This is a genomic window from Variovorax glucosi (assembly GCF_051216695.1).
Taxonomy (GTDB): domain Bacteria; phylum Pseudomonadota; class Gammaproteobacteria; order Burkholderiales; family Burkholderiaceae_C; genus Variovorax.
In genome coordinates this window covers 280615-335854 of record NZ_JBPJZE010000001.1, presented here as the reverse complement: position 1 = coordinate 335854, position 55240 = coordinate 280615, and the positions used below count along the sequence as shown (strand labels likewise).

Genomic DNA, 55240 nt, shown 5'->3' with positions numbered 1-55240 from the left:
GTCGGGACGGACCACGCCCTTGAGCTTGGCCAGAGACTCCATGCTGGTCTCGCGCGGATGCTCGTCCTTGCTCACGATGACCGGATCGCCCTTCTTCTGCGGCACGCTGACCGGCACGATCTCGGCGTCGAAGAAGCCTGATTTCTGCGATGCGACGGCGCGCTGCTGCGAAGCCAGCGCCATGCGGTCCTGCGCCTCGCGCTCGATCTTGTAGTCGGTGGCGACGTTCTCGGCGGTTTCGGGCATCGAATCGACGCCGTACTGTGCCTTCATCAGCTTGTTGACGAAGCGCCAGCCGATGGTGGTGTCGTAGACGGCGTTGGCACGGCCGAAAGCCGTCTCGGCCTTCGGCATCACGAACGGCGCGCGGCTCATGCTTTCGACGCCGCCCGCGATCATCAGACCGGCTTCGCCCGACTTGATGGCGCGCGAAGCCGTGCCGATCGCGTCGAGACCCGATCCGCACAGGCGATTGATCGTCGCGCCGCCTAGTTCCAGCGGCAGGCCAGCCAGCAGAGCGGACATGCGCGCCACGTTGCGGTTGTCTTCGCCGGCCTGGTTGGCGCAGCCGTAGATCACGTCGGTGACGGCCTGCCAGTCGACGCCCTTGTTGCGTTCCATGAGCGCGCGCAGGGGGACGGCGCCCAGATCGTCGGCGCGGACGCTCGACAGCGCGCCGCCGTAGCGGCCGAACGGGGTGCGGATCGCGTCGCAGATGAAGGCTTGTCTGGTCATGTGTGGTGTCTCTCTTGTTGAATTTTTCAGGCAGCGATCGGCAGGCCGACCAGCTTTTCAAGTTCGGCATGTTCCAGTCCGTCGACTTTGTCGATCAGCTTCAGCCCGTCGGGCGTGCATTCCAGTGTCGCCAGATCGGAGTACACACGCTTGACGCAGCCGATGCCGGTCAGCGGGTAGGTGCACTGCTTCACCAGCTTGCTTGCGCCCTGCTTGGTCAGCAGATCCATCATCACCCAGGTCTGCTTGGCACCGATGGCGAGGTCCATCGCGCCGCCAACCGCCGGAATCGCGTCCTTTTCGCCGGTGTGCCAGTTCGCCAGATCGCCGGTCGCCGACACCTGGAAAGCGCCGAGCACGCAGATGTCGAGATGCCCGCCGCGCATCATCGCGAAGCTGTCGGCATGGTGGAAGAACGAGCCGCCCGGCAGCAATGTGACGGGCTGCTTGCCCGCATTGATAAGGTCGTAGTCTTCCTCGCCTGCGGCCGGCGCAGCGCCCATGCCGAGGATGCCGTTCTCGCTCTGCAGGATGACTTCCCGGCCAGCGGGCAGATGATTGGCGACCAGCGTCGGCTGGCCGATGCCGAGATTGACGACGGCGCCATCGAAGATGTCCTGCGCGACGCGGGCGGCGAGCTGGTCCTTGGTGCGGCGTTGATAGGTAGCGGTGGTTGTGCTGGTCATTTTCATGCTGCCTTCTTGAAACCGCCGGCCTGGGTTGCGACACGGTCAATCTTCACGACCTGCTTCACGAAGATGCCCGGCGTAACGATGGTTTCGGGGTCGAGAGTGCCGAGTTCGGCGATCTCGTGCACGGTCGCGATGGTCTTCTTCGCGGCCATGGCCATCACCGGGCCGAAGTTGCGAGCTGCCTTGCGATAGACCAGATTGCCCCAGCGGTCGCCGCGCTCGGCCTTGATCAACGCCACGTCGCCGTGGATCGGGTACTCGAGCACGTAGTGCACGCCGCCGATGACGCGCGTCTCGCGGTCGCCGGAGAGCTGCGTACCGTAGCCGGTCGGGCAGAAGAAACCGCCGATGCCTGCGCCCGCCGCGCGGATGCGCTCGGCCAGATTGCCTTGCGGCACGAGTTCGAGTTCGAGCTTGCCGGAGCGATAGAGCTCGTCGAACACCTGGCTGTCGGCCTGGCGCGGGAAGCTGCAGATGATCTTGCGCACCCGGCCGGCCTTGAGCAGCGCTGCCAGGCCGGTTTCGGCATTGCCGGCGTTGTTGTTGACGACGGTCAGGTCTCTGGCGCCCTGCTCGATCAGCCCATCGATGAGTTCATTCGGAATGCCGGCGGTGCCGAAACCGCCGATGAGGACGGTCGAGCCGTCCTTGATGTCGGCCATCGCTTCGGCGACCGAGCGTGCGATCTTGTCGATCATGTGTGTTTGTCTCCTGGGGAATTGAGGGTAAGCACCGAGTCATCCATCCCTGATTCATCCGTCATCGATGTTCTTATAGCGAACATTTGTTCTTATAATGAATTCTAGGAGTTTCAGACGCACATGGCAACCACCCCCGACGATCGTTCCGACACTTCCGCGACATCCGCGACATCCCGACCGGAAGTGCCCAAGCCGGGCGACAGCTACGTGCAGTCGTTCGCGCGCGGGCTGGAAGTCATCCGCTCGTTCAGCGCCCGCGCGCCGAGGCAGACGCTGAGCCAGGTCGCTGCCGCGAGCGGCCTCACGCGGGCGGGTGCACGACGCATTCTGCTCACGCTGCAGACATTGGGCTATGTCGAGACCGACGGAAAACTCTTCGCGCTCACGCCGCGCATCCTCGATCTCGGCTTTGCCTATCTCTCGTCGATGCCGATCTGGAACCGCGCCGAGCCGGTGATGGACGCGCTGGTCGCGCAGGTGCAGGAATCGTGTTCGGCCGCCGTGCTGGACGGTACGGACATCGTCTACGTGATGCGCGTCGCGACGCAGAAGATCATGAGCATCAGCCTGGGCGTCGGCTCACGGCTGCCGGCGTCGTGCACGTCGATGGGAAGGCTGCTGCTGTCGCAACTCGACCCGGCGGAAGCACGGACGCGCATCGAGGCGTCGCCGCGCGAAGCGCTGACGCGCCTGACCGTCACCGATGTCGATGCGTTGCTGGTTCTGGTGACTCAGGCCAGGCGCCAGGGCTGGTGCCTGGTCGACCAGGAACTGGAGGAAGGCCTGATTTCGATCGCCGCGCCAATATTCAACCGCGCCGGACGGATGGTGGCGGCGCTCAACATCAGCGGCCAGGCCAACAGGACCAGTGCGAAGGCGATGCGGGAGACGATGCTGCCGCAGTTGCTGGAAACGGCACGGCGGATCTCGGCGCTGATCTAGCGCGACATGCTTGACGCGACATCTTTAACGCGACAGCCGCGCGGCTTCATCCCTCAGCAACCCGGCCATCGCGCCCCGGAGCGCCGACGGATCAGCATCGCTGCGCAAAAGAAGGCCGACCGGCTCCTCCGTGCCGACGGTACGGATCGGCAGCCGCACCACGCGCCCATCGTCCAGGTCGGCCCGCGCCGCGCCGAGCGGCGTGATCCAGACCGCGTCCGAAATGGCCACCAGCGCGCGTGCCACCGATACGTCGAGCGTCTGCAGCGCATTTGCCGGCAGCGCCAGGCCGAGCGCAGAGAAGAAGCTTTCGGTGTTGTGGCGCGGAATCGTTCCCTCGCCGTAGACCACCAGCGGATGCAGCAGTACGTCCTGCACCTGCATCGTCGCACCGGCGCGCGCCAGCGGATGACCGGCACGGGCCACGAAAACCAGCGGCTCCGTGTGCAAAAGCTCGAAGCTCAAACCGGTCATAAGGCGCGGATCGCTCATGCGTCCGGCAACCAGGTCCAGCTCGCCGGCACGCAATTCATCGAGCAGCACGGCGTTGGCCGCGCTCCTGACGATCACCTGCACTTGCGGCCACCTGCTGCGGAAGTCGGCCAGCGCACGCGGCAGCAGTGCCGGCGCGACGCTTGGCAGCGCACCGATGCGCAGGCGCTGGAGCTGTCCGCCGTTCGTCGGCGCGATGGCGAGCGCGCTGGCGTCGACCGCCTCCAGCACCCGCAGCGCATGCGCCAGCAACTGTTCGCCCACGGGCGTCAGTCCCTGCACGCCGCGCCGGCCGGCGGTACCGCGTTCGACCAGGCGGACGCCGGCCATCGCCTCCAGTTCGGCCAGCGTTTTCGATATCGCGGGCTGGCTCAGCGCGAGCCGTTCTGCGGCGCGCGCCAGGTGCCGTTCCTGCGCGACGGCCACGAGGCAACGCATGTGGCGCAATTGCACGCTGCGGATGAAGGTGTCTGCCAAGCCGACCATGTCGATTACCGGTGGTTATTGAAATTCGACGAATCGTCAATTTACAGCATGAGAATCGGCTTCTAAAGTTCGAGCTCCCCACCGATGACCGGAGACATGAAATGCAAGAAACCGAACTGCCCAGGCTCGACCCGCGCGACTGGGACAGCCATCCGTCCTATCTCTATCCCGGCTACCGCTCGACGCAGAAACGCGGCCCGACGAAGCCGCTGATACCGCTGAAGGCTTCGCTCGGCGAAATGCGCCAGCCGGTGTACGGCCACGACAGCATCGGCGAGTTCGATCACGACCTCACCCGCAACGCGCGTCGCAACGGCGAGCCGATCGGCGAACGCATGATCCTCACCGGCCAGGTGCTCGACGAACGCCGCCGGCCGGTCGCGAACACGCTGGTCGAGATCTGGCAAGCCAACGCCGGTGGCCGCTACGTCCACAAGGTCGACCAGCACGACGCGCCGCTGGACCCGAACTTTCTCGGCGCCGGTCGCTGCATGACCGACAGCGAAGGCCGCTATCGCTTCCTGACGATCAAGCCGGGCGCGTATCCGTGGGGCAATCATCCGAACGCCTGGCGTCCGCAGCACATCCATCTTTCGCTGTTCGGCCAGCATTTCGCGAGCCGGCTGGTGACGCAGATGTATTTCCCCGGCGATCCGCTAATGCAGTACGACCCGATGGTCACCGGTACGCCGGAGAAATACCGCAATCGCCTGGTCGCCGACTTCAGCCTCGACGTGACGCAGGAAGGCTATGCGCTGGGATACCAGTTCGACATCGTGCTGCGCGGCGCCGATGAAACCCCGTTCGAAAACCGTTGAGGAGCCACCGATCATGATGAGCGCACTGGAAGCCAACTTCGGCCAGACCCCTTCGCAAACCGTCGGCCCGTACTTCGCCTACGGCCTCACCGCCACCCAATACGGCTATGACTTCGACCAGCCCTTCGACGCAGTGCTGGCGCTCGACGGTGCTTCCGGCGAGCGCATACGTCTGGAAGGCCAGGTTTTCGACGGCGACGGCAATGCGGTCGGCGATGCGCTGGTCGAAATCAGCCAGCCCGACGGCGCAAGTCGCTACCCGGCAACGGTGGAAAACGCACGCGCCATGGGCTTCAGAGGCTTCGGTCGATGCGGTACCGGGAGCGACGCCGAGAACCGGTATGTATTTCACACCGTGAAGCCCGGCGCGGAAACGCCTGGCGAGGCGCCGCACATCAACGTCATCGTGACGATGCGCGGGCTGCTTCTACATACCTTCACGCGTGTGTATTTCAGCGATGAGATAGCGGCGAATGCGGAAGACGCGGTTCTCGCCAGCGTGCCGGCCGAACGCCGCGATACGCTGATCGCGGAGCGCTTCGAGGAAGGCGGCTCGGTGCGCTATCGCTTTGACATCCGCATGCAGGGCGCGGAAGAAACCGTCTTCTTCGACGTCTGATCCCCCGGCCTGGGCGTTTTTGGACGCCCGGCGCTCAGCGCTCAGCGCTCGTCGCGACGGGACAGCAGCAGGTTGCCGCCGGCCGTGTTGAAGGAGATCGTCGGCGCGCTGAAATCATTCAATGGCGCGCCGAGTCCGATCTCGCCGCTGCCGTGGAGCACGCATTCGTCGCGCCGCAGCGCGATTTCGCTGCTTGGCCCGGCCGATCCATGGAACCGGACCCACGTGCCGTAGGTGCTGACGTCGACCAGCACACAGCTGCCCTGCCTCGCCTCGATGCGCGCATGCAGGCGAGACACGCGAGGGTCATTCACCACGAACTGCGCATCGTCGACGCGCCCCAGGTGGATCGGCAATTCCGCCGCGCTGAACAGGGTCCGCACATCCAGCCACTTCAGCTCGATCTGCCCGAAAGACGAATCGGGCGAGCGCTGCGAATGCACCAGTGCCGCGGGCATCGTCATGAAATCGGTCAGTTCTTCCTGCCAATCGATGCGATGCACCACCGGCAGCTCGTTCTTCCCGCGAATATTGATCGGGCCCAGGCTGCGATGGCGGACTTCGCCTTCCTTCAGCTGGCTCACGACCGATTCAGTTGCCCAGATCTGCCCCGGACCGGCCAGGTCGCTCAACCGGGAAGCCAGGTTAACGGCGTCGCCGTAACAGTCGCCGTCGACCTCGAGCACATCCCCGCTCGCGACGCCGATCTGCAGGTCCATGCGCAACGGGGCGGGCCAGGCCTGCAGGCGCTTCTGGTGATTCCGCTGCAGTTCGAGGACGGCTTGCGTGGCCTGGTGACCGCCGGCAAAGATCGCCAGCACGCCGTCTCCGAGCATCTTCACGACGCGGCCGCCATGCGCTTCGCACACGCCAGCGATCCATTGCGTCAGTCGGGTGACGGTGTCGGTGGCGCGTGCGTTTCCCATTGCCTCGAAGACCCGGGTGCTGCCCGTGAGATCCGCGAAGACGACCGTTGAATAAGCGCCCATGTTGTGCAGTTTTTGGTAGCAATCGCTGGGTGATTATGGCAAAGCAATGAAGGACCGCAGGACAAATCGAGCGATGTCCTGCGTCCGTTTCGCATCGAGCAGGGCTCGTGCAAGTTCATTAGTTCGTGAATGGGCTAATAACAAAGCGTCTATTAGACTTTTGAACGCAATTTCCAGTAGAACTTACGACTTCATCTGCACAGCCAAAGTTGAAAGAAATGTGAAGAATGTTGTTATAGAACATGTTTGCTTCTCTCCGTACTTGTCGGCGATGTCCGACCGATTTAACGTAGCACTCATCGTTGGCTTTTGGGTCCTCAGGGTGTCCTCCATGACTTTGCGCCGTATCTTCCGTTTTCTGTCCTTGCCGGGCCTGGGTCTGCGCAGCGTGGCCGATCGTCGCATCAGCCAGATCCGCGGCGCGATGCTGTCGCTCCTCAAGGGCCACAGCGGCAATGAAATCAGACGTGTCGAGCAACGCGTCCAGTTTGCCGACAATCTCGAAGCGCTCTGGTATCTGCGTCAGGACCTGGTTGCCACACTTACTGCTGTCGGCGAAGAGACCGTCGCGCGCCAGCAGATCCTGCGCATCAACAACCTGTTCAAGGGCTGGTTGCCGTCGACGATGGTCGCGCGCTCGCACCAACGTTTCACGGCGTGATCCATCAGTGGGAGTGCGAGTGAGCGTGATCGTGCGCGTGGCTGTGCCGCTCCCCCTGGTCGAGATGCCCCCACATCAGGAATACCTCCCGCCCGCTGGACGCCATGTCCACCTTGGCGCCGACCGGTAGCAGCACCTTCGTCGGCACATGGCCGAACGGCAACCCCGAAATCACGGGCGGCTTGATGAGTCCGCGCAGGCGGTCCACCACCGTCTGCAAGCCGAAACCGCGGTCGTTCGGCACCTTCTTGAATGACGTGAACTGGCCGAGCAGGATGGCACGTTGACGCCCGAGCACACCTGCATGACGAAGCTGTTCCAGCATGCGTTCGATCCGGTACGGGTGTTCGCCGACGTCTTCCAGGAACAGCACGCCCTTGTCGATCGCCGGAAAGTACGGTGTGCCGAGCAGGCTTGTCAGCATCGCCAGGTTGCCGCCCCACAGCGTGGCCTGCTTGATCCGGCTCAGCACCGGCGCATCGCCGTCGCGCGCCGGAACGCGCCATCCGGTGCCTTCGCCCTGCCCTTCGATCAGGTCGTCGAAGCACGCTTCCATGATGTCGTCCGGTCCGGCTTCGGCACCGAAGTCCTCGCCGACGGCCGGGCCGGCCCAGGTGATGGCGCCGGTCTTGGCCAGCAGCGCATTCTGGAACGCGGTGAAGTCGCTCAGGCCGACGAACTGCGTGCCCTTGTCGACCGCTTTTGCCACTGCCTTGTACGGAATCGCGTCGAGGATGCGGCTCAGACCGTAGCCGCCGCGCGAGATCAGGGCCACGTCGGCGCCGCTTGCGGCCGCGCGTGAAATGGCGGCGAGCCGTGTCGCGTCGTCGCCGGCAAAACGTTGCGATACCGCCAGCGCGGCCTCGTCGATCTCGACTTCGTAACCGAGGGCCTGGAGACGTTTGATGCCGCGTCGGAAGGCGGGCTTGTCGCGCACGGCGCTTGAAGGGGAATAGATGTAGATGTGTTTGCTCACGGCGCGAAGTATCCCATTGCGTCGTGCGCAATCTGCGCGCTTTGCGCCGCGGAGGGGCCCGACGCGAACGTGTCCGAAACACCCAGCGCACGCAATGCGGCCTCGTGCCCACGGTCGGGAAACGGCACGCGCCAGGCTTCGGCTGCGCTGCCGTCTTCCTGATCCGGCACCGGCACGGTCACTGCGAATCGGTCCGGCGCAGAAGCGATCAGCAATGCAGCGAGCGGTTGTGCGCCATCTGCGGCTGCGATCAGGATGCGGCCGACCGCCAGCGCTTCGAGCCATTCAAGCAAAACTTCGGCATGCCAGGCGAGCGTGTGTACATCTTCGCGCTTGGGTTTGTCGCTTCGGCCGAAACCGATCAGGTCGGGCGCCAGCCAGCGAAACCCGGATTGCTGCACGAGATGTCTGAAGAAGTAGCTCCACTGCCCCGGCGCATGCAGGCAAAGCACCGTCGCGCTCCCTTCCCGCAGGCCTTCGTCGAGGTAGTGCATGCGCCAGCCGCGCTGGATTTCGAGGCCGGATATCCAGTTCGGAGCGAAGGCGTAATCCGGCAGCGCCTCGAATCGCTTTTCGGGTGTGCGAAGCGCGTCGTCGCGCAGCGGCCGGGCGGCGATTCGCGCTTGGTCGCGACGTCGGCGGAAGAAATCCTGCAGCAGCGCCGCGCATTCGTCGGCCAGAACGCCGCCTTGCACGGCGGTCCGGTGGTTGAGTCGCGGCTCCGCGAAAAGGTCGGTCACCGACCCTGCGGCACCGGTCTTGGGCTCGACGGCGCCGTACACAACGCGAGCCAGCCGCGCGTGCAGCATGGCGCCCGTGCACATCGCGCAGGGCTCCAGCGTGACGAAGAGCGTGCAGCCGTCGAGCCGGTAATTGCCCAGCGCCGCCGCACCGGCCCGCAGCGCGCCGATTTCGGCATGCGCGGTGGGGTCGTGCGATGTCACGGGCGCATTCCGCCCGGTCGCGACGACGACGCCATCCCTGACCAGCACCGCGCCGACGGGCACTTCTCCCGACTCGCCGGCCTTGCGAGCCTCTGCCAGCGCGAGTCGCATCCAGTCGGTGTCGTTCACTGATCGTCCGCCGGCGATTTCGGCCGCTGCATTGCCTGGTCGAGCTGGCGCTGGAAATCCTGCTGGACCTGCGCGCCCTGCGCACGCACCGATGACGACGACGCTGACGATGCGGCGCCTGCGGGAGACGCGCCGGGCACGACAACGGTCTGCCCGCCCAGCTGCTTCTTAGCCAGCAGCCCGACGACCAGCAGTGCCAGCACCAGGCCGATCAATCCGAACATCCGCATACCGATCTCCTTCTGAACCGGGGAGGTATATCAGAATGGCGCCTTCCCTTCGACACAGCCCATGCAGGACTTGCTTTTTTCAACCGACGACGATGCCGACCCGAACGGCGACAGCGGCAAGCAGGATCAGGCCGTCCGGGCGCCCGGAAAGACGCGCTCTTCCCGCACCGGAACCGTCCTGCCGCAGCCTGCAGCGCCGGACGATATCGCCCTGGCACAGGCGCTGCATCCGCAGATCCGGCTCGGCACTTCGTCTTGGTCGTACCCCGGCTGGGACGGCCTGGTCTGGGACGGCCGGTATTCGGATTCGATGCTCGCGCGACACGGAATACCCGCTTACTCGGCGCATCCGCTGTTTCGCACCGTCAGCATCGACAAGGGCTTCTACAAGCCGCTCGGCGTCGTCGAATACTCAAAGCTCGCCGACGCGGTGCCGGCGGACTTCCGCTTCGTCGTCAAGGCGCCGAGCATGGTGACCGATGCGGTGGTGCGCAGCGAAGAGGGTCGCGGCAGGCAGCCGAATCCTGCTTTCCTGAGCCCCGAAATCGCCGTGAACGACTTCGTCAGGCCGGCGCTGGAGGGTCTCGGAGAAAAGCTCGGCGCGCTGGTGTTTCAGCTGAGTCCGCTGCCGATGCAGTTTCTTTCCGATCAGTCGCTGCTGCTGGAGAAACTCGGAGCGATGTTGCGCGCCCTGCCCTCGCTGCGGCCTGTCGCGCCGGACGGCGTGATCGCTGTCGAAGTGCGCGACCCGGTACTTCTCGGCCAGCCGCTGGCGAACGTGCTGCGCGAAACCGGCGCCACATTCTGTCTCGGGCTGCACGCCAAGATGCAGGACATCGACGCACAGTTGCCGATGCTCCGCGCGCTGTGGCCGGGGCCGCTGGTCTGTCGCTGGAATCTGAATCCGGTCAACGGCGCCTACGGCTACGAGGACGCGCGCGACCTGTATGCGCCGTACGACAAACTCGTCGATGTCGATCCGAAAACGCGCGATGCACTCGCCCGTGTCGCTGCGGCCACGGCGCGCGCCGGATATCCGGTCTACGTCACCGTCAGCAACAAGGCCGAAGGCTCGGCGCCGCTGAGCGTGCGAGGGCTGGCCGAAACGCTGCGTGCTGCGGGTTGAATATTTCAGGCGTACGCTGTATCGACCCAGTCCAGACACTGCATTCAAAGGTACTTCGAACATGACGACTTCCAGCGCATCCGCTTCCCCTATTCCGACCACCCGCTTCGGCCGCACCGGCCTGACCGTGTCCCGCATGGCGCTGGGCACCATGACCTTCGGCCTGCAGACCGAGGAAGACGTCTCCCGGCGCATCCTCGACAAAGCCACCGAAGCCGGCATCAACTTTCTCGATACGGCCGACGTGTACCCGCTCGGCGGCGGCCTGAAAACTGTCGGACGCACCGAGGAAATCGTCGGCAACTGGCTGGGCGCGAGCGCCGGTCGCCGGCAGAATCTGGTCATCGCGACCAAGGCCGTCGGCGTGATGGGGCCGCAGAAATGGGATCAGGGTGCATCGCGCAAGCACCTGCTTTCCGCCATCGACGCGTCGCTGGCGCGGCTCCAGACGGATTACGTCGACCTGTACCAGCTGCATTCCGACGACGCCGAAACACCGCTCGACGAAACGGTGGAAGCGCTGGACGTCATCGTGAAGTCGGGACGCGCGCGTTACGTCGGCGTGTCGAACTTTCTGGCGTATCGGCTGGCGAAGGCACTGGGTCGGGCCGAATTCTTGCGCGTGACGAAGTTCGTTTCGGTCCAGCCTCGCTACAGCCTGCTGTTCCGCGAGATCGAGCGCGAACTGCTGCCGCTGACCCGCGAGGAAGGCCTGGCCGTGATCCCGTACAACCCGCTGGCAGGCGGGCTGCTGACGGGCAAGTACAAGAAGGGATCGGCGCCAGAGGAAGGCACGCGCTTCACGCTCGGCAGCGCGGCCGAGCGCTATCAGGAGCGCTACTGGAACCAGCGCTCTTTCGAGACGGTCGAGCAGCTCGGGAAACTGGCCGACGAGGCCGGCGTTCCGCTGACGACGCTGGCCGTCGCGTGGGTGATGGCGAATCCGGCGATCACCGCCCCGCTGCTGGGCGCCAGCCGTCCGGAGCAGCTCGATGCGACGCTGGCTGCGGCGACCTACGCGCTCACGCCGGACTTGAAGCAGAAGCTCGACGAGCTGACGCACGAGTACCGGTATGGCGATGCGGCACGCTGAACGCCTCAGCGCTTCTCCGCCATGCCCGGAATGCCTTGCCGGATCGCCGTTGAAAACCATGGGTCGGCATCGGCAGCCTGAGCGCGCTGCGTGATCCGGCCAGCCGCGCGCAGGGTTTCGAGGTCATAACCCGGCACCAGACCGCCGACGTCGCGCAGATACTCCGGCAAGTAGCCGGACGCCAGCAGCCGCCAGTCCAGCGGCAGTCCGCCAACGATGCGCTGCGCCATTTCATAGACGATGGTGGTGCAGTTGGCGAAAAGCGTGTCGTAGAAGCGCGGCGCCCGTTCGAGCATGTCGGCTTCCGCGAGATAGGCCAGCAACAGCGCTCGCATGGCTTCCGGAGCCATCTTCACGCGATACAGGAAGACGTCTTCGCCACGCACGTTCGTGCGCACGCGAAGAATGTCGCGCTCGTCGGCCGCGATCAGGCTGAGCTCGAAGCGTTTGAAGAAACCTGCGACGGCGGAAAATTCTTCACCTTTCTCCTTCCGGATCTCGATCGAAAAGACGAGTTGTTCCGTCCCGTCTTTCCCATCGTCGAAGCCGAAAGACACCAGCGTGTGCGCGATGGCCGGCCCCATCCAGTAGGAAGCAGCCATGTCGACCGAACGCAGCCGGGCCAGATCGTAGCTGCGGGTTTCCCAGCGCGGCGTGTAGTCGGTGTCGGTCCGCCAATCGAAATTGCGGACATTGGTGAGCGTGACGATGTCGCCCTGCCGCCGGGCCTGCAGGTGACGCAACACGTCGTCGGCCCAGGCGCGGGTATCGGACGGCTCGATGCGCACCCACCAGCCGAGCAGCAGCGCGAATGCGACGCCATAGCTCAAGACCGCGCGGGTTGCATTGCCGCGCCAGGCCAGCAAGACCGCAGACAGCGCGAAACCGGCCCATGCCGCGCCGGCCAGCGCCTTCCAGGGTTGCGGCAACGGCAGCTGGTAATGCAGCGCCATCACCGCCCATGCGGCCGAGAGCAGCACCGCGAACGACAGGAATGCGAGTGCGATACGCCGAAACCAGCGGAGCAAAAATGGTCGATTCATGCGGCAGCCTGATCGTGTCTGGGCGCCGGCCCCAGCGTCGCGTCTTCCCAGAAAGCGACTCCCGCAGCTTCCGACTGCTCCCGCACATGATCGACCACGGCCCTGACACGCGCCAGTTTTCGGCTGTCGGCATGCGTCACCAGCCAGTAGGTGCGCGACAGGCGGACATCCTCCGATAACAGCCGCACCAGCGACCGCTCGTTGCGCGCCATGAACACCGGCAGCATGCCCAGGCCGACGCCGCCCATCACGGCGGTCATCTGGCAGATCACGTTCGAGATGCGGATACGCGGCACCATCCCCGGCGAGACGTGCTTCATGTAGTCGAGCTCGCGGGTCCACATCAGGTCGTCGACGTAGCCGACCCAGGTGCGCTGCGTCAGCTCGGCCCGGTTGTAGACCGGGCCGTACTGGTCGAGATAGCTGCGGGACGCATAGAGCCCCACCTCGTAGTCGGTGAGCCTGTAGGCATGCAGATGGCCCTGCTCCGGGCGCGACATGGCGACGGCGACGTCGGCTTCGCGCTTGGTCAGGCTGAAATTGCGCGGATTCGCGATCAGCTCGATCTCCAGCTGCGGATGTTCGCGCGCGAGCGTCGCGAGCTTCGGCGCGAGGAAGTACGTGCCGAAACCCTCCGGTACGCCGAGCCGTACCGACCCGGTCAGGCCGCCGGAGCCGGTGTCCGAACGCGCGCGCATGCCGATCGCCAGGCTCTCCATCGCCTCGGCGTCGATCACCAGCCGCTCGCCTTCGGCCGTAAGCACGTAGCCGGTGGAACGGCGGTCGAACAGCGTCTGGCCGAGGCTGGCCTCGAGCCCCGCGATGCGCCGGCTCAGCGTCGAATGGTCGATGTCGAGCAGTCGCGCAGCGGTCGTCAGCCGTCCGGCGCGAACCACCGCGAGAAAGGCCTGCAAATCGTTCCAGTCGAATCTGTGCATGCGGAATTTTGCACATGAACTGTGCAGGACACGGCATTTACTTGCAAATAGTCGAAGACTAATCTCGCGCCGCAGTTGCAGGACACGCCTGCAGCGCCACCAACCTGAAAGAGACAACAGCACCATGTCCAACCTGTTCCATCAACTGAAGGGATTGGCCGAAGCCGGCAAGCCCGTCCGCGTCGGCCTGATCGGTGCCGGCAAGTTCGGCTCGATGTTCCTGTCGCAGGTGCCGCGCACGCCCGGCATCCATCTGATGGGCATCGCCGACCTTTCGCCCGACCGCGCGTGCCAGTCGCTCAGGCGCGTCGGCTGGAGCGATACGCAGTTCGCGGCCAAGTCGTGGGCCGAGGCGATCCGCAACGGCTCGACCTTCGTGCAGGACGATGCCGAAGCCATGATCTCGCAGTCGGAACTCGACATCGTGATCGACGCAACCGGCAGCCCGTCCGCCGGCATCCGCCACGCGCTGCTCTGCTGCGAGCATCGCAAGCACATCATCATGGTCAACGTGGAGGCCGACGCGCTGGCTGGCCCGCTGCTCGCCCGCCGTGCCGAAGAGGCCGGCATCGTCTATTCGATGGCCTACGGCGACCAGCCGGCGCTGATCGCGGAAATCGTCGACTGGGCGCGCACGGCAGGGTTCGAAGTCGTTTGCGCCGGCAAGGGCACGAAATACCTGCCGGTCTATCACCAGTCGACGCCGGACACGGTCTGGGGCCACTACGGTTTCTCCGAAGCGCAGGTGGCCGGCGGCGACTTCAACGCGCAGATGTTCAATTCCTTTCTCGACGGCACCAAGTCGGCGCTGGAGATGGCCGCCGTCGCCAACGGCACCGGCCTGACGCCGGCTTCCAGCGGCCTTGCATTCCCGCCATGCGGCGTCGACGACCTGCCGAACCTGCTCAAGCCTTCGAGCCAGGGCGGGATCCTTTCGCACAGCGGCACGGTCGAAGTCGTCTCCTCGCTGGAGCGCGACGGCCGGCCGGTGTTCCGCGACCTGCGCTGGGGCGTGTACGCGACCTTCAAGGCGCCGAACGACTACGTGAAGGAATGCTTCGCGCAGTACGGGCTGAAGACCGATGCGAGCGGCACCTACGCGACGATGTACAAGCCGTACCACCTGATCGGCCTGGAGCTCGGCATCTCGGTCGCCAACATCGCATTGCGTGGCGAAGCGACCGGCGCGACCCGGGAGTTCCTCGGCGATGTCGCAGCGACAGCCAAGCGCGACCTGAAGGCCGGCGAAAAGCTCGACGGTGAAGGCGGTCACATGGTCTACGGCAAGCTGATGCCGGCCGCCGAATCGCTTCGCAGCGGCGCCTTGCCGATCGGCCTCGCGCACGGCATCGTGCTGCAGCGCGCGGTTCCGGCCGGACAACCCGTGCGCTGGTCCGACGTCGCCATCGACGCATCGCACCAGGCGATCCGCATCCGCCGCGAGATGGAAGACCTGTTCCGCAAGGAAATGGGCGTGATGCCGACGCTCGAGAAGATCGCGGCCTGACAGAGCCCGACAAGCGCGGTACGACATAAAAAAATTAGGAGACAAGACATGACATCGACATCCGTTTTTCGTGGCGCACTGCGCCGCAGCCTGCTTTCGTGCCTGCCGGCCATCGCGCTGTGCGGAGTCGCGCTCCCCGTCGCGCTTTCCACGGCCCATGCGGCCGACATCAGGGAACGCACGATCCGCTTTTCATACGTCCAGCCCAAGACCAGTCACATGGGCTGGGGCGTGGAGAAGTTCGCCGAACTGGTCGCTGCCAAGAGCGGCAAGAAGATGACGGTCAAGGGTTTCGCCGACGGTGCGCTCGGCGGCGACCTGCAGGCACTGTCTGCCGTGCAGGGCGGCACGATCGAGATGACCACCATGCCGATCGCGCTGATGGTCGGCCAAGTGAAGTCGCTAGGCGCCTTCGACGCGCATTTCCTGTTCGACAACTTCGCCGAGGTCGACGCGGTGCTCGACGGCCCGGTCGGCCAGAAATTCCTGTCCAAGCTGCCGCCGGGCCTGGTCGGCCTCGGCTACTTCGACCACGGCTTCCGTTACATATCGAACAGCAAGCGCGCGATCACCAAGCTGGAGGACATACAGGGCCTGAAGATCCGCACGCCGCAGTCGCCGATCTTCCTGGACTCGTTCCGGGCGATGGGCGCCAACCCGGTGCCGCTGTCGTTCACCGAGCTGTACACCGCGATGGAGACGAAGACCGTCGATGGCCAGGACAACCCGATCGCGGCCTACGAGACGAACAAGTTCTTCGAGGTGCAGAAGCACCTGTCGAACACCCGCCACGTCTACCAGCCGCTGGCCATCCTGATCAGCAAGAAGAGCTGGGACGGCTTTTCGGCGGACGAGCGCCAGATCTTGACCGATGCGGCGCGTGAGGCTGCTGCAGCGCAGCGACCGGTGTCGCGCCAGATGGAAGCGACCGCCCTCGCAGCGGTGAAGAAGGCCGGAACCGTCTACACGGAAATCTCGCCGGCCGAATTGACGCGCATCCGCGACAAGGTCCGCCCCGTGACCGAGCGTTATCTGAAGGAACTTGCTGCCAACGAGCCGGCCGTGACCGAGCTGATGGCCGAGATCGAGGCCGTGCGCGCCAAGACCCGCTGAGGGAGCGCGCCATGCAAAAAGTCACGGACGGCCTTTTCTGGCTGCTGAAGGCGTTCACCGTTGCCTGCCTCGCCGCGATGGTGGTGCTGGTTTTCGGCAACGTCGTGTTGCGCTACGCCTTCAACGACGGCATCACGGTTTCCGAAGAGCTGTCGCGGTGGCTCTTCGTCTGGCTGATCTTCATGGGGACGGTGATCGGACTGCGCGAGCGCGGCCACCTGGGCGTGGATTCGCTGGTGCAGCGGTTGCCGCGCATCGGCAAGCGGATCTGCTTCATCGCCAGCCAGGCGGTGATGGTCGGCGTGACGGTGATTTTCCTGATCGGCGTCTGGCAACAGCTTCAGGTGAACCTGCACAACGACGCGCCGGTGACGGGCCTCTCGATGGCCTGGTACTACGGCGCCGGTCTGGCTTTCTGCGTGCTGGCATTGCCGATCCTGCTGCATGACCTGTGGCGCGGCCTCGTCGGTAACCTGCGCGACGACGAGTTGGTGATGGTCAAGGATTCGGAAGAACAGGCGGAGTTCGAGAAATTGCAGCGCGAACTGCAGGCCCAGCTGCAGCGAGAAGCCGAAGCCGGTGCTGCGCATGCGGTGACACCGACCCGGCGCGCGGAGGTCTCGGCATGACCGTCACCGTCTTCATCGGCTCGCTGCTCGGCTTCATGGCCTTCGGCATGCCGATCGCCTTCGCGCTGCTGGGCTGCGGCGTGGCCCTGATGTGGCACCTGGACATATTTGACGCGCAGATCATTGCGCAGAACGTGATCTCCGGCGCCGACAGCTTCGCGCTGATGGCCGTGCCGTTCTTCATGCTGGCCGGCGAAGTGATGAACAAGGGCGGCCTGTCGAAGCGCATCGTCGACGTGGCGCTCTGCCTGGTCGGCCACGTGCGCGGCGGCCTGGGCTACGTCGCCATCGTCGCGGCCTGCATCCTGTCGGCGCTGTCGGGTTCGGCGGTGGCCGATGCAGCTGCGCTGTCGGCGCTGCTGGTGCCGATGATGGTCGCAGCCGGGCACAACAAGGCGCGCGCCGGTGGGCTGATCGCCGCAGCCGGGATCATCGGGCCAGTAATTCCGCCGTCGATCGGCTTCGTCATCTTCGGCGTCGCGGCGAACCTGTCGATCACCAAGCTGTTCCTGGCCGGCATCTTCCCCGGGCTGATGATCGCCGCCGCGCTGTGGGTCACCTGGTGGTGGGTGGTGCGCGGAGAAACGCTGGCGCCGCCGCCGCGCCGTTCGCTCGCCGACACGTTGCGCGCATTCCGCGAAGGCATCTGGGCACTGATGCTGCCGGTGATCATCATCGTCGGCCTGAAGATGGGCGTCTTTACGCCGACAGAGGCATCGGTGGTGGCGGCGGTCTATGCGCTGTTCGTGGCGACCGTCGTCTACAAGGAACTGAAATGGACACAATTGTTCGACGTCTTCGCCTCGGCCGCGCAGACGACCGCCGTGATCATGTTTCTCGTCGCTGCGGCGATGGTGTCGGCCTGGCTGATCACCGTGGCCGACCTGCCCAGCAAGGTGATCCTGCTGCTCGAACCGTTCATGGACAACAAGATCCTGCTGATGTTCGCGATCATGCTGCTGGTGGTCGTGATCGGCACCGCGATGGACATGATCCCGACCATCCTGATCCTCACGCCGGTGCTGATGCCGGTCGTGAAGGAAGCGGGCATCGACCCGATCTATTTCGGCGTGCTGTTCATCATCAACAATTCGATCGGTCTGATCACGCCGCCGGTGGGAACGGTGCTGAACGTCGTGGCGGGGGTTTCGCGGATCTCGATGGACGACCTGATGAAAGGCGTCTGGCCGTTCCTGCTGGCGGAGCTGGCTATCCTGCTGGCGATGGTACTGTTCCCCTCGCTTGTGACCGTGCCGATGCGCTGGTTCTTCTAATACTTCGCAACCTGTCTGCAAACTGTTGAAATCGATGAACAAACTGCTGCTCGGCTGCATCGCCGACGACTTCACCGGCGCGACCGATCTGGCAAACAACCTCGTGCGGGCCGGCATGCGCGTCGTGCAGACGATCGGCGTGCCGACGGCGCCACTCGACACCTCGGCGCATGCCGTCGTAGTCTCGCTCAAGTCGCGCACGCTGCCGGCGGCGGAAGCGGTGGCGCAGTCGCTCGAGGCACTCGAATGGCTGCAGGCGCAGGGCGCGCAGCAGATCTACTTCAAATATTGCTCCACCTTCGACAGCACGCCCGATGGCAACATCGGCCCGGTGACCGAGGCCCTGATGGACGCGTTGCACTGCGACTTCACCATCGCAACGCCCGCCTTCCCCGACATGGGCCGCAAGGTGTTCAAGGGCTATCTCTTCGTCGGCGACGTTCTGCTGCACGAGAGCGGCATGCAGCACCACCCCCTGACGCCCATGACCGACCCCAATCTCGTCCGCGTGCTGCAGGCGCAGACCCGGCGCAAGGTCGGGCTGGTCGACCACACGACCGTGGCGCAGGGCGAAGTCGCGATCAGGGCGCGTTTCGCCGTGCTGAAAGCCGACGGCGTCGGCATCGCCATCGTCGATGCGGTCGGCAACGCCGATCTGCTGCGCCTCGGGCCGGCGCTCGCCGACATGCCGTTGGTGACTGCGGGTTCCGGCGTGGCGATTGCGCTGCCGGCGAATGCGGGCCTGTCGCCGAATCGAGATGCCGCGCTGCTGCCGGCTGCTTCCGGCTTGCAGGCGGTGCTTTCGGGCAGCTGCTCACGCGCCACGAATGCGCAGGTTGCTGCGTTCATCGCCAGCGGACGGCCTGCGCTGGCACTCGATCCGCTTCGGCTCGCCGACGATGAAGATGGAACCGTGACGGCTGCCGTGGATTGGGCAGTGCCGAAACTGCAGGACGGCCCGGTACTCGTCTACTCCACGGCCGAGCCGGAGGTATTGAAGGAAGTGCAGGCCCGGCTCGGCGTCCACGAGGCCGGCGCGATGGTCGAACGCGCGCTCGGACGCATCGCGCAGGCGCTGGTCGCGAATGGCGTGCGTCAGTTGGTCGTCGCGGGCGGGGAGACATCCGGCGCGGTGGTGCAGGCGCTGGGAATCGCGCAGCTGCGCATCGGCGCGCAGATCGATCCGGGCGTGCCGTGGTGTTCGGCGATGGCGGGAGAAATACAGATTCACGTCACGCTGAAGTCCGGCAACTTCGGCGCCGAAGACTTTTTCACCCGCGCCTTCGCCGAACTCGCCACGGCACCGCCCGAGGAAAGTGCCCGGTGACGGCTGTCCACACTGATATGAACAGCGCGCGCGAAGAAATCTGCCGCGTCGGCGCGAGCCTCTTCAACCGCGGCTATGTCCACGCGACCGCCGGCAACATCAGCGTGCGGCTGGCGCCCGAGGCCGGCGGCGGCTTCCTGATCACGCCGACCGACGCCTGCCTGGGCAACCTGCGGGCTGAAGACCTGGCACATGTCGCCGACGACGGCACAGCCCTTTCCGGAGGACGGCCCAGCAAGACGCTGGCGCTGCACCGCCGCATCTACGACGCCGCGCCGAACGCGCGCTGCGTGCTGCACACCCATTCGACGCATCTGGTGGCGCTGACCTTGCGCGGCGTCTGGCGCGACAGCGACGTGCTGCCGCCCATCACGCCATATTTCGTGATGAAGGTCGGCCACGTGCCGCTCGTGCCTTACTTCCTGCCTGGCGATCCGCTTGTCGGCGACTGGGTGGCCGAGAGCATCGCGGCGCATGCGAAACGCGGCATCGGGCTACGCGCCGTGTTGTGCGACCGGCTCGGGCCTCAGGTGTGGGATGCGTCGCCGGCCGCCGCGATGGCGGTGCTGGAGGAACTGGAGGAAACAGCGCGCCTCTGGCTGCTTTGCGGTGCCGGAACCGAACCTTTGTCGGAAGAACGCATCGCCGAACTGCGCGTTCGATTTGGCGCGCAGTGGTAACAACATTCACAGGATTCACATGCCCCGCTTCGCAGCCAACCTCAGCATGATGTACACGGAGCACGAGTTCCTCGACCGCTTCGCCGCCGCCGCAACGGACGGTTTCAAGGGCGTCGAGTTTTTGTTCCCTTATGCGTACACGCCGCAAGACCTCGCGCGCCGGCTTGCCGACAACGGCCTGCAGCAGGCGCTTTTCAATGCACCGCCGGGCGATTGGGACGCAGGCGAACGCGGGATGTCGGCGTTGCCGGGCCGCGAAGACGAGTTCCGGCAGAGCATCGCCCGTGCACTCGAATACGCGGAAGCACTGAATTGCCCGCACATCCACGTGATGGCCGGCATGGTCCCGGCAGGCGCCGACCGTGCGGTCATGCGTTCCACCTACGTCGCGAACCTGCGCTGGGCCTGCGAGCAAGCCAGGCCGGCCGGCCGGACGCTGCTGATCGAGCCCATCAACGGCCGCGACATGCCCAGCTACTTCCTGAGCCGGCAGGACGATGCGCATGCGGTGATCGCGGAGGTCGGTGCGGACAATCTGAAGGTGCAGATGGACCTGTACCACTGCCAGATCGTCGAGGGCGATCTGGCGATGAAGATCCGGCATTACCTGCCGACCGGGCGCGTCGGGCATTTCCAGATCGCCGGCGTGCCGGACCGGCACGAGCCGGACCAGGGTGAGGTCGACTTTCGCTATCTGTTCGGGGTGATCGACGCTTCCGGATACGACGGCTGGATCGGCTGCGAATACCGGCCGGCGGCGGGGACGAGCGCGGGGTTGGGCTGGCTGCGGGCGCTGAGCGACTAAGCGACTGAAGCGCGTTCGAAGCGTTTGCCGATGGCCGTGAGCTGCGCCTCCAGGAACTCCAGAAACATACCCATCGCCACCGTCGTCGTCTGCCCGCTGCGCTGATAAAGGCAGTCGTGCGACCAGGCTCCGGTGTCCGCCAGACCCTGCCAGGCCAGCACACCGGCAGCCACGTCTTCGGCGACGTTCTCCGGGATCAGGAAGCCGATGCCGACGCCGCTGCGTACCAGGCGCCGAACCATCGCGACCGAGCTGGTTTCGACAAGTGGCCGCGCCTTGCGGTGCTCGCGGTGATCGATCTGGTCGACCATCGCGCGCAACTCCGTGCCGGGCGTCATCAGGACCAGCGGCTGGTCGAGGCAATCGCGCAACCGGGGCGCGCGGCCCAGCAAGGTGAGTGCATGGCCCGGCGGCGTGACCACGCCGAGTTGTTGCGGAAAGCCGCGCACCTCCTCCACGCCAGGTGGCGGCCTGCGGCGCAGGCAGAAGCCGATGTCGGCCTCGCCGGCTGCTACCCACTTGAGGATGTTTTCGCCGCTGCCCGAGCGCACGCTGTACGTCACGCCGGGGTAGCGCTGCACTGCGATCGCGATCACGTCCGGAACCAGTTGCTCGGCCGACGAATGCGACACCGCCAGGCTGATGTGGCCGCGCCGCAGCGCGCGGAGGTCCTCGACCTGCGAGAGCGCGCTGTCGAAATCGCGCTGGCTTCTGCGCACCGCGGCCACCATGATCTCGCCCGCGCTGGTGAGCTGCATGCCGCGCGGCAGCCGGTCGAACAGCGGCGTGCCGACCTGCTCCTCGAGGTTGAGGATCTGCTGATGGACCGCCGCAGCGGTGAGATGCAGTGACTCGGCTGCCTTGCGGATGGAACCGCGTCGCGCGACCTCGTCGAAACAGCGGAATGACTGGGAGATGGACGCCATCGTCCGACTGTACGAAATTTACGAACGTGTCGTTCAAAAGAAACAGATTTTCCGGACACGCGCAATTGCATAGATTTGGCGCATCGACAGGCTGCACGGTGCGGTCCGTCCACCTCAGGAGCCCGCATTGACCACCACTGTCGACCAGATCACCCAGCGCCGCCGCGGCGTCGGCCTCATTGCCCACGATCCCGCAGCTTCGGCAGGTGGTTACACGCTGATCGCGCCGCAGACGGCCGACGGCAACGTCTACCTCGTCGGCATGCATGGCGAAGTGGTCCACCAGTGGAAGATGCCGCTGCGCGCCGGTCGCCACGCGGTGATTCTGCCGAACGGCAACATGGGCTACAACGGCAACCACGCGAAGTCGCCCGACCTCTATGCCGCGTGGTCGATGTGGCACGGCGGCGATTTCTCCGAAGTCACGCCTGAAGGCGAGACGGTCTGGCACTACGAAGATCCGACCCATCACCACGATGCCAAGTGGCTGGCCAACGGAAATCTGCTTTACGCCGCCTGCGCGCCGGTCCCCGAAGGCTTTGCCGATCGCGTGCCCGGCGGCACGGCTCACGGTCCGGACGAGCAGATGTACGGCGACGTGATCCGCGAAGTGAACCGCGCGGGCGTGCTGGTCTGGGAATGGAAGTCCTGGGAGCACCTGAAGCCGGAGGATTTTCCGATCCATCCAGGATTCGGTCGTTATCACTGGCCGCTGGTGAACGGGCTCGATGTCGATGCCGAGGGTCGCGTGCTGATGAGCCTGCGGACGACCGCCGGCATCATCGGCGTCGACAAGGCGAGCGGCGACGTCGAATTCCACATCCCGCCGAGCGTCGTGTCGCACCAGCATGCGCCGACGGCACTGGCCAACGGCCACATCCTCGCCTTCGACAACGGCAACTTCCGCACCGGAAGCCACGTGCCGTTTTCGCGCGTCGTCGAGATCGATCCGAAGACCTGCGAGGTCGTCTGGTCCTATGCCGACGAGATGGTCAACGCTTTCTTCACCGCCTTCATGGGCAACGCGCAGCGCCTGTGGAACGGCAACACGCATGTCACCGAATCGGCCACCGGGCGTCTTTTCGAGGTCAATCCCGAAGGCGAGGTCGTCTGGGAATACATCCTGCCGTGGTTCGCCGAGTACCCGGATGCCGCCGCCCGCAAGACCGGCCCCGGGCGCTTGAACAGCGTTTTCCAGACCTGGCGCTACCAGGCGGCGCAGCTGCCTTGGTTGCGCGGCTGAGCACGCCTTTTCGATCCGACTCACGAACAATTCATCGAGCCCCTCATGTCCACAACTCCGCTTTCCATGACCACGGCGCGCCGGCATGCCGCCGCGTTCGCTTTCCTGCTGGCCGCGTCCTTCGCCGCTCTGGCGCAGCCGACGGCATGGCCCTCGGAGCCGATCACGGCGGTCGTGCCGTTTTCGGCGGGCGGCAGCGTCGACGTGGCCGCGAGAATCCTCATGCCCAAGCTGGCCGAGCGGCTGAAGCAGACCATCGTGATCGAGAACACCGTCGGCGCGTCCGGCACCATCGCGACGCAGCGCGTCATCCGCGCGCGCGCCGACGGCTACACCATGCTCTTCGGCGTCGCAAGCCCGGTCAGCGTGGCGCCGCTGGTGTCGTCGAACATCTACAGGTACGACGCACTGAAGGAGCTCACGCCGGTCGTTCCGGTCGCGGCTTCGCCGTTCGTCCTCGTGGGCAAGCCCGACCTTCCGGCGCGCAATGCGGCGGAACTGGTCAAGCTCGTCCACAGCCAGCCCGGCAAGCTCAATTTCGGCACCGACGGCATCGGCACCGGCCTGCATGTGACGGCCGAGATGATCAAGCAGCAGGGCGCGCTGGACATGGTGCACGTGCCCTACAAGTCGGGACCGCAGGTGCTGACCGAACTTGCCGGCGGGCAGATCGACCTGGCGGTGCTACCGGTCGCGCTGGTGCAGGCTTTCATCCGCGACGGCAAGGTCCGCGCCTACGGCGTTACTTCGCGTCAACGCTGGGCCACGCTGCCGGAGGTGCCCAGCCTCGCGGAAACAGCCGAATTCAGGACGCTCGACGTCGAATCGTGGCAAGGCCTGCTGGTTCCGGCGAAGACGGATGCGGCGATCGTCGAACGGCTCGCCCGCGAGATGACTGCGGTATTGGCGGACCCCGTGACGGTCCGGCGGCTCGCCGACGCCGGCTTCAAGCCGATGTCGATGACGCCTGCGCAATTCGCGACCTATCTGGCGGACGAGCGCCGCGACCTCACTCGCATCATCGCGGCGGCTGGGATCAAGGTCGAATGAGCGAAGCCTGGCCTGCTCAGCCGGCCAGGCTCGCCGCCAGACGACGAGCGGTTCGGGCGCTGGCGCCCTTTCCGGTGATCGCAATCGCCGGCGGATTGGCCAGCATCCGCTTGAAAACGGCCTGCACTTCGTCGGCTCCGATGTCCTCGATAATCGCCATCGCATCGGCCATCGGCGTCACGGTTCCGCTAGAGAAAAGCTCTTCGACAGCCTGCTCCATCGTTGCGTAGGTCCGCTCTCCGGCGCGCACCCGCGAGACGGTCAGCTGGTTCTTGGCCCGCTCCAGATGCACCGGGTCGGTGGCTGCCGCCTGCGAACGCAGCAAATCGCCCGTTGCCGCAACCAATGCATCCAGCTTGTCTGGCGTCGTGACCGCGTGCACCACGAAGTTGGCCCAGACGTCGCCGCCGTCCATCGTGGAATGCGCGGTGTAGGCCAGCCCGAGCTGCTCCCGCACGGTATCGACCAGCGGAGAAGACATTCCGCCGCCGAAGAGGTTGGCAGCCACCGCGGCGGCCAGGCGCCAGCGCTGCTGCGACATCGCGTCTTCGGTTTCAGTTTCGGGCGCGAGCGGATAGGCGAGGTTCAGAAAGACCTGGGATACCTGCGTGAAACGCTTGGCCAAGGCATGGCCGACATATTTCGCGGCGACCGGCGGCAGGGAGACATTCGGCTCGGTCGACCGACGCATCGTTGCGAACAGTTCGCCAGCCACCGCCATCCAGCCTTCCACATCGAAATTTCCGGCCGCCACCACGACCGTTTTTCCGGCGGCATAGTGGGACTGCACATGGCGCAACAGGTCGTCGCGCGTGAATCCCTCGATGTTCTCCACGGTGCCGATCACCGGCATGCCCATCGCATGGTCGCCCCAGATCGCGCGGTCGAGCAAATCGCTGGAACTGTCCTCGGGATCCTCTTCGTATTCGATGGCTTCCTGGCGGATCACGTCGAGCTCGCGTTGCAGTTCGGCGTCGGGGAAAGTGCTGTTCAACACGATGTCGGCCGTCATGCGCAAGAGCTGCTCGGCGTGGCGGCCCAGACCGGTCATGAAATAGCCGGTCATGTCCTTGCCAGTGAACGCGTTGACATCCGCGCCCAGCCGCTCTGCGTCCAGATTGATGGCCTGCACCGAGCGGGTGGCCGTCCCCTTGAAAGCCATGTGTTCCAGGACATGCCCGATGCCGCTGGTGGCCGCTGTCTCGTCGCGGGAGCCGACGCGCAGGAAGACGCCGACGCTCACGCTTTGCACATGGGGCATGGGAATGGCGAGGAGCCGCACCCCGTTGGAGAGGGCGCGCAGAGCGATGCTCTGGTCGATATTGAGGTCTGGGTCGATCGATTTCACTCCCACTCGATCGTCGCCGGCGGCTTGCTGCTCACGTCGTAGGTCACGCGGTTGATACCCCGCACTTCATTGATGATCCGGCCCGACACCTTCTTCAGCAGCGCGTATGGCAGCTCCGCCCAGTCAGCCGTCATGAAGTCGCTCGTCTGCACCGCGCGAAGCGCCACCACGTAATCGTAGGTCCGCCCGTCGCCCATCACGCCGACGCTTTTCACCGGCAGGAACACTGTGAACGCTTGGCTGGTGAGCTCGTACCAGTTCTTGCCGGTTGCCGGATCGACGAAGTTCCGCAACTCCTCGATGAAGATCGCATCCGCGCGACGCAGCAGGTCGGCATATTCCTTCTTGACTTCGCCGAGGATCCGAACGCCGAGGCCCGGACCCGGGAACGGATGCCGATACACCATCGCGGGCGGCAGACCGAGCGCCACGCCGAGTTCGCGGACTTCGTCCTTGAACAGATCGCGCAGCGGCTCGAGCAGCTTCAGGCCCAGCTGCTCAGGCAGGCCGCCAACATTGTGGTGGCTCTTGATCGTCACGGCCTTCTTGCTCTTGGCACCACCGGACTCGATCACGTCGGGGTAGATCGTTCCTTGCGCCAGCCACTTCGCGCCCTTGGCGCCTGCGCTGGTCAGCTTGGCCGCTTCCTGCTTGAACACGGTGACGAATTCCCCGCCGATGATCTTGCGCTTGGCTTCCGGGTCGCTCACGCCGGCGAGCTTGCCGAGGAACAGATCGCTGGCATCGACACGAATCACCTTTGCGTGAAGCTGGCCGACGAACATGTCCATGACCATGTCGCCTTCGTTGAGTCGCAGCAGGCCATGGTCGACAAAGACGCAGGTCAGCTGGTCGCCGATGGCACGATGGATCAGCGCCGCAGCGACCGACGAATCGACGCCGCCGGACAGGCCGAGAATCACTTCCTCGTCGCCCACCTGCTCGCGGATCTTCGCGACGGCTTCCTCGACGTGGTCGCGCATGACCCAGTCGGATTGCGCCTTGCAGATGCCGAGCACGAAACGGTCGAGGATCGCCTGGCCCTGCAGCGTATGCGTGACCTCGGGATGGAACTGCACCGCATAGAAATGCCGCGCTTCATCGGCCATGCCGGCGATCGGACAGCTTTCGGTGCTGGCCATCAGCTTGAAGCCAGGCGGAAGTTCGGTGACCTTGTCGCCGTGGCTCATCCAGACGTTCAGCATGCCGGCGCCGTCTTCGGTCGTGAAGTCGGCGATGTCCTTGAGCAGATCGGTGTGACCGCGCGCGCGAACCGCCGCAAAACCGAACTCGCGCTTGTGCCCGCCCTCGACCTTGCCGCCAAGCTGGTAGGCCATCGTCTGCATGCCGTAGCAGATGCCGAGCACCGGCACGCCCAGCTCGAAGACAGCCTGCGGCGCCTTGTCGGTCGTGTCTTCGTACACGCTGGCGTGGCTGCCGGAAAGGATCACGCCCTTGAGCGAGCCGTCCTTTGCGTATTCGCGAATCCAGTCATCGGTGACGTCGCACGGATGCACTTCGCTGAGCACATGTGCCTCTCGCACCCGGCGTGCGATGAGCTGGGTGACTTGCGAGCCGAAGTCGAGGATGAGAATCTTGTCGTGTTGCATGCTGTGGATCACTCAGCCCGGTAGTTGGGCGCTTCTTTCGTGATCTGTACGTCGTGGACGTGACTCTCGCGGATGCCGGCGGTGGTGATTTCCACGAACTCTGCCCGGTTCTGCATGTCCTCGATGGTCGCGCAGCCGCAGTAGCCCATGCTTGCACGAACACCGCCGGCCATCTGATAGATGATCGACACGATCGAGCCCTTGTACGGAACGCGGCCTTCGATGCCTTCGGGCACCAGCTTGTCGGTGTTGGGGTTGCCGGTCGTCGATTCCTGGAAATACCGGTCGGCGCTGCCCTGCTGCATCGCACCGATGGAGCCCATACCGCGGTAGCTCTTGTAGCTGCGGCCCTGGTACAACACGATCTCGCCCGGCGCCTCTTCTGTGCCGGCGAACATGCTGCCCATCATCACCGTGCCAGCGCCGGCTGCAATCGCTTTGGCGATGTCACCCGAGTAACGTACGCCGCCATCGGAAATCAGCGGCACGCCGGTCCCCTGCAAGGCAGTTGCGACGCTGTCAACAGCCATGATCTGCGGCACGCCGACGCCCGCGACGATGCGGGTAGTGCAGATCGATCCGGGGCCGATACCGACCTTGACCGCATCCGCGCCGGCATCGGCGAGCGCTCGCGCCGCGTCGCCGGTGGCGATGTTGCCGCCGATCACGTCGATCTGCGGATAGTTCTGCTTCACCCAGCGCACGCGGTCGATCACGCCCTTGCTGTGCCCATGCGCGGTGTCGACGACGATGGCGTCCACACCTGCGCGCACCAGCGCCTCGACGCGCTCTTCGGTGCCCTCGCCGACGCCGACTGCCGCGCCCACGCGCAGACGACCGCTCGGATCGCGCGCCGCATTGGGAAAGCTGGTCTGCTTGGTGATGTCCTTGACCGTGATCAGGCCCTTCAGCTCCCAGGCGTTGTTGATGACGAGCAGGCGTTCGAGCTTGTACTTGTTCAGCAGCGCCTTGGCATCGATCAGCGTCGTGCCGTCGGGCACGGTGATGAGCTTGTCGCGCGGCGTCATGATCTCGGTGACGGGCGCGTTGTAGCGGGTCTCGAAGCGCAGATCGCGGCCAGTCACGATGCCGATCACGCGGCCCGCGTCGACCACCGGAAAGCCCGAAATGCCGAGCTGTTCCGACAGCGCCATCACCTCGCGCACGGTGTGCGTCGGCGTGATGACCACCGGATCGCGCAGCACGCCCGATTCGTAGCGCTTGACCCTGGCCACTTCGGCGGCCTGCTGCTGCGCGGTGAGATTCTTGTGAACGATGCCGATGCCGCCTTCCTGCGCGATCGCGATGGCGAGGCGGGCCTCGGTCACGGTGTCCATCGCGGCTGAAACCAGGGGCAGGTTCAGTGCGATGTTGCGGGAAAATCGGGTGGCGAGGGAAGTGTCCTTGGGCAGGACCTGGGAGAACGCTGGCACCAGCAACACATCGTCGAAGGTGAGCGCTTTGCCGAGAAGGCGCATGACTGAAGCTCCAAAAGACGGATTGTAACGAGACCTCCATGACAACCCCGATCGCATCCCGATCCGGCGCTAAACTGCCGCGCATGAAAACGTCTCATCCACTGGTCATGGCTCTCGTTGCTTCATTCCTCGCCCTGCCGATGGCGGCGAGCGCGCAGTGGCAATGGATCGACAAGCAGGGAAAGAAGGTGTTCAGCGACCAGGCACCGCCTCCCGATGTTCCCGAGAAGAACATCCTGCGTCGCGCCGGCGCGCCACTGTCCCGGCCCGGCATCGATTCGTCGTCCTCGACGCAGTCGACACCGTCGACCCAGGATTCTGCAGCGGCATCTCCGCGCGGCGCGGCCAGCAGTCCGCCGAAACCGTCGGGTGTAGACAAGGAGCTCGAAGAAAAGACCCGCAAGGCCGAAGCCGAAGAAAAAGCCCGTCAGGCAGCCGAAGCGGAGAAAGTCGCCAAGGCCAAGGCGGACAACTGCAGCCGGGCGCGCCAGGGCAAGGCGACGTTCGACAGTGGCATTCGCGTTGCGCGGCTGAATGCGCAAGGCGAGCGGGAAATCATGGACGACAAGGCCCGCGCTTCCGAGAATCAACGCCTGCAAACGGTGATCGATAGCGACTGCAAGTAGCACATCGCCTGGAGCCATCGCAGCCCGGGTCAGTAACCCGACTTGCCGCCTTCGCGCTGGCGTGCAAAAAGCCCGGTACCCCGCGTGCCCTGCTTCTGAAAACGTTCGCGCCGCGCGACTTTCGGATCGACAAGCAGCGGCCTGCACAACTCGATCCGCTCGCCGCCGAGAAGCAGCCGGTCCCAATCCGATGCGTTGCCCCAGATGCCGGGCGTCATCGCCTGCCAGTCCAGCCCGGGATATTCGACGCGGATCCGGCTTGCTGCAACGGCATCCTTCGCGGTCGCGCCCGAACCGAGCACCAGAACCTGTTCGAACATCTCGCGCGGTGCCGGCGAATAAACCAGCGTGACTTCGACGCTCACGTCTTGCCGTAGACCTGCTCGGCACGCTTCACGAAAGCCTCGACGAGACTGGACGCGATCTTGTCGAACACCGGCCCGACGATGGCTTGCAGCGCGAAATTGCTGAAGCCGTAGGTCAGGTCGAGCTCGACGCGGCAGGCGCGCTCGCCGGCTTCGCCGACCGGATTGAATTTCCAGGTGCCGTCGAGATTGGAAAACGGGCCCTTCACCAGCTTGAGCCGGACCTCGCGGCCGGGAACGTGGGTGTTCTGCGTGGTAAAGCCCTGGTGGATGCCGCCGAATGCAAGGCCGATTTCGGCAGTCATGCTGTTGTCGCCCTCCTCGATTACGCGCGACGCATCGCACCAGGGAAGAAATTCGGGATATTTCGCCACATCGGTGACCAGCGCATACATCTCTTCGGCGCTGTACCAGATGAGTACGGACTTGTGAACGGTTTTCATAGAATCTGCACTGTGTGTGCGATTCGATTGTATTGATGCCATGCGCCCTTATCTAAAACCGACATGGCCACCAAGAAACAAGAAACTCCTTCGCGCATCGCCGACAACAAGAAGGCCGCGTACAACTACTTCTTCGAAGAGCGATTCGAGGCCGGCATGGTGCTGGAAGGCTGGGAGGTCAAATCGCTTCGTGAAGGCAAGGTGCAGCTGACCGACGGCTACGTGATGATCCGCGACGGCGAGATGTTCATCGTCGGCTGCCAGATCAATCCGCTGCGCAGTGCCTCCACCCACACCACACCCGATTCGATCCGCACCAAGAAGCTGCTGCTGCATCGCGAGCAGATCCGCAAGCTCACCAACAAGATCGAGCAGAAGGGCTACACCCTGGTGCCGCTGAATCTGCACTGGAAAGCCGGCAAGGTGAAATGCGAGATTGCGCTGGCCAAGGGGAAGGCCGAGCACGACAAGCGCGACACCATCAAGGATCGCGAAGGCAAGCGCGAAGTCGAACGCGCCATGAAAAGCCGCACCCGCTAAGAACAGGAAATCACACCATGGCATTGCAACCCCTGGACGCCGAACGCTTCAACCAGAAAGGCGACGGCCCGAGTTTCTCGCTGTCGAACCGTATCGAGCGCGCGCTCTGGATCATGAGCTGGGCGATTCTTGCGTCCTGGACGCCGCCGCCGCTGCGCGCATGGCGACGATTCGTGCTGCGCTGTTTCGGAGCCAAGCTAGGCACCGGCGCGGACGTGCGTGGCGGCGCGCGCATCTGGTATCCGCCGCACCTGCACATGGGCGACGGCGCCGTCATGGCAAAAGACGTCAACTGCTACAACATGGCGCCTATCCACATCGGTGCCGGCGCCATCGTCTCGCAAGGCGCACACCTGTGCGCCGGCAGCCACGACATCACATCGCAGGTTTTCCAGCTGACGACGCGTCCCATCACCATCGGCGCCAGGGCCTGGATCGCTGCCGAAGCGTTCGTCGGCCCCGGTGTGGAGGTCGGCGAAGGCGCCGTGCTCGGAGCGCGAGGCGTCACTTTCCGCTCGCTCGATCCCTGGACCGTTTACGCGGGCAATCCGGCCCAGCGCATCAAGCAACGCGTGATGCGAAGCTGAAGAACGCCGCCGAAATCTGTCGGCGCCTGGCTACACGCTCGTAGGCGGACAGCTCTGCTCTTTATCGGCGCGTAGGGCTAGACTTCGCGCCCGCATGCGTGTTTTTGTCTTTTAACCGAAGGTGATTTTTATGAAACTGCTCAGCGCCACCATCCTCGCCGCCGCCATTCTTTCAGGCTGCGGCAGCATGTACCCCTCCAGCGCCATGCGCGACACACCGACGCGTACGGCAGACGGCGTGCTGGTCGGCCCGACCGGGATGACCCTGTACACCTTCTCGCGCGACACCGTCGGCAACGGCAAGTCGGTCTGCAACGGCCCGTGCATCGCCAATTGGCCGGCCCTGATGGCGCCCGAAACCGCACGGCCCATGGGCGACTACAGCGTCGTGACGCGTGACGACGGCAAGATGCAGTGGGCCTACAAGGGCGCACCGCTCTACTACTGGGCCAAGGATGCAAAGTCCGGCGACCGTACCGGTGACGGCGTCGGCGGCGTCTGGAAAGTCGCTCGTCCCTGAACGGCTTCCGGATAACACCGGATCCTCATAAAAAAAGCCGGCGCATGCAAATGCGCCGGCTTTTTTCGATCCTGCGGGATCAGCGGCTTGCGCGCTTGCGATCGCTTTCCTTCAGGTGACGCTTGCGCAGACGCACGCTCTTCGGCGTGATCTCGACAAGTTCGTCGTCCTCGATGAACTCGACGCCGTATTCCAGCGTCAGTTCGATAGGCGGCGTGATCTTGATCGCATCTTCCTTGCCCGAAACGCGGAAGTTGGTCAGCTGTTTGGTGCGGGTGGCGTTGACCACCAGATCGTTGTCACGGCTGTGGATGCCGACGATCATGCCTTCGTACACCGGATCGTTGGCGCGCACGAACATGCGGCCACGGTCGTCCAGCTTGCCCAGGGCATAGGTGAAGATTTCGCCATCGTCCATGGAAATCAGCACGCCTTGCTTGCGACCGCCGATGTCACCCTTGTGCGGCTCATAGCTGTCGAAGATGTTCGAGATCAGGCCCGAACCGCGCGTCAGATTCAGGAATTCGTTCGTGAAGCCGATCAGGCCGCGCGCCGGAATGCGGTATTCGAGACGGACACGGCCACGGCCGTCCGGCTCCATGTTGACCAACTCGCCCTTGCGCTCGCCCAGGGCCTGCATCACGCCGCCCTGATGCTGCTCTTCGATGTCGGCGGTCACCAGTTCGATGGGCTCGTGCTTCTCGCCGTCCACATCCTTCATGACGACGCGTGGCTTGCTCACCGCCATCTCGAAACCTTCGCGACGCATGTTTTCCAGCAGGATGGTCAGGTGCAATTCGCCGCGACCCATGACTTCGAAGATACCTTCTTCATCGGTTTCGCTGACGCGCAGCGCCACGTTGTGCTGCAGTTCCTTCTGCAGGCGGTCCCAGATCTGGCGGCTGGTGACGAACTTGCCTTCGCGACCGGCCAAGGGGCTGGTATTCACGCAGAAATTCATCGTCAGCGTCGGTTCGTCGACCTTCAGCATCGGCAGCGGCGCCGGCTTGGCCGCATCGGTCACGGTCACGCCGATGTTGAGGTCAGGGATGCCATTGATCAGCACGATCTCGCCGGGGCCGGCTTCGGTCGCCTGAACGCGCTCCAGACCCTGGAAGGTCAGCACCTGGTTCACGCGACCCTTGATCGCCTTGCCGTCCGGACCCTCCATGACGACGACGTCCATCATCGGCTTGATCGTGCCCTGGCTGATGCGACCGACGCCGATACGACCAACGAAGGTCGAGAAGTCGAGCGCCGAGATCTGCAGCTGAAGCGGTGCTTCAGGATCGCCCTTCTGGGCCGGAACGTGATTGAGCACGGTGTTGAACAGGGCCGACATGTCGGGACCCCACTGCTCGCCCGGCGCACCCTCTTCCATCGAAGACCAGCCGTTGATGCCCGACGCGTACACGACCGGGAAATCCAGCTGTTCATCGGTTGCGCCGAGCTTGTCGAACAGATCGAATGCGGCGTTGACGACGAAATCGGGACGTGCGCCCGGCTTGTCGACCTTGTTCACGACGAGAATCGGCTTGAGTCCGAGGGCCAGCGCCTTCTTGGTCACGAAACGCGTCTGCGGCATCGGGCCTTCCTGCGCATCGATCAGCAGCACCACACCGTCCACCATCGACAGCGCACGCTCCACTTCACCGCCGAAGTCGGCGTGACCGGGGGTGTCGACGATGTTGATGTGCGTACCTTCCCAGGTCACGGCGCAATTCTTGGCAAGGATGGTGATGCCCCGCTCTTTTTCGATGGCGTTGTTGTCCATCACCGTGTCGACGACTTTCTCGTGCTCGGCGAAGGTGCCGGACTGGCGCAGCAACTGGTCGACCATCGTGGTCTTGCCATGGTCCACGTGGGCAATGATGGCGATGTTGCGGATTTGCTTGATGCTCATGATGTCGTTTCGCAGAGGTTTGCGTTCAGGGACGCAGTCAAAAGGATTTGCTGGATTTCGATAGGGTTCAGCAAGCGACCCGGGATCAATTCATTGGCCGTGACATGGGCCGTACCGAGAAAGGCAGCAGGTTCATCGCCGAAGACAGCGACTTCGGCAGCGTCCGCCCACTCGCCGCGCCGGCGTAGACCGGAGAGGAAGCGCGCTGCATCTTCCGTGCCCAGCGTGACACGGCTGTGGCCGGCTACGAGACATTCGGCAGGCTGCAACTGCGCCAGTCGATCTTCCTCGCTCATGGCTTCGAGCGCCTCGAGCGTGATGCACTGCGATTCGCCGAAGTTGCCTGTGGCAATCCGACGCAGGGATGTCAGGTGCGCACCGCAACCGAGCGCTTCGCCGATGTCTTCGCCAAGCGTGCGAATATAGGTGCCCTTGCTGACTTTCGCGGTGATGCGCAGGTCCCGGACGACACCCGAAACATCTTCGAGCGGCATCACGTCAAGTGCGTAGATCACGACGTCGCGCGGTGCCCGCTCGACTTCGATGCCCTCGCGCGCGTATTCGTACAGCGCCTTGCCGTCTTTCTTCAACGCGCTGTGCATCGGCGGAACCTGCCGGATCGGTCCGGTGAACAGTGTCTGCACCCGCGCAAGATCGACAGATGTGACGTTCACTTCGCGCTCGGCAATCACCTCGCCTTCAGCGTCGCCGGTCGAAGTCTTGACGCCCAAACGCGCAGTGGCAACGTAGGTCTTGTCGGCATCCAGATGCAGCTGACTGAACTTGGTCGCCGCACCGAAGCACAGCGGCAAAACCCCGGTCGCAAGCGGATCGAGCGTGCCGGTATGACCCGCTTTTTCGGCCCGCAGCAACCACTTGGCCCGTTGAAGGGCTTGGTTGCTGGAGAGTCCCAACGGTTTGTCGAGCAGCAACACCCCATGCACGGGGCGCCGCTGCACCCTGGTGCGTGGCGCGTTCATGCCTACTCGTCCTTGGAGCGGGAAGCGACGGCCTGGGCGATGAGCGCGTTCATGTCGGCCGCACGCTCGGTGGTGCGGTCGAACAGGAAATGCAGCGTCGGCACGGTATGGATATGGATGCGCTTGAACAGGCCGCTGCGCAGGAAGCCTGCAGCCTGATTCAACGCTTCGGTCGTCGCGGCGACGTCGCCAGTGAGCACGCTGAAGTAGACCTTCGCGTGCGCATAGTCGGGCGTTACCTCGACCGCCTGGATCGTCACCATGCCGACGCGCGGGTCCTTCAACTCGCGCGCGATCAACTCCGTCAGATCCCGCTGGATCTGATCGGCGACCTTGAAGGCGCGGTTGGGGGCGGCTGCTTTGCGTTTGGGCATGTATGTCGGCGTTGAGTAGTCGTCCGGCGCTTAGAGCGTCCGTGCGATTTCCTTGATCTCGAAGAATTCGAGCTGATCGCCTTCTTTGATGTCGTTGTAGTTCTTGAGCTTGATACCGCACTCGAAACCTTCGCGGACTTCGCGAACGTCGTCCTTCATGCGCTTGATCGAGTCGACTTCGCCGGTGTAGATCACCACGTTGTCGCGCAGCAGGCGGAAATGCGCACTGCGGTTGACCGAGCCCGAGGTAACGTACGAACCCGCAACCGTACCGATCTTCGAAGCGACGAACACCGTGCGAATCTCGGCGGAACCGATGATCTCTTCGCGACGTTCGGGCGCGAGCATCCCGGACATGGCGACCTTGATCTCGTCCACAGCGTCATAGATGATGCTGTAGTAGTTCAGCTGCACGCCGTTGTTCTCTGCCAGCTTGCGTGCGCCCGCATCGGCACGCACGTTGAAACCGATCACGATAGCCTTCGAGGCGATGGCGAGGTTGATGTCGCTCTCGCTGATGCCGCCGACGCCGGCATACACCATCTGGACCTTGACTTCCTCGGTAGCCAGCTTGAGCAGCGACTGCGCCAATGCTTCCTGCGAACCTTGAACGTCGGCCTTGATGATGATCCGCAGTGTCTGCACTTCGCCTGCGGACAGGTCGGTGAACATGTTCTGCAGATTGGACGCCTGCTGCTTTGCCAGCTTGGTGTTGCGGAACTTGCCTGCACGGTAGGTCGCGATTTCACGCGCCCGGCGCTCGTCGGACATCACCATGAAGTCGTCGCCGGCTTGAGGCACTTCGGTCAGGCCCTGGATCTCGACCGGGATCGACGGACCTGCCGTCTTGATCGCCTTGCCGTTCTCATCGAGCATGGCGCGAACACGACCGTAGGTCGAACCCGCCAACACCACGTCGCCCGCCTTGAGCGTGCCGGACTGGACGAGCACCGTCGCGACCGGGCCGCGACCCTTGTCGAGTTGTGCTTCGATGACCAGACCCTTGGCTGCAGCGTCGACCGGTGCCTTGAGTTCCAGCACCTCGGCCTGCAGCAGCACCTGCTCGAGCAGATCGTCGATGCCCTGGCCGGTCTTGGCCGACACCTGCACGAACGGCACTTCTCCGCCGTACTCTTCAGGCACGACCTCTTCGGCAACGAGCTCCTGCTTCACGCGGTCGAGGTTGGCATCCTGCTTGTCGATCTTGTTGATCGCGACCACGATCGGCACACCGGCAGCTTTCGCGTGCTTGATGGCTTCCTTGGTCTGCGGCATGACGCCGTCGTCGGCCGCCACCACGAGGATGACGATGTCGGTGGCCTGCGCACCGCGGGCACGCATGGCGGTGAACGCCTCGTGACCCGGAGTATCGAGGAACGACACCATGCCGCGCTCGGTCTGCACGTGGTACGCGCCGATGTGCTGCGTGATGCCGCCGGCTTCGCCTGCAGCGACCTTGGCGCGACGGATGTAGTCGAGCAGCGAGGTCTTGCCGTGGTCGACGTGACCCATGACCGTGACCACAGGTGCACGCGGCAGGGATTCGCCGGTGTGGGCGCTGACGTCTTCGTCGGTGAAGGCTTCCGGGTCGTCCAGCGCGGCGACAACGGCCGTGTGGCCCATGTCTTCCACGATGATCATCGCGGTGTCCTGGTCGAGCGACTGGTTGATGGTCGCCATCATGCCGAGCTTCATCAACTGCTTGATGACTTCCTGCGCCTTGACGGCCATCTTGTGCGCGAGTTCCGACACGGTGATGGTTTCGGGCACATGGACTTCAAGCACGCGTGCTTCGACCGGTGCGGCCTGAACATGCTCTTCATGACCTCCGCGGTCGTTGCCACGGCGACCGCGAGGGCCTCCGCGCCAATTGCCGCGACCGACTCCGCCGCTGGCATCGCCACGGGTCTTGATTTCCTTCTTCTTCGCAGGATCGCCGGCCCAGCTCGACGAGAGCTTGGCGGACTTGACATCCTTCGTGGCACCTGGCGCAGCGACAGCAGCGCCGGGAGCGACCGGAGCGCCTGGTCGCGCAGGTGGCGCCACCGGCTTGTGCAGCGTGCCCTTGACCGCAGGCTTCGGCACTTCCTTCTCGGGTGCCTTGTGTGGCACCAGCACGCGGGCAGGCGCGTTCATCATTGCGCGAATGGCTTCGGCTTCGGCAAGCGCCTTGCGGCGGCGTTCGTCGAGATCCTTGGCACGTGCGGCTTCTTCGTCGGCACGGGTCTTGGATTCGGCAGCGGCCTTGGTCCTGGCATCTTCGCGCACTTGCGCAGCAGCGGCGTTCGCTGCTTCTGTCGCCGCCTTTGCAGCTTCCGAGGCAGCCTTTTCAGCTGCAGCCCTGTCGGCAGCAACGGTGTTGGTCATCGAAACCCGCTCGCCCACTCTCGGCGTATTTTCGGCACCCTTGGCAGGAGGCGGAGGAGAAGCGGCTTTCTGCTTGGCTGCGGCTGCTGCCTCGGCTGCTGCACGCGCCTGCTGTTCTGCCTTTTCGGCGCGCTCGGCCTGTTCGGCCTGTTCACGGGCCCTGGCTTCGGTTTCTTCGCGTTGACGGCGCTTTTCGACCAACTCTTCCTCCTGGCGACGAATCAACTCAGCCTGGCGGCGCGCTTCTTCCTCGCGTCGGGTGAGTTCGGCTTCATCGATTTTCGGTGCGGCAGGCGCTGCCGCTTCGGCTTGCACGGGTTCGGCAACAGCTGCCGGTCCTTCATCGCGCTGGATGAACGTGCGCTTCTTGCGCACCTCCACCTGGATCGTGCGTGCACGGCCCATCGCATCGGCCTGCTTGATCTCGCTGGTGGATTTCTTCACGAGCGTGATCTTCTTGCGTTCAGGCTCGGCCGTACCGTGGCTGGCCTTCAGGAATCCGAGCAAGCGTTGCTTGTCCGACTCGGTGAGCGCATCGGAGGGTGCCCCTTTGGGCACGCCTGCGCTCTTGAGCTGGTCAAGCAAGGTTTCGGGGGTCTTCTTGAGTTCGTTCGCGAACTCGGCGACTGTGGTGCTGGACATATGTGCTTCGTGCCTCCATGACCGTCACTCTTGGCCCGCGAACCAATGTTCACGGGCTTTCAAGATGAGGGCTTTGGCGTCATCGGCGCTGTGGCCGGTGATCTCGGTGAGTTCGTCGACCGCGAGGTCGGCCAGGTCGTCGCGGGTGTGGACACCCGCCTCGGCCAGTTTCGGAATGAGTTCGGCGTCGAGGCCTTCGAGGTCGCGCAGGTTCTGCGAGACGCCTTCGGCATTTTCTTCCCGGGCGATTTCCATCGTGAGCAACGCATCCTTGGCGCGGGTGCGTAGCTCGTTGATCGTGTCTTCGTCGAAACTTTCGATTTCGAGCAGTTCGGAGATGGGCACGTAAGCCACTTCTTCCAGACTGGTGAAGCCCTCGTTGATCAGGATGTCGGCGATTTCCTCGTCCACATCCAGTTTTTCGATGAACAGTTTGCGGCTCGAATCGGTTTCGAGCGCAAGCTTCTGAGCGGACTCGTTCGCATCCATGATGTTGATCTTCCAACCCGTCAGGTCGGAAGCGAGCCGTACGTTCTGCCCGCCGCGCCCGATGGCGATCGCGAGGTTCTCCTCGTCGACGACCACGTCCATGGCATGCTTCTCTTCATCGACCACGATCGACGAAACGTTGGCCGGCGCCAGTGCGCCGATCACGAATTGCGCCGGATCTTCGCTCCAGAGCACGATGTCGACACGCTCGCCCGCGAGCTCGTTGGTCACGGCGTTGACGCGGGTGCCGCGCACGCCGACACAGGTGCCGATCGGGTCGACGCGCTTGTCGTGCGAAAGCACGGCGATCTTGGCGCGCGAACCGGGGTCGCGGGCGCAGCTCTTGATCTCGAGCAGACCCTGCTCGATCTCGGGCACTTCCTGGCGAAACAGTTCGATCATGAAAGCCGGCGCAGAGCGCGACAGGATGATCGGTGCGCCGCGCAGCGTGAGGTCGACTTCCATGATCATGGCGCGCACACGGTCGCCATTGCGCAGATTTTCCTTGGCGATCATCTCGCTGCGACGCAGACGTCCTTCGACGCGACCGGCTTCGACGATGATGTCGCCCTTGTCCAGACGCTTGACGGTGCCGACGAAGATCTTGTCGCCGCGCGACATGAAATCGTTGAGCAGCATCTCGCGCTCCGCGTCGCGGATCTTCTGGAGGATGACCTGCTTTGCCGCCATTGCGCCGATACGACCGATAGGCACCGAATCGACGGTTTCCTCGATGTACTCGTCGACCTCGATGTCGGGCATTTCTTCTTTTGCTTCGAACAACAGGATTTCCTGGTCGGGCAATTGCAGGCCTGCTTCATCCGGGACGACATGCCAGCGACGAAAGGTTTCGTATTCGCCGCTATCGCGGTCGACTGCCACGCGGATGTCCACGTCGCCCTGGTGGAGCTTCTTGGTGGCTTGCGCCAGTGCGGATTCGACCGCGCCGAAAACCACGTCGCGCTCGACGTTCTTCTCGCGCGAGATCGCATCCACCAACATCAACATTTCGCGATTCATGCCACTACGCTCCTCTTGTCAGTCCGACACTTCCGTGCCGCCAATGTCCGAAAAACCTTCAGCCTGCGTGTCTGCATGCACATCCGAAGGAAAACCCTCTGGGGTTTTGGCCCTGCGGCCCTTGAAATCCACGATCGGCGCGAGCCGCGCTTCGCGCAGCTCGTCCAGAACGAAGCCCAGCGCCTGCAAAGGCGCCAAAGCTCGCTTCTTGCTTATCTTCTGTCCTGGCTTGGCTACCGGCGCATCGCTCCAGACGATTTGCCATCCGCCGCCCTCGGCACGCTCGAGCGTGCCGCGAAACTTCTTGCGACTGGCAGACACCTGCCCGGCCGCAGCCGCACCCATCGGCGCTTTCAGCGTGACGTCGATGATCTCGCCGACGAAACGCTCAAAATCCTTCTCGCCACGCAAAGGCCGATCGATACCGGGCGAGGACACCTCGAGCCGCTTGTATTCGGCACCATCGACTTCCAGCGTGAACTGAAGCTGGCGCGTGACCTTTTCACAATCCTCGACCGTGATGAACGGTTCGGGCACACCCGCCGCAGCAGCCTCGGAGCTTGGGGCAGTCCATGGCAAATCAATCGTCACACGCAGCAATCCACCGGCCGAGCGTTCGATCTCGATCAGGTCGTAGCCGAGACCGGCCACGGTTTGCTCCACTGTCTGCTGCAATGCCACGTGTTTGAAATTACCTTTGGTGTTGCCCGACGCTTTTGCTGGCAGCCCACGCCTGCAGCATCGAGAATGCTTCGACCAATAAAAAACGGGCGGTTGGTACCCGCCCGTTTGGTCGTGAGCCCTTGATTATATGCCAAATGCTTCCTCGATCGAGGGGCATTAGACCTACAACACGTATTAAGCGCGTTCGTTCAGCGCTTCGATGCGCGAATTCCAAATCGATGCGCGCCGCCAGACGACAAGGAACAGGATCGAGCCGACGGCTAGCACAAAAGCCGCCGCCAGCAACGGCACTGCAAACGAACCGGTTCGCTGAGCCAGCGGGGCCGCAAACAAAGGCCCGAGAATTTGGCCCACGCCATAAGCTGCCGTGCAATAACCGATCAATCCCGAGGCGGAATTGCCGCGCAATCGCCGCGCATCTCGCATTGCAAAAAACGTGATTGCGGTAAACGGCATTCCAAGCAGCAGGCTGCCGAGCGCAAAGCCTGCAATGGTCGGCCACGCGACCGAAAGCACCACCCCGGCCGCCTGCATTGCGTAGGCGACCGACAACAGCAATCTATTGTCCAGCCGCGCCGGAGCCTGGGCGCCGATCAAAGCGCCGGGAACGATCGCCAGACCGAACAGCGGCCAGAAATAATCCGGCCACGGCGAACCCGGCAAGGCCTGTCGCGCGATGACCGGAAGAAACGTCGCGGTGATGATGTAGCCGAATCCCGCCAGCCCATACAGACCGATCAGCCAGCGCGCATCGCTGCGGTTCTGTTCGGTGACGACCGGCGCGGCAGGTGCCATAGCTGCGATTCCGGGCTCGGATCCAGGCACGAGCAGCGCCTGACCGTCGTCGAATATCCGCCAGATCGCCGCGACGAGCAGGATGGCCACCAAGCCGAAACCGATCCATGCCGTGCTCGACCCCCAGTGCCCGATCGCACCGCCGAGCAGCCCGGTGACCGCGATCCCGATGCCCGGTCCGGTGAAGATCACGCCGCCGAGCGTGGGCATTCCGGTTTCGGCGAGCCGTCGCAATCCCCAGCCCGACGCGAATACGAACGCCCAGGCACTCATCACGCCGGCGGCTGTGCGCAACACGCTCCACATCGTGAAATCCTTCAGCAGACCCATGCCGATCAGCAGGGCCGAAGTGGCGATCAATGCGCCGCGCACCATCAGCGGAGCGCGGACGCGAATTGCCGCGCAGGACAAGGCACCGAGGAAATAGCCGAGGTAATTGAAGGACGCCAGGAGGCCGCCGCTCTGCAGGTCGAGCTTTCCCTCGTGCAGCATGATCGGCAGCATCGGCGTGAATGCAAACCGCCCGAGGCCCATCGCCACCGCAAGCGTCACCATGCAGGCCAGCGCAGCGCGCCATGCGCCCCGGCGGTCGTACCCGAGTACGCCGGATGTTCCGATATTCGACATTTTTCTCTTCTTGTTCTCAGTCGGCCAATGCGGCTGCGACCAGCTTCTGTGTGTACGGATGCTCCGGCCGATCCAGTACCTGCTCGACGGGGCCGGACTCGAGGATCGCACCGTCTTTCATGACGATCACCCGATGCGCCATCGCTCGGATCACTTCGACATCATGGGTTATCAGCAGGTAGCTCAAAACGCGTTCTCGCTGAAGTCGCTGCAGCAATCCGAGCACCTGCTTCTGGATCGTGACGTCCAGCGCGCTCGTCGGCTCGTCCAGGACCAGCAGTTTCGGATCGACGATCAGCGCCCGCGCGATGGCGAGCCGCTGTCGCTGCCCGCCGGAAAACTCGTGCGGATAGCGATCGAGCAGCGCCGGAAATTGCGCCTCGGTCAATCCGACGTCCGTCAACGCCGCGAGCGAACGGACGCGCCGCGCTGCCGGATCAAGTTCCGGCGCGTGAACGGTCAAGCCCTCGCCGACGATCTGCTCGACCGTCATGCGCGGCGACAGCGAAGAGAACGGGTCCTGGAAAACGACCTGCATCACGCGCCGCAATGCGCGGTCGGCTGCACCGCCTTCGCCCCAGGACCGCCCCGCGACGGTCAGCGCGCCCTCGTGGCGAAGCAGACCCAGCGCTGCGAGCGCGAGCGTCGACTTGCCCGAACCCGACTCGCCGACGACGCCCAGCGTTTCGCCCGGCGCGATCCGGAAGTCGGCGCCCTCGACAGCCACGAACGCTCCCTTGCTGAACCAGCCTCGGATTCCGGCGATCGGGACCGGGTAGCTCACGCGCAAGGCACTCGCCGCGAGCACTGGATTCTTCGTGTCCGCACTGTCCAGAGTCACCACGTCACGATTCGGCCGGCTGTCGATCAGGCGGCGCGTGTACGGATGCTGCGGCGCATCGAACACCGCCGTCACTTCGCCCTGCTCGACGATGTTGCCGCTTTCCATGACCGCGACGCGGTCGGCGAAACGCCGCACGAGGTTCAGGTCGTGCGTGATCAGCAGCACGGCCATGCCGTACCGGCGCTGCAGATCGGCCAGCAATTCGAGGATCTGCGCGCGCACCGTGACGTCGAGCGCCGTGGTCGGCTCGTCCGCCAGGAGCAGGCGCGGCTTGCAGGCGAGCGCCATGGCGATCATGGCGCGCTGGCGCTGGCCGCCCGAAAGCTGGTGCGGTAGCGCCCTCGCCCGCCGCGCCGGCTCCGGAATACCGGTGTCCGCCAGAAGCTGCACCGCAGCCTCGTGCGCGGCGCGCTTCGACAACCCCTCGTGCAGTTCCAGCACCTCCGCGACCTGATCGCCGACGCTGTAAAGCGCGTTCAGCGCGGTCATCGGCTCCTGGAAGATCATGGCGATCTCCTTGCCGCGCACGCCGCGCAGCGCCTGCTCGGGCATCGAGAGCAGATCGCGTGATGCTCCGGTGCCGGCTCCTGCACCCACGGCACGCAGCCCTGCGAAATTGGCCGCGCCGCCAATCTCGGCGTTCTGCACCAGCCGAAGCAGGCTCAGCGCGGTGACTGTCTTGCCCGAACCCGATTCGCCGACGAGCGCAAGCTTCTCGCCGGTCGCAATCGAGAAGTCGATTCCGTGCACGACTTCCTTGTCGCCGAAAGCGACGCGCAGTCCGCGAACATCCAGAAGCTTCATTTGTCTGCCTTCCGCGGATCGAGCGCATCGCGCAGCGCGTCGCCCATGAAAGTGAGCAACATCAGCGTGACGACCAACACGCCGAAGGTCGATAGCGAAATCCACCAGGCGTCGATGTTGGCCTTGCCCTGGCTCAGCAATTCGCCGAGCGACGGCGTTCCGGGCGGCACGCCGAGCCCGAGAAAATCGAGCGAGGTCAGCGCCAGGATCGCAGCGCTCATGCGGAACGGGAGAAATGTGACGACCGGCGTCATGCTGTTCGGAAGGATGTGGCGCCGCATGATCTGGAAATTCGACACGCCGAGCGCTCGCGCGGCGCGCACGTAATCCATCTGGCGGTTGCGCAGAAATTCGGCGCGCACGTAATCAGACAGGCCCATCCAGCCGAACAGGCTGAGCAGCACCAGAAGCAGCGCCACGCTCGGCGCGAAGATCGCGCTGAAGATGATCAGCAGATACAACTCAGGCATCGATCCCCAGATCTCGATGAAGCGCTGGAAAGCCAGGTCGGTCTTTCCGCCGAAGAAGCCCTGGATCGCGCCGGTAATGACGCCGAGCACCACGCCGATGACGGTCAGCGCCAGCGCGAACAGAACGCTTACGCGAAAGCCGTAGATGAGCTGGGCGAGAAGATCGCGCCCGCGGTCGTCGCTGCCGAAGAAGTTTTCGCGCGACGGGGCGGCCGGATTGGGCGAGGTCGCGAAGTAGTTCAATGTCTTCGGGCCGTAGGGGTTCGGCGCGTACACCGCCCAGCTGCTGCCTTCGGTGATGCGTTCGCGGATGAACGGATCCAGGTAGTCGGCCGGCGTTTCGAAGTCGCCACCGAAGGTTTTCTCGGAGTAATCGCGCAGCACCGGAAAATAGGTCTGGCCTTCATATCGGACGATGAGCGGCTTGTCGGTCGACAGGACTTCTGCAAACAGGCTCAGAACGACCAGGGTCGTGAAGACGACAAGACTCCAGAAGCCCAGCCGGTTGCGCCGGAAACGCAACCAGGCGCGGCGGCCGGGACTGGGCGACACCGTCACCGGGCTAGTCGAACTTGACACGTGGGTCCACCCAGACATAGCAGAGATCGCTGACCAGCTTGGTGACCAGCCCGATCAGCGTGAAAAGATAGAGCGTTCCAAGCACCACCGGATAGTCGCGCCGGATCACGCTTTCATAGCTCAGCAGGCCCAGTCCGTCGAGCGAGAACAGCGTCTCGATCAGTAGCGAGCCAGTGAAGAACGCGCCGATGAACGCAGCCGGAAAGCCGGTGATGATCGGGATCAGGGCATTGCGGAACACGTGCTTCCACAACACCTGTCGCTCCGACAGCCCCTTGGCCCGCGCGGTCAGCACGTACTGTTTTCGGATTTCTTCGAGGAACGAGTTCTTGGTCAGCATCGCCGTGACCGCGAAGCTGCCGAGCACCATCGCCGTCACCGGCAGTGCGATGTGCCAGAGGTAATCGACCGTTTTCGCACCCCAGCTCAGCGAATCCCAGTTCGGCGATGTCAGGCCGCGCAGCGGAAACCACTGCAACTGCCCGCCGAAAACGACCAGCAGCGCCACCCCGAGCACGAAGCCGGGGATCGCATAGCCGATCAGCACGATCAGCGTGGTGACGAAATCGAAGCGCGAACCGGCCCGCACCGCCTTCGCGACGCCGAGCGGCACCGCGATCAGGTAGCTGATGAAGAAAGTCCAGAGGCCGAGGCTGATCGACACCGGAAGCTTTTCCTTCACCAGTTGCCAGACATCCTTGTGTTGATAGAAGCTGGTGCCGAGATCGAAGCGCGCAAACGACTTCAGCATCTGCCAGAAGCGCTCGACCGGCGGTTTGTCGAAACCGTAGAGCTGACGGATTTCGGCGATGCGCTTGTCGTCCAGGCCTTGACGGCCGCGATAGCCGGCACCGGATGTCGCGGCACGCTCGCCGCCCGAATCGCGCCCTTGCAACTGCGCCACCATCTGCTCGACCGGCCCGCCCGGCACGAACTGGATGACGACGAAGGTCAGCAGCAGCACGCCGAAAAGCGTCGGCACCATGAGCAGCAGGCGCTTGAGGATGTATGCAGCCATCTGTGCTTGTTCGGAAGGGTCGAAGTTACTTGTTGGCGGGCGAGGCCCACCAGGTGCTGAAAGCCCAGCTGTCCGGCTGGTAGTACGGCGGAATCGTCGCCGGAAGCACGAACGGTGCCGGACGATAGCCGATCAGGAACGCGTCGCCGTAGTACTGCGGCACCGAGTAGTAGCCATGCGCCAGCACCCTGTCGAGCGCACGCAGCGCGGCACCGAGTTCGGGCCGCGTCGTCGCAGCCACCACCTTCTGCAGCAGCGCATCGACCGCCGGATCGGCGATGCCCCAGATGTTTGACGAGCCATTCGTCGCTGCGGCCTTCGAGCCGAAGAGTTCCAGCAATTCGCCGCCCGGCGCCGTGCTGCCCGGCAAGCGCGTCGTCGTCATCTCGAACTGGAAGTTTTCCATGCGTTGCTGCGCCAGCGAGAAGTCGACGGTGCGGAAGCTCATGGCGATGCCGAGTTTCTGCAGCGATGTCTGGAACGGCGTCGCCACTCGGATCAGAGAGGGCTGGTCATTGAGGAATTCGATCGTGAAAGGCTCGCCCTTGCTATTGCGCAGCGCGCCGTCGCGATAGGTCCAGCCGGCCTCGGCAAGAAGGTCGCGCGCCTTGCGCAGGTTCTCGCGCAGGCTGCTCGGTGGCAAGGTGCTCGGCGACTTCGCCGCCGGTCCGAAGACCTCGGGATGCAGCCGGGCACGCAACGGCTCCAGCAGTGCGAGTTCTTCAGGCTTGGGCAAGCCTTCGGCGTGGAATTCGCTGTTGGGGAAATAGCCTTCGACCCGTTTGTAGAGGCCATAGAAAAGTTGCTTGTTGAGCCATTCGAAATCCATCGCCAGACCGATAGCCCGGCGCACCCGGATGTCCTGGAACTTCGGGTTGCGCAGATTGAAGACGTAGCCCTGGAAATCGCCCGGGTTGCGGTTCTCGAAAGCGCGCTTGATCACCTGGCCGGAACTGAACTGCTTTCCGGTGTACTGCCGCGCCCAGTTGCGCGAGGTGAATTCGCGCATGAAGTCGTATTCGCCGGCCTTCAGGCCTTCGAAGCGAGAAGTGTCGTCGAGGTAGATCTTGAAAGTGATGCGGTCGAAGTTGAACATGCCCTTGCGGACCGGCAAATCCGCACCCCAATAGCCGGGATCGCGCGTGTAAGTCACGTCGCGGCCCATGCGCGGATTGGCAATCCTGTACGGGCCGGAGCCGATCGGCAGCTCTGTCGTGATCTGGTCGAAGGCCTTGCCCCGGCCCCACGCCCGGCTGAAGACCGGCATGCCGCCGACCACCAGCGGAAGCTCGGCATTGGCGCTAGCGAAGTCGAAGCGGACGGTGCGTTCGTCGAGTGCCGCGACGTCCTTCACCTCCGCATAGATCGTGCGAAACTGCGGCGCAGCTTCCTTGCTGATCAGCGTCTTGAACGAATGCACGACATCGGCTGCCAGCACCGGCGTTCCATCATGAAAGCGCGCCTTGGGATTCAGGCGGAACGTGACGGAGCGCTTGTCCGCGGCGACATCCACATCTTCCGCGAGCAGCCCGTAAGCGGTCGTCGGCTCCTCGGAGTTGCCGGTGAGCAGGCTTTCGATCATCAGGGTACCGATGCCGTACGGTGCCGCGCCCTTGAGCGTGAACGGATTGAACTTGTCGAAATTGGTCGGCCGGGTGGGCGGCACCATGCGGATCTCGCCACCCTTGGGCGCAGCCGGATTCACGTACCCGAAGTTCGTGAATCCCGGCGCGTACCTGACATCGCCGAACTGAGCGTAGGCGTGGGCGGACCACGCAGGATTCGCCAGCAGTGCCGAGAGCACCGGCACCAGGAGCAGCCAAATTCGCATGCGAGAATTCTGCACAAGATTTCTACAAGGCAGACTCATGGGCTTTCTTTCCGGCAAAAAACTGTTGATCACCGGCGTGTTGAGCAATCGCTCCATCGCCTACGGCATTGCCAAGGCATGCCATGAACAGGGCGCGGAACTCGCGTTCAGCTATGTCGGCGAGCGCTTCAAGGACCGTATCACCGAATTCGCGGCCGACTTCGACTCCAAGCTGATCTTCGATTGCGATGTCGGCGACGATGCGCAAATCGAAAAGCTGTTCTCGGATTTGTCGCAGACATGGCCCACGTTCGACGGCTTCGTGCACAGCATCGGCTTCGCCACGCGCGAATCGATCGCCGGCGATTTCCTCGAAGGCCTGTCGCGCGAAGGCTTCCGCATTGCGCACGACATCAGTGCGTACAGCTTCCCGGCGATGGCCAAGGCTTCGTTGCCTTATCTGAACCCGAAGTCGGCGCTTCTGACGCTGACTTATCTGGGCTCGGAGCGGGTCCTGCCGAACTACAACACGATGGGTCTGGCCAAGGCCAGCCTGGAAGCCTCTGTGCGCTATCTTGCGGAATCGATGGGGCCCAAAGGCATGCGCGTCAACGGCATCAGCGCCGGCCCGATAAAGACGCTCGCAGCGAGCGGCATCAAGGGCTTCGGCAAGATTCTGTCGGTCGTGGCCGAGGTTTCGCCAATCCGCCGCAACGTGACGATCGACGAAGTCGGCAACGTCGCGGCATTCCTGCTGAGCGATCTGGCCAGCGGCGTCACAGCCGAGATCACCTATGTCGACGGCGGCTTCAGCCAGGTCGTCGGCGGCATCGCGGAATCCTGAGCACGCCGCGATGCGCGCTACCGGTCCGCTCGGGCTGCTCCTGCCCCCGAGCACGAGCCGACGGACATTGCTGATTACCGCGCTGTCGGGCGTCGCGCTCCATGCGCTGCTGCCGCACACCGCACGTGCTGCGACGCCCCCTTCGCTGATGCTCGCCGACGTGTACCGGCGCGGCATGTCGCTAGACGATTACTGGGTCAGCGAGAAGTACGACGGCGTTCGCGGCTACTGGGACGGCAAATTACTTTGGACACGCGGCGGCGAACGCGTCTTCGCGCCGGCCTGGTTCACGGCTTCTTTGCCAGCCATACCGATGGATGGCGAACTCTGGGCAGGACGCGACCGTTTCGTTTTGGCGATATCGACCGTCCGGAGCCAGACGCCCAACGATGCGGCCTGGCGCGAAATGCACTTCATGGTGTTCGACCTGCCCACGCAGCCCGGCGACTTCACGACGCGCCTGACCGCGCTGCGCAAGCTGCTGCCGATCACCGCCGCACCGTGGGTCGTCGCCGTTGCTCAGCAGCGCGCCACTACGCATGAAGCGCTTCAGGTGCTGATGGAGAAAACCGTGAAGATGGGCGGCGAAGGTCTGGTGCTTCACCGCGGCGCTTCGCTCTATCGAGGTGAACGGACGGCCGATCTTCTGAAGGTGAAGCCGTTCGACGACGCCGAGGCCCGCGTGATTGCGCATCTGCCCGGCAAGGGCCGGCATGCCGAACGGTTGGGCGCATTGCTGGTCGAGATGCCGGATGGCAAGCGCTTCAAGCTGGGCGGCGGATTCTCCGACACGCAGCGCGACGATCCGCCGCCGGTCGGCAGCCTCGTGACCTATCGCTACAACGGCACGCTTCCCAGCGGGTTGCCGCGCTTCGCCCGTTTCCTCCGCATCCGGAACGACATCCCGTCTTAAGGCGTTTCCCCGCGTGCCAGGCGCACTTCGATGTCGTCGATCACCGGCATCAGATCGGCAACGCTGTCGATCACGTAATGCGCACCCGACGCTGTGAGCTTGGCGACCGCTGCCTGACGCAGTTCGTCCTGCTTCGTTGCGTCGAGCGCCAACCAATCCGCCAGCGGCAGGCCGATCGCGTTGCCGCTCACGGACAGCCCGACCGTCCAGGTTCCGGCGTTCAGGCCTTCCTCGATCCCGACGCCCGTGTCGTCGACCTTCACAACGCTCGAAGCCGGCCACACGCCGAGGTCGGCGAAGGTGCGGTACATCATGAGCGGCGACGGGCGGCCGGCGGCGAGATCGCCGGCGCAGACGAGGTTGTCCGGCACATAGCCGCCGGCAGCCGCGACCGGCGTGACGATGTCCATGATGGGACGGTTGTAGCCGGTGGTCGAGCCGATCTTCAGGCCGCGCACGCGCAAGGCGTCGACCATTTCCACGGCGCCGGGAATGAAGTCGGCGAAATCGGCGACGACTGCGGCATTCATCGGCGTGAAGACTTCGTACAGATGGTCGACATCGGTCTCGGCAAATGGCTTGCCGTAGCGCTTCTCCCACTGCGCCGCAATGCCCGGCAGACGGCCCAGCGCGTCGATGTGATCCCATTTCGCCATGCCCATCGGACCGCGCGCCTCGTCGATGGTCAGCGCGATGCCGAACTTCTCGAACAGCCGGACGAACGCGCCCATCGGCGCGCAGGAGCCGAAATCGAGGATGGTGCCGGCCCAGTCGAATACGACGGCTGAAAGGCGGAGGGGTTTGTCTGTCATTTGGAGAGTCCTGGAATATGGGAGCGGAGGCGTCGCGCGTCACCAGGCGTCGAACACTTCCTCTGCGATGCCGAAGGCGGTACTGGCGCCGGTGCCGCTGGTCACCAGAACCATGCGCGTCGCGTCGTCGGGGCGGTCGATGAGGCAATCCGTGCTGGCCGACGACGGATAGGTACCGACCCAGCGCTCGGTCACGGTGGCTTCCTGCAGCTTCAACGTCTCGCGCAGATGCCGCAGGATGAGTTCATCGACGCGCTGGTCGGCAAAAGGTTCGAGTACCGGTCCGTAATGATGCGAATCGCCAACCACAAGAGAACCGTCGGCGCTCTGCACGACGATCAGATGGATTCCGTGCGCCAGCGACTCGCTCTCCTCGCGCTCGATCTCTTCCAGCAGCTTCGCGGCGGCGGGAAGCTTGCTGTAGCCGTGATAGCGCACCAGGCTCAGGTCCGCCATGACCGATCCCGGCAGCGCGAAGCCCGGCTCCGGCTGCACGCGCAGCATCTGCAACTGGCACAGGCGCAGCGAGTGCGGCGTCAGCCGGTCGGCGAAAAGGCCGTTGAGATCGGTGTTGGTGCAGACCGCGACGCGTTCGCCGTACAGCATGGCGCGCGATGTGCGCACCTTGGGTGCTTCGACCTCCAGCACCGCCTCTCCGAAGCGAAACACCACGCCCATCGATTCCGCCAGCCATTTCGCAAGCAAACCAATGGCGGTGCGCGACTCGACGCGCATTTCGTGCGGGCTGTAGAGCACGCCTTGCGCACCGGCGAGCTGCAGCGCAGGCGCGCGGGAGGCGGCATCGTCGATGTCGAGCAGCTCGCAACCCTCGGCCATCGGAGTCGCCATGAATTCCTTCAGCACTTCGAGCGCCAGCGGACGAAATGCCGTGAGCCACAGGCCGTGATGCACTGCCTCGATGCCTGCCATCGGCGCGACTTCACCCCAGATCTCGCGCGCACGCCTCGCACGCCGCCAGGTATCGCCGGCGCCCTGCCCGGTCACGGTGATGAAGCCGAAGTTGCGGATCGACGCGCCGACACACGCCGCATCGCGCTCGACCACGCAGACGCTCAGCCCGCGCTTGGCCGCCGTGTACGCATGCGCGAGGCCGACGATGCCGGCGCCCACCACGATCAGATCGAAATTCTTGTTCATCGCGAAGGCGCCCTCCAGCGCTGTGTGCGTCGCTCCACCAACTTGCCGAGCGCCATGTAAAGCAGGATGACGACGGTCGACGTCGCCGCGATCAGCACGGCCATCGCGGCCGCCGGGCCGCTTTCACCGGCTTCGTCCAGGTTGAGGATCGCGACTGCCGCGACCTTGGTGTCGGGCGAGTACAGGAACACCACCGCCGATATCGTCGTCATCGCGTTGATGAAGAAATAGCGCGATACGTCGAGCAAGGTCGGCAGGCAGATCGGCAGCGTCACACGCCAGAAGGTTTTGTAGAACGGCACTTTCAGCGACGCCGATACGGCCTCGAATTCCGGGTCGATCGACTTCAGCGCCGTCACCATCGTCAGGTGGCCGGTCGTGTAGAAATGGACGATCGTGCAGAGCACCAGCAGTCCGAGGCTTTGGTACATGAAGTTCAGCGGATTGGCCGGCACGTTGAAGAAGAAGATGTAGCCGAGGCCGAGCACCAGGCCCGGCACCGCCATTGGCAGCATCGCCATCAGCCGGATCAGCGGCCGAACGCCGTCCAGACCGCGCGTCTTCTCGAGCAGATAAGCGCCGATGAAGACGATCGCGGTGCCGAAGACGGCGGTGCACGCTGCGAGCTTCAGGCTGTTCAGCATTGCGTCGCCGAGTTCGGCATCGACCAGTCCGGAGACGTAGTGGACGAAGCTCGGCTTCAGGTTGTACGGCCACAGCGTCGCGAAAGAGGCGAACACCGCCATCAGGAACATCGCCAGCATCAGCAGCGCGATCACGCTGCAAAACAGCGTCATCGCAACATCGAAACGCCGCGAAGGCTTCGGCACGAGCGCGACGGCGCGGGCGCTGAGCGTCGCGGTCTGCCTGCGCTGCACGAGATAGTCGATCGCGAACGTGAACGCGGCCGGTGTCAGCAGCAGCAAGGCCACGACGGCGCCGCGCTGGAAGTCCTGCTGGCCGATCACGAGCTTGAAGACATCGGTCGCCAGCACGTTGAAGTTGCCGCCGACGACCTTGGGCACGCCGAAGTCGGTGATGACCAGCGTGAAAGTCACCAGCGCGGCCGAGATCAGCCCGTACTTGGCGCCCGGCAACGTGATGGTGAAGAATTTGCGCAAGGTGCGCGTGCCCATCGCGTCGGCGGCTTCGTACAACCGCGCGTCGGCCAGCGTCAGCGCGGTGACCAGAATCATCAGCGTGTGCGGAAATGCCGCAAAACATTCCGCCAGGACGATGCCGGACGGGCCGTAGATGCTTTCGAAACCCAGCGCACGCCAGAGCTCCTTGGCGACACCCTGGTTGCCGAACCAGTAGATCAGCGAAATGGCGGACAGCAGCGACGGCGCGAGCAACGGAATTAGCGTGATGGTGCGAAACAGCGCCTTGAACGGCATGCAGCTGCGGGTGAGCGCATACGCGAAAGTGAAGGCCAGCGGCACGACGATGGCGGTCACCAGCAACGACACCCAGACGCTGTGCCAGAGACTTTGCAGCAATGCCGGCGAGGTCAGGTAGGCGGTGAAAGCATCCAGCCCGGCTGTCGTTGCGTCGTTGCCGTCGTTGGCTTCGAGTGCCTTGGAGAGGATCAGCAGCAGCGGCAGCACGAGCCCGATCACCAGCAGCGCGACGATGCCCAGCAGCCCGAGATGCGCGATGCGATCGCTCCAGTGAACCCGCTGCTTCAGCGCCGGTCCCCGAATGACGGCAGTCGTGTTCATGCGTCGGCGGCAGGGAAAACGCGCAGGCGGTCCGCGCGCAACGCGAACCGCACGGCATTCCCTTCACGCACGTCGAACTCGTCCATCTGGTTGAGCGAGAACTGCAGCTGGATCGGCTGGCCCGGAATGCCGTGCACGTCGACTTCGGCCAGGCAATTGCTGCCGAGGAATTCGACATGGCGAACGGTGCCGGTGCAGCGCAGCGGGTCGTCGTCGCGCACGCCGTCGACGACGCGGTCCTCGGGGCGCAGGTAGAGCGAGACCTCGCGGCCGGGCCGGAAGTCGGCGCCTGCGCCGGGTGCGCATTGCAGACGCTTTTCGCCGCAACGGAACCAGTGATCGCCCTCGGCCACGGCAGTCAGCCGGTTCACCTTGCCGACGAAATCGGCCACGAACGGCGACGCCGGCTCGCGGTAGACCTGCATCGGCGTGCCGACCTGCTCGATCACGCCGTGGTTCATCACCACGATGCGGTCGGCCACCGACAGCGCTTCCTCCTGGTCGTGCGTGACCATGATGGTCGTCACGCCGAGCTTGCGCTGCAGCGAGCGGATCTCGTTGCGCAGGTGCACGCGCACGATCGCGTCGAGCGCCGACAGTGGCTCGTCCAGCAGCAGCAGTCCCGGCGAGGTCGCCAGTGCACGCGCGAGTGCGATGCGCTGCTGCTGTCCGCCAGACATCTGCGACGGGTATTTGTCGCCGCTGCCGGGCAGGCCGACAAGCTGCAGCAACTCGTCGACGCGCGGCTTGGCCTGCGCCTTCGACTGCTTGCGGTTCACCAGCCCGTAGGCCACGTTGTCCGCCACGCTGAGGTTGGGAAACAGCGCATACGACTGGAACATGATTCCGTAATCGCGCGCGGCGGGCGGCAACACGGAGATGTCGCGGCCGGCCTGCAGGATCGTGCCGGCGGTCTGTGTTTCGAGCCCCGCGATGATCCGCAGCAGCGTCGTCTTCCCGCAGCCCGACGGGCCGAGGAAGCACACGAACTCGCCTTGCCGGATCGACAGGTCGATGTCGTCCAGCGCAGAGAAACTGCCGAAGCGCTTCTGGATGCCCCGCAGACCGAGATAGGCCGCAGCCGCCGTCACCGGCTTACCTCTTCTCGCTCTTGGCGTCGTAGCGCTTCGACCATTCGGCCAGCGTACGCTCGCGGCCGGCAGCAGCCTTGTCAAAATCGAGCTTGATCAGGCGCGACTCGTAGTCGTCGGGAATGTTGGCCAGCTTCGGTGCAACGCCGGGTTGGGCGGTAATCGCAAAATTCTTACCGTAAAGGATCATCGCGTCCTTGGACGAAGCCCAATCGGCGAGCTTCTTCGCGGCTTCGAGTTTCTTGGTGCCCTTGTAGATCGCGAAGCCTTCGAGATCCCAGCCCAGGCCTTCCTTCGGGAACACGAGTTCGATCGGTGCGCCCTTGGCCTTGTTGGTGTGGCCGCGGTATTCGAACGAAACGCCCGCGACGTACTCGCCGGCCGCCGCCATGTTGCAGGGCTTGGAGCCGGAGTGCGTGTACTGGCCGATGTTCTCGTGCAGCGCGTCCATGTACTTCCAGCCGCCGCCCTTTCCGCCGTCGTCGCCCCACAGCTGGAGCCACGACACCACATCGAGATAACCCGTGCCGGACGATGCCGGATTCGGCATCACGACCTGGCCCTTGAATTCAGGTTTGGTCAGGTCTTTCCAGGTTGTCGGCATCGGTATGTTCTTCTTCTTCGCCTCGACGGTGTTGAAGCAGACGACCGCGCCGAAGACATCCATCCCGAACCACGCGGGCGGGCTTTTCTTGTCGCGGTACTGGGTCATGATCGCGTCGAGATTGAGCGGCGCGTAGGGTTCCAGCATGCCGTTGCGATCGAACAGCGCCAGGCTGGTGGCAGCCACACCCATGATCACGTCGGCCTGCGGATTGGCTTTTTCGGCCAGCAGTTTCGCGGTCACGACGCCGGTCGAATCACGAACCCACTTGATCTCGATGTTCGGATTGACCTTGTTGAAGGCTTCCTGATAGGCCTTGAGCTGGTCGGTCTCGAGTGCCGTGTAGACGGTGAGCTGCGTCTTCTGCGCCAGGGCGCCGCTCGCAAAAGCCAGGCCGAGAACGGCGGCCACCAGAGATTTCGCGTACTTCATGAACGGGGACTCCTGTTTTCGAAAGAGAGGAACTGTGGTGGCACGAGACGACATCTTCGTGACACAGCGCTCAAGCAAAATCGGGGCCACTCGCGGATGATCGTCAATTGTCTTTTGTAGATCGTAGACAATCTTCGATCTTCTCCCTACGATTCGCTCATGGCAAAGACCATCTCCACTCACCCCGCCATCGCACACCTGCAGCGCAATTCGCTCACCCAACTGGTGCAGGCCGAGATCGAACGCATGATCCTGGACGGCGAGCTGGATTCCGGCGCCAAGCTCACCGAGTCCACGCTGGCGGATCAGCTCGGCGTGTCGCGCGGACCGGTGCGCGAGGCCTTCCGCATGCTCGAGGAAGCCGGCCTGGTGCAGACGGAAAAGAACCGTGGCGTTTTCGTGCGCCATGTGCCGATCGAAGAGGCACTGGAGATCTTCGAGGTACGCGCGGTGATGGATCTGTACGTAGGGCGCAAGCTGGCTGCCGGACTCGGCGCAAGCGAGATTCGAGAGCTTCGCCAGCTCGTCGACGCGATGGATCTGGCTGTCAAGGCGGACAACGCACGCGACTACC

The 55240-nt window shown here is 64.2% G+C and carries 54 protein-coding genes (2 of these 54 running past the window's edge); 22 read left to right on the top strand and 32 right to left on the bottom strand.

Annotated features, from left to right (window positions below):
- The 3 genes in view from pcaF to ACSFA3_RS01630 are tightly spaced (at most 26 nt apart) and all read right to left on the bottom strand, a layout consistent with a single transcriptional unit that may run on beyond the window.
- Window positions 1–735, bottom strand: partial view of a 3-oxoadipyl-CoA thiolase gene (gene pcaF / locus ACSFA3_RS01640; RefSeq protein WP_435503664.1) — the 5' portion only. The gene continues 471 nt to the left of window position 1, outside the view; the window shows 735 of its 1206 coding nt (coding positions 1–735); the start codon lies at window positions 733–735; the stop codon falls past the left edge of the window.
- Between the two features lie 26 nt (window positions 736–761).
- On the bottom strand, window positions 762–1421 hold the full coding sequence (locus ACSFA3_RS01635) for a 3-oxoacid CoA-transferase subunit B (RefSeq protein WP_435503663.1): 660 nt from the start codon (window positions 1419–1421) through the stop codon (window positions 762–764).
- A gap of 2 nt (window positions 1422–1423) precedes the next feature.
- Complete coding sequence (locus ACSFA3_RS01630; protein WP_435503662.1) at window positions 1424–2125, bottom strand: 3-oxoacid CoA-transferase subunit A; 702 nt, start codon at window positions 2123–2125, stop codon at window positions 1424–1426.
- A 123-nt stretch (window positions 2126–2248) separates the two neighbouring features.
- On the opposite strand from ACSFA3_RS01630, the gene ACSFA3_RS01625 reads away from it, so the two are divergent.
- Complete coding sequence (locus ACSFA3_RS01625) at window positions 2249–3070, top strand: IclR family transcriptional regulator domain-containing protein (RefSeq protein ID WP_435503661.1); 822 nt, start codon at window positions 2249–2251, stop codon at window positions 3068–3070.
- A 24-nt stretch (window positions 3071–3094) separates the two neighbouring features.
- On the opposite strand, the gene ACSFA3_RS01620 is transcribed toward ACSFA3_RS01625, so the two are convergent.
- A complete protein-coding gene (locus ACSFA3_RS01620; protein ID WP_435503660.1) occupies window positions 3095–4048 on the bottom strand; it encodes a LysR substrate-binding domain-containing protein in 954 nt (317 codons plus the stop codon).
- A 101-nt stretch (window positions 4049–4149) separates the two neighbouring features.
- Here ACSFA3_RS01620 and pcaH point away from each other — a divergent pair, with 101 nt between their 5' ends.
- Window positions 4150–4866, top strand: coding sequence for a protocatechuate 3,4-dioxygenase subunit beta (pcaH, locus tag ACSFA3_RS01615; protein ID WP_435503659.1), 717 nt, complete (start codon window positions 4150–4152; stop codon window positions 4864–4866).
- 16 nt (window positions 4867–4882) lie between these two features.
- Complete coding sequence (gene pcaG / locus ACSFA3_RS01610; protein ID WP_435504925.1) at window positions 4883–5485, top strand: protocatechuate 3,4-dioxygenase subunit alpha; 603 nt, start codon at window positions 4883–4885, stop codon at window positions 5483–5485.
- Window positions 5486–5526: 41 nt separating this feature from the next.
- Here pcaG and ACSFA3_RS01605 read toward each other — a convergent pair whose 3' ends face one another.
- Window positions 5527–6474, bottom strand: a complete 948-nt coding sequence (locus ACSFA3_RS01605; protein WP_435503658.1) for an adenylate/guanylate cyclase domain-containing protein — start codon at window positions 6472–6474, stop codon at window positions 5527–5529.
- Between the two features lie 331 nt (window positions 6475–6805).
- Between ACSFA3_RS01605 and ACSFA3_RS01600 the strand changes: the two genes are divergently transcribed.
- A complete protein-coding gene (locus tag ACSFA3_RS01600; protein WP_435503657.1) occupies window positions 6806–7135 on the top strand; it encodes a hypothetical protein in 330 nt (109 codons plus the stop codon).
- Between the two features lie 4 nt (window positions 7136–7139).
- Here the strand turns inward: ACSFA3_RS01600 and ACSFA3_RS01595 are convergent, their stop codons facing one another.
- From ACSFA3_RS01595 to ACSFA3_RS01585, 3 genes are read right to left on the bottom strand one after another with little or no spacing between them, the layout of a single operon-like run.
- Window positions 7140–8111, bottom strand: coding sequence for an LD-carboxypeptidase (locus ACSFA3_RS01595; RefSeq protein ID WP_435503656.1), 972 nt, complete (start codon window positions 8109–8111; stop codon window positions 7140–7142).
- Window positions 8108–9184, bottom strand: a complete 1077-nt coding sequence (tadA, locus tag ACSFA3_RS01590; RefSeq protein ID WP_435503655.1) for a tRNA adenosine(34) deaminase TadA — start codon at window positions 9182–9184, stop codon at window positions 8108–8110. The genes ACSFA3_RS01595 and tadA overlap by 4 nt, the downstream gene beginning before the upstream one ends.
- Window positions 9181–9408, bottom strand: a complete 228-nt coding sequence (locus ACSFA3_RS01585; protein WP_435503654.1) for a hypothetical protein — start codon at window positions 9406–9408, stop codon at window positions 9181–9183. Before ACSFA3_RS01585 ends, tadA begins: the two co-directional genes overlap by 4 nt.
- Window positions 9409–9475: 67 nt before the next feature.
- Here ACSFA3_RS01585 and ACSFA3_RS01580 point away from each other — a divergent pair, with 67 nt between their 5' ends.
- Together ACSFA3_RS01580 and ACSFA3_RS01575 are read left to right on the top strand one after the other, a co-directional pair.
- Window positions 9476–10540, top strand: coding sequence for a DUF72 domain-containing protein (locus tag ACSFA3_RS01580; RefSeq protein WP_435503653.1), 1065 nt, complete (start codon window positions 9476–9478; stop codon window positions 10538–10540).
- A gap of 91 nt (window positions 10541–10631) precedes the next feature.
- Entirely contained in the window at window positions 10632–11633 is a 1002-nt protein-coding gene (locus tag ACSFA3_RS01575) for an aldo/keto reductase (RefSeq protein ID WP_435504924.1), read from the top strand.
- Window positions 11634–11638: 5 nt separating this feature from the next.
- Here the strand turns inward: ACSFA3_RS01575 and ACSFA3_RS01570 are convergent, their stop codons facing one another.
- Together ACSFA3_RS01570 and ACSFA3_RS01565 are read right to left on the bottom strand one after the other, a co-directional pair.
- Complete coding sequence (locus ACSFA3_RS01570) at window positions 11639–12676, bottom strand: Lnb N-terminal periplasmic domain-containing protein (protein ID WP_435503652.1); 1038 nt, start codon at window positions 12674–12676, stop codon at window positions 11639–11641.
- Entirely contained in the window at window positions 12673–13614 is a 942-nt protein-coding gene (locus ACSFA3_RS01565; RefSeq protein ID WP_435503651.1) for a LysR family transcriptional regulator, read from the bottom strand. The genes ACSFA3_RS01570 and ACSFA3_RS01565 overlap by 4 nt, the downstream gene beginning before the upstream one ends.
- Window positions 13615–13738: 124 nt before the next feature.
- Between ACSFA3_RS01565 and ACSFA3_RS01560 the strand changes: the two genes are divergently transcribed.
- The 7 genes from ACSFA3_RS01560 to otnI are packed head-to-tail and all read left to right on the top strand — an operon-like array spanning window position 13739 to window position 20949.
- Complete coding sequence (locus ACSFA3_RS01560) at window positions 13739–15121, top strand: NAD(P)H-dependent oxidoreductase (RefSeq protein WP_435503650.1); 1383 nt, start codon at window positions 13739–13741, stop codon at window positions 15119–15121.
- Between the two features lie 48 nt (window positions 15122–15169).
- Window positions 15170–16234 (top strand): DctP family TRAP transporter solute-binding subunit, encoded by a 1065-nt coding sequence (locus ACSFA3_RS01555; RefSeq protein WP_435503649.1) that lies wholly within the window; start codon window positions 15170–15172, stop codon window positions 16232–16234.
- 11 nt (window positions 16235–16245) lie between these two features.
- Window positions 16246–16863, top strand: a complete 618-nt coding sequence (locus ACSFA3_RS01550) for a TRAP transporter small permease (RefSeq protein ID WP_435503648.1) — start codon at window positions 16246–16248, stop codon at window positions 16861–16863.
- Window positions 16860–18137, top strand: a complete 1278-nt coding sequence (locus tag ACSFA3_RS01545) for a TRAP transporter large permease subunit (protein ID WP_435503647.1) — start codon at window positions 16860–16862, stop codon at window positions 18135–18137. Before ACSFA3_RS01550 ends, ACSFA3_RS01545 begins: the two co-directional genes overlap by 4 nt.
- Window positions 18138–18171: 34 nt before the next feature.
- A complete protein-coding gene (gene otnK, locus ACSFA3_RS01540; RefSeq protein ID WP_435503646.1) occupies window positions 18172–19464 on the top strand; it encodes a 3-oxo-tetronate kinase in 1293 nt (430 codons plus the stop codon).
- Window positions 19465–19481: 17 nt separating this feature from the next.
- Window positions 19482–20144 (top strand): class II aldolase/adducin family protein, encoded by a 663-nt coding sequence (locus tag ACSFA3_RS01535; protein WP_435503645.1) that lies wholly within the window; start codon window positions 19482–19484, stop codon window positions 20142–20144.
- 19 nt (window positions 20145–20163) lie between these two features.
- Window positions 20164–20949 carry a 2-oxo-tetronate isomerase gene (gene otnI / locus ACSFA3_RS01530; RefSeq protein ID WP_435503644.1) on the top strand — a complete coding sequence of 262 codons (786 nt, stop codon included), beginning with the start codon at window positions 20164–20166 and terminating at the stop codon, window positions 20947–20949.
- Here the strand turns inward: otnI and ACSFA3_RS01525 are convergent.
- Window positions 20946–21875: a LysR family transcriptional regulator gene (locus ACSFA3_RS01525; protein ID WP_435503643.1), complete on the bottom strand. Its 930-nt coding sequence runs from the start codon at window positions 21873–21875 to the stop codon at window positions 20946–20948. The genes otnI and ACSFA3_RS01525 overlap by 4 nt on opposite strands.
- A 127-nt stretch (window positions 21876–22002) precedes the next feature.
- Here ACSFA3_RS01525 and ACSFA3_RS01520 point away from each other — a divergent pair, with 127 nt between their 5' ends.
- Both ACSFA3_RS01520 and ACSFA3_RS01515 read left to right on the top strand, forming a co-directional pair.
- Complete coding sequence (locus ACSFA3_RS01520) at window positions 22003–23118, top strand: aryl-sulfate sulfotransferase (protein ID WP_435503642.1); 1116 nt, start codon at window positions 22003–22005, stop codon at window positions 23116–23118.
- 45 nt (window positions 23119–23163) lie between these two features.
- Complete coding sequence (locus tag ACSFA3_RS01515; protein WP_435503641.1) at window positions 23164–24168, top strand: Bug family tripartite tricarboxylate transporter substrate binding protein; 1005 nt, start codon at window positions 23164–23166, stop codon at window positions 24166–24168.
- A 16-nt stretch (window positions 24169–24184) separates the two neighbouring features.
- Here the strand turns inward: ACSFA3_RS01515 and ACSFA3_RS01510 are convergent, their stop codons facing one another.
- Genes ACSFA3_RS01510 through guaB form a run of 3 tightly spaced genes read right to left on the bottom strand, consistent with a single transcriptional unit; the run spans window position 24185 to window position 28604 of the window.
- Window positions 24185–25477: a M16 family metallopeptidase gene (locus ACSFA3_RS01510; RefSeq protein ID WP_435504923.1), complete on the bottom strand. Its 1293-nt coding sequence runs from the start codon at window positions 25475–25477 to the stop codon at window positions 24185–24187.
- A gap of 35 nt (window positions 25478–25512) precedes the next feature.
- Complete coding sequence (guaA, locus tag ACSFA3_RS01505; RefSeq protein WP_435503640.1) at window positions 25513–27126, bottom strand: glutamine-hydrolyzing GMP synthase; 1614 nt, start codon at window positions 27124–27126, stop codon at window positions 25513–25515.
- A gap of 8 nt (window positions 27127–27134) precedes the next feature.
- Window positions 27135–28604: an IMP dehydrogenase gene (gene guaB, locus ACSFA3_RS01500; RefSeq protein WP_435503639.1), complete on the bottom strand. Its 1470-nt coding sequence runs from the start codon at window positions 28602–28604 to the stop codon at window positions 27135–27137.
- An 83-nt stretch (window positions 28605–28687) separates the two neighbouring features.
- Between guaB and ACSFA3_RS01495 the strand changes: the two genes are divergently transcribed.
- The gene (locus ACSFA3_RS01495; RefSeq protein WP_435503638.1) at window positions 28688–29230 is read left to right on the top strand and encodes a DUF4124 domain-containing protein; all 543 of its coding nucleotides are present in this window, start codon (window positions 28688–28690) and stop codon (window positions 29228–29230) included.
- A gap of 29 nt (window positions 29231–29259) precedes the next feature.
- Here ACSFA3_RS01495 and ACSFA3_RS01490 read toward each other — a convergent pair whose 3' ends face one another.
- Window positions 29260–29595, bottom strand: a complete 336-nt coding sequence (locus ACSFA3_RS01490; RefSeq protein ID WP_435503637.1) for an RnfH family protein — start codon at window positions 29593–29595, stop codon at window positions 29260–29262.
- On the bottom strand, window positions 29592–30038 hold the full coding sequence (locus ACSFA3_RS01485) for a type II toxin-antitoxin system RatA family toxin (protein ID WP_435503636.1): 447 nt from the start codon (window positions 30036–30038) through the stop codon (window positions 29592–29594). Before ACSFA3_RS01485 ends, ACSFA3_RS01490 begins: the two co-directional genes overlap by 4 nt.
- Window positions 30039–30101: 63 nt before the next feature.
- Here ACSFA3_RS01485 and smpB point away from each other — a divergent pair, with 63 nt between their 5' ends.
- From smpB to ACSFA3_RS01470, 3 genes are all read left to right on the top strand, one after another.
- Entirely contained in the window at window positions 30102–30578 is a 477-nt protein-coding gene (gene smpB / locus ACSFA3_RS01480; RefSeq protein WP_435503635.1) for an SsrA-binding protein SmpB, read from the top strand.
- A gap of 17 nt (window positions 30579–30595) precedes the next feature.
- Window positions 30596–31165, top strand: a complete 570-nt coding sequence (locus tag ACSFA3_RS01475) for an LbetaH domain-containing protein (protein WP_435503634.1) — start codon at window positions 30596–30598, stop codon at window positions 31163–31165.
- Between the two features lie 130 nt (window positions 31166–31295).
- Window positions 31296–31685, top strand: coding sequence for a COG4315 family predicted lipoprotein (locus tag ACSFA3_RS01470; protein WP_435503633.1), 390 nt, complete (start codon window positions 31296–31298; stop codon window positions 31683–31685).
- A 79-nt stretch (window positions 31686–31764) separates the two neighbouring features.
- On the opposite strand, the gene typA is transcribed toward ACSFA3_RS01470, so the two are convergent.
- The 11 genes from typA to ACSFA3_RS01415 all read right to left on the bottom strand — a co-directional run bounded on the left by typA (window position 31765) and on the right by ACSFA3_RS01415 (window position 47112).
- A complete protein-coding gene (gene typA, locus ACSFA3_RS01465; RefSeq protein WP_435503632.1) occupies window positions 31765–33588 on the bottom strand; it encodes a translational GTPase TypA in 1824 nt (607 codons plus the stop codon).
- Window positions 33585–34568: a tRNA pseudouridine(55) synthase TruB gene (truB, locus tag ACSFA3_RS01460; protein ID WP_435503631.1), complete on the bottom strand. Its 984-nt coding sequence runs from the start codon at window positions 34566–34568 to the stop codon at window positions 33585–33587. The genes typA and truB overlap by 4 nt, the downstream gene beginning before the upstream one ends.
- A gap of 2 nt (window positions 34569–34570) precedes the next feature.
- Entirely contained in the window at window positions 34571–34942 is a 372-nt protein-coding gene (rbfA, locus tag ACSFA3_RS01455; RefSeq protein ID WP_435503630.1) for a 30S ribosome-binding factor RbfA, read from the bottom strand.
- 30 nt (window positions 34943–34972) lie between these two features.
- Window positions 34973–37951, bottom strand: coding sequence for a translation initiation factor IF-2 (gene infB, locus ACSFA3_RS01450; protein ID WP_435503629.1), 2979 nt, complete (start codon window positions 37949–37951; stop codon window positions 34973–34975).
- 24 nt (window positions 37952–37975) lie between these two features.
- Complete coding sequence (gene nusA / locus ACSFA3_RS01445) at window positions 37976–39460, bottom strand: transcription termination factor NusA (protein ID WP_435503628.1); 1485 nt, start codon at window positions 39458–39460, stop codon at window positions 37976–37978.
- Window positions 39461–39478: 18 nt separating this feature from the next.
- The gene (gene rimP, locus ACSFA3_RS01440) at window positions 39479–40141 is read right to left on the bottom strand and encodes a ribosome maturation factor RimP (protein WP_435503627.1); all 663 of its coding nucleotides are present in this window, start codon (window positions 40139–40141) and stop codon (window positions 39479–39481) included.
- A 177-nt stretch (window positions 40142–40318) separates the two neighbouring features.
- Entirely contained in the window at window positions 40319–41566 is a 1248-nt protein-coding gene (locus ACSFA3_RS01435) for a YbfB/YjiJ family MFS transporter (RefSeq protein WP_435503626.1), read from the bottom strand.
- A gap of 16 nt (window positions 41567–41582) precedes the next feature.
- Entirely contained in the window at window positions 41583–43214 is a 1632-nt protein-coding gene (locus ACSFA3_RS01430) for an ABC transporter ATP-binding protein (RefSeq protein ID WP_435503625.1), read from the bottom strand.
- Entirely contained in the window at window positions 43211–44281 is a 1071-nt protein-coding gene (locus ACSFA3_RS01425) for an ABC transporter permease (RefSeq protein ID WP_435503624.1), read from the bottom strand. The genes ACSFA3_RS01430 and ACSFA3_RS01425 overlap by 4 nt, the downstream gene beginning before the upstream one ends.
- On the bottom strand, window positions 44247–45281 hold the full coding sequence (locus tag ACSFA3_RS01420; protein ID WP_435503623.1) for a microcin C ABC transporter permease YejB: 1035 nt from the start codon (window positions 45279–45281) through the stop codon (window positions 44247–44249). Before ACSFA3_RS01420 ends, ACSFA3_RS01425 begins: the two co-directional genes overlap by 35 nt.
- Before the next feature lie 25 nt (window positions 45282–45306).
- The gene (locus tag ACSFA3_RS01415; protein WP_435503622.1) at window positions 45307–47112 is read right to left on the bottom strand and encodes an extracellular solute-binding protein; all 1806 of its coding nucleotides are present in this window, start codon (window positions 47110–47112) and stop codon (window positions 45307–45309) included.
- A 37-nt stretch (window positions 47113–47149) separates the two neighbouring features.
- On the opposite strand from ACSFA3_RS01415, the gene fabI reads away from it, so the two are divergent.
- Window positions 47150–47935 carry an enoyl-ACP reductase FabI gene (fabI, locus tag ACSFA3_RS01410; protein WP_435503621.1) on the top strand — a complete coding sequence of 262 codons (786 nt, stop codon included), beginning with the start codon at window positions 47150–47152 and terminating at the stop codon, window positions 47933–47935.
- A 10-nt stretch (window positions 47936–47945) separates the two neighbouring features.
- Window positions 47946–48848: a DNA ligase gene (locus ACSFA3_RS01405; protein WP_435503620.1), complete on the top strand. Its 903-nt coding sequence runs from the start codon at window positions 47946–47948 to the stop codon at window positions 48846–48848.
- Here ACSFA3_RS01405 and phnX read toward each other — a convergent pair.
- From phnX to ACSFA3_RS01380, 5 genes are read right to left on the bottom strand one after another with little or no spacing between them, the layout of a single operon-like run.
- A complete protein-coding gene (phnX, locus tag ACSFA3_RS01400; protein ID WP_435503619.1) occupies window positions 48845–49660 on the bottom strand; it encodes a phosphonoacetaldehyde hydrolase in 816 nt (271 codons plus the stop codon). The genes ACSFA3_RS01405 and phnX overlap by 4 nt on opposite strands.
- 39 nt (window positions 49661–49699) lie before the next feature.
- Window positions 49700–50818, bottom strand: coding sequence for a TIGR03364 family FAD-dependent oxidoreductase (locus ACSFA3_RS01395; RefSeq protein ID WP_435503618.1), 1119 nt, complete (start codon window positions 50816–50818; stop codon window positions 49700–49702).
- Complete coding sequence (locus tag ACSFA3_RS01390) at window positions 50815–52539, bottom strand: putative 2-aminoethylphosphonate ABC transporter permease subunit (protein WP_435503617.1); 1725 nt, start codon at window positions 52537–52539, stop codon at window positions 50815–50817. The genes ACSFA3_RS01395 and ACSFA3_RS01390 overlap by 4 nt, the downstream gene beginning before the upstream one ends.
- Window positions 52536–53630, bottom strand: a complete 1095-nt coding sequence (locus ACSFA3_RS01385) for a putative 2-aminoethylphosphonate ABC transporter ATP-binding protein (protein WP_435503616.1) — start codon at window positions 53628–53630, stop codon at window positions 52536–52538. Before ACSFA3_RS01385 ends, ACSFA3_RS01390 begins: the two co-directional genes overlap by 4 nt.
- A 4-nt stretch (window positions 53631–53634) precedes the next feature.
- Complete coding sequence (locus ACSFA3_RS01380; RefSeq protein ID WP_435503615.1) at window positions 53635–54666, bottom strand: putative 2-aminoethylphosphonate ABC transporter substrate-binding protein; 1032 nt, start codon at window positions 54664–54666, stop codon at window positions 53635–53637.
- A 159-nt stretch (window positions 54667–54825) separates the two neighbouring features.
- On the opposite strand from ACSFA3_RS01380, the gene ACSFA3_RS01375 reads away from it, so the two are divergent.
- Window positions 54826–55240 carry the 5' portion of a phosphonate utilization associated transcriptional regulator gene (locus ACSFA3_RS01375; protein WP_435503614.1) on the top strand. 329 nt of this gene lie beyond the right edge of the window, so only the first 415 of its 744 coding nucleotides appear in the window; it begins with the start codon at window positions 54826–54828; its stop codon lies beyond the right edge, outside the window.

What these genes read in the sequence shown, in the direction of transcription:
- ACSFA3_RS01635 (WP_435503663.1), bottom strand. Translation starts at nt 1,421, where the DNA reads ATGACCAGCACAACCACCGCTACCTATCAACGCCGCACCAAGGACCAG.
- ACSFA3_RS01630 (WP_435503662.1), bottom strand. Translation starts at nt 2,125, where the DNA reads ATGATCGACAAGATCGCACGCTCGGTCGCCGAAGCGATGGCCGACATC.
- ACSFA3_RS01625 (WP_435503661.1), top strand. Translation starts at nt 2,249, where the DNA reads ATGGCAACCACCCCCGACGATCGTTCCGACACTTCCGCGACATCCGCG.
- ACSFA3_RS01620 (WP_435503660.1), bottom strand. Translation starts at nt 4,048, where the DNA reads ATGGTCGGCTTGGCAGACACCTTCATCCGCAGCGTGCAATTGCGCCAC.
- pcaH (WP_435503659.1), top strand. Translation starts at nt 4,150, where the DNA reads ATGCAAGAAACCGAACTGCCCAGGCTCGACCCGCGCGACTGGGACAGC.
- pcaG (WP_435504925.1), top strand. Translation starts at nt 4,883, where the DNA reads ATGAGCGCACTGGAAGCCAACTTCGGCCAGACCCCTTCGCAAACCGTC.
- ACSFA3_RS01605 (WP_435503658.1), bottom strand. Translation starts at nt 6,474, where the DNA reads ATGGGCGCTTATTCAACGGTCGTCTTCGCGGATCTCACGGGCAGCACC.
- ACSFA3_RS01600 (WP_435503657.1), top strand. Translation starts at nt 6,806, where the DNA reads ATGACTTTGCGCCGTATCTTCCGTTTTCTGTCCTTGCCGGGCCTGGGT.
- ACSFA3_RS01585 (WP_435503654.1), bottom strand. Translation starts at nt 9,408, where the DNA reads ATGTTCGGATTGATCGGCCTGGTGCTGGCACTGCTGGTCGTCGGGCTG.
- ACSFA3_RS01580 (WP_435503653.1), top strand. Translation starts at nt 9,476, where the DNA reads ATGCAGGACTTGCTTTTTTCAACCGACGACGATGCCGACCCGAACGGC.
- ACSFA3_RS01570 (WP_435503652.1), bottom strand. Translation starts at nt 12,676, where the DNA reads ATGAATCGACCATTTTTGCTCCGCTGGTTTCGGCGTATCGCACTCGCA.
- ACSFA3_RS01565 (WP_435503651.1), bottom strand. Translation starts at nt 13,614, where the DNA reads ATGCACAGATTCGACTGGAACGATTTGCAGGCCTTTCTCGCGGTGGTT.
- ACSFA3_RS01560 (WP_435503650.1), top strand. Translation starts at nt 13,739, where the DNA reads ATGTCCAACCTGTTCCATCAACTGAAGGGATTGGCCGAAGCCGGCAAG.
- ACSFA3_RS01555 (WP_435503649.1), top strand. Translation starts at nt 15,170, where the DNA reads ATGACATCGACATCCGTTTTTCGTGGCGCACTGCGCCGCAGCCTGCTT.
- ACSFA3_RS01550 (WP_435503648.1), top strand. Translation starts at nt 16,246, where the DNA reads ATGCAAAAAGTCACGGACGGCCTTTTCTGGCTGCTGAAGGCGTTCACC.
- ACSFA3_RS01545 (WP_435503647.1), top strand. Translation starts at nt 16,860, where the DNA reads ATGACCGTCACCGTCTTCATCGGCTCGCTGCTCGGCTTCATGGCCTTC.
- otnK (WP_435503646.1), top strand. Translation starts at nt 18,172, where the DNA reads ATGAACAAACTGCTGCTCGGCTGCATCGCCGACGACTTCACCGGCGCG.
- ACSFA3_RS01535 (WP_435503645.1), top strand. Translation starts at nt 19,482, where the DNA reads ATGAACAGCGCGCGCGAAGAAATCTGCCGCGTCGGCGCGAGCCTCTTC.
- otnI (WP_435503644.1), top strand. Translation starts at nt 20,164, where the DNA reads ATGCCCCGCTTCGCAGCCAACCTCAGCATGATGTACACGGAGCACGAG.
- ACSFA3_RS01525 (WP_435503643.1), bottom strand. Translation starts at nt 21,875, where the DNA reads ATGGCGTCCATCTCCCAGTCATTCCGCTGTTTCGACGAGGTCGCGCGA.
- ACSFA3_RS01515 (WP_435503641.1), top strand. Translation starts at nt 23,164, where the DNA reads ATGTCCACAACTCCGCTTTCCATGACCACGGCGCGCCGGCATGCCGCC.
- guaA (WP_435503640.1), bottom strand. Translation starts at nt 27,126, where the DNA reads ATGCAACACGACAAGATTCTCATCCTCGACTTCGGCTCGCAAGTCACC.
- guaB (WP_435503639.1), bottom strand. Translation starts at nt 28,604, where the DNA reads ATGCGCCTTCTCGGCAAAGCGCTCACCTTCGACGATGTGTTGCTGGTG.
- ACSFA3_RS01495 (WP_435503638.1), top strand. Translation starts at nt 28,688, where the DNA reads ATGAAAACGTCTCATCCACTGGTCATGGCTCTCGTTGCTTCATTCCTC.
- ACSFA3_RS01485 (WP_435503636.1), bottom strand. Translation starts at nt 30,038, where the DNA reads ATGAAAACCGTTCACAAGTCCGTACTCATCTGGTACAGCGCCGAAGAG.
- smpB (WP_435503635.1), top strand. Translation starts at nt 30,102, where the DNA reads ATGGCCACCAAGAAACAAGAAACTCCTTCGCGCATCGCCGACAACAAG.
- ACSFA3_RS01475 (WP_435503634.1), top strand. Translation starts at nt 30,596, where the DNA reads ATGGCATTGCAACCCCTGGACGCCGAACGCTTCAACCAGAAAGGCGAC.
- ACSFA3_RS01470 (WP_435503633.1), top strand. Translation starts at nt 31,296, where the DNA reads ATGAAACTGCTCAGCGCCACCATCCTCGCCGCCGCCATTCTTTCAGGC.
- typA (WP_435503632.1), bottom strand. Translation starts at nt 33,588, where the DNA reads ATGAGCATCAAGCAAATCCGCAACATCGCCATCATTGCCCACGTGGAC.
- truB (WP_435503631.1), bottom strand. Translation starts at nt 34,568, where the DNA reads ATGAACGCGCCACGCACCAGGGTGCAGCGGCGCCCCGTGCATGGGGTG.
- rbfA (WP_435503630.1), bottom strand. Translation starts at nt 34,942, where the DNA reads ATGCCCAAACGCAAAGCAGCCGCCCCCAACCGCGCCTTCAAGGTCGCC.
- infB (WP_435503629.1), bottom strand. Translation starts at nt 37,951, where the DNA reads ATGTCCAGCACCACAGTCGCCGAGTTCGCGAACGAACTCAAGAAGACC.
- nusA (WP_435503628.1), bottom strand. Translation starts at nt 39,460, where the DNA reads ATGAATCGCGAAATGTTGATGTTGGTGGATGCGATCTCGCGCGAGAAG.
- ACSFA3_RS01435 (WP_435503626.1), bottom strand. Translation starts at nt 41,566, where the DNA reads ATGTCGAATATCGGAACATCCGGCGTACTCGGGTACGACCGCCGGGGC.
- ACSFA3_RS01430 (WP_435503625.1), bottom strand. Translation starts at nt 43,214, where the DNA reads ATGAAGCTTCTGGATGTTCGCGGACTGCGCGTCGCTTTCGGCGACAAG.
- ACSFA3_RS01425 (WP_435503624.1), bottom strand. Translation starts at nt 44,281, where the DNA reads ATGTCTGGGTGGACCCACGTGTCAAGTTCGACTAGCCCGGTGACGGTG.
- ACSFA3_RS01420 (WP_435503623.1), bottom strand. Translation starts at nt 45,281, where the DNA reads ATGGCTGCATACATCCTCAAGCGCCTGCTGCTCATGGTGCCGACGCTT.
- ACSFA3_RS01415 (WP_435503622.1), bottom strand. Translation starts at nt 47,112, where the DNA reads ATGCGAATTTGGCTGCTCCTGGTGCCGGTGCTCTCGGCACTGCTGGCG.
- fabI (WP_435503621.1), top strand. Translation starts at nt 47,150, where the DNA reads ATGGGCTTTCTTTCCGGCAAAAAACTGTTGATCACCGGCGTGTTGAGC.
- ACSFA3_RS01405 (WP_435503620.1), top strand. Translation starts at nt 47,946, where the DNA reads ATGCGCGCTACCGGTCCGCTCGGGCTGCTCCTGCCCCCGAGCACGAGC.
- phnX (WP_435503619.1), bottom strand. Translation starts at nt 49,660, where the DNA reads ATGACAGACAAACCCCTCCGCCTTTCAGCCGTCGTATTCGACTGGGCC.
- ACSFA3_RS01395 (WP_435503618.1), bottom strand. Translation starts at nt 50,818, where the DNA reads ATGAACAAGAATTTCGATCTGATCGTGGTGGGCGCCGGCATCGTCGGC.
- ACSFA3_RS01390 (WP_435503617.1), bottom strand. Translation starts at nt 52,539, where the DNA reads ATGAACACGACTGCCGTCATTCGGGGACCGGCGCTGAAGCAGCGGGTT.
- ACSFA3_RS01380 (WP_435503615.1), bottom strand. Translation starts at nt 54,666, where the DNA reads ATGAAGTACGCGAAATCTCTGGTGGCCGCCGTTCTCGGCCTGGCTTTT.